The sequence below is a fragment of the Actinacidiphila sp. bgisy167 genome (genome assembly GCF_057707665.1).
The window spans coordinates 1-57107 of the sequence record NZ_JBYIQP010000024.1; the positions used below are offsets into that span (position 1 = coordinate 1).

The following is a 57107-nucleotide window of genomic DNA, read 5'->3' on the forward strand; positions in this document are numbered from 1 at the left end:
CCCCCTTCCGGCCGGGGTCCCACCCTCGGTCATGAGCGAGCGGCGCTGCGCGCTAGTTGTGGCCGAACTTCTTCTGCCGCTTGGGCGAGGTGTGCGGTTCGGCACCCGGGGCCGTCATCGCCATCGGCTCGCGTCCGCCCGCGCTCTTCGCGTGCTCTTCGGTGGTCGCGGCGCTGCGGTCGTGCTGCCGGCCGGTACGTTCGCCCCGGTTCTTGTTCTTGCCCACGATTCCTCCTTGGGGGAAATCACGGATGATGGGCCGCACCCAGGCTTGCACGTGAGTACGAAGGTCGCATTTCGGGCAGTTGCCTCAGTGTGGCGCGCCGGTGATCGCGTAACCGGTCACAACGCCCCGGAGTTCGGGCAGACTCGGGGCGACAGCGTCGCCAGGGGGACGGACGGCAGGACTTTCGGAGAAGAGGGTGAGACCGATGGACCGCTGCGTCGTCCTCGTGGACGCCGGCTACCTGCTCGGAGCCGCCGCGAGCCTCCTCGCCGGAGAGCCCTCCCGGTCCCGGATCACCGTCGACCACTCCGAGATCGTCACGGGTCTGCGGGAGCGCGCCGAGCAGGAGACCGGGCGGCCGCTGCTGCGGATCTACTGGTTCGACGGCGCCCCCGACCGCGTCCCCCAACCGGAGCACCGCAGGTTGCGCGTGATGCCCCGGGTGACGGTCCGCCTCGGCGCGCTGACCCGCACCGACGGGCGCTGGGCGCAGAAGGGCGTCGACGCGGCCATGCACGCCGAGCTGTCGGAGCTGGCCCGCAACCGGGCGTGCTCCGACGTCGTGCTGGTCACCGGCGACGGCGATCTCCTGCCCGGCATGATGACGGCGAAGGAGCACGGCGTCGCCGTCCACCTGTGGGCCGTGCAGGCCGCGGACGGTGACTTCAACCAGTCCGAGGACCTGGTGGCCGAGGCCGACGAGCGGCGCGTGCTGGACCGGGAGTGGATCACCCGGGCCATCCGTGTGCGCGAGCCCGCCGGGGTCTGCGCGCCCCTCACCCCGCGGCCCGAGATCGCCGCCATCCTCTCCGCGCCGCTGCCCGAGACCGCTCAGGGGGCCGAGCCGCAGCCCGCGGCCGACCAGCCCGCGGAGCCGGGCGCCGCAGCGCCCCAGGTCGCCACCGCCGACCGCAACGGCAACCGGGCGAAGCCCGGGTCGCCCGCGGCCGCCTCGGGCAAGGCAGTGGTGCCCACCCCCAAGGACGTCGCCGGCCTCGTCCACCGCGGGCACTCCGCCGCGCATCCCGCCTCCCAGGCCACCGCCTCCCCGGCCGGTGCCGGCGCGACCCTGCGCTGGTCCTCCGACCGGGGGCTGGTCGGCGGCGCCGAGGCCGCCGACCCGGGCCTGCCCACTCTGGCCCAGCTCACCAGCCCCGAACAGCGCTGGGCGGACCGCGAGGAGGACATCACGGCCGTCAGCGGCGACCCGTACGAGGTCGGCCAGGTCTTCGCCCGCCGCTGGATCGGCCGGCTCACCGACCCGTCCCACCTGCAGGAGCTCTCCGCCGAGTACCCTCGCGTCCCGCACCGCATCGACGGCGAGCTGCTGCGCTACGCCGCCCGGTTCGGGCTCCTGGCCCACAAGGACGACCAGATCGACGAGCACGACCGTTACGCCATCCGGGCGGGCTTCTGGCGCGAGATCGACGCCCGCGCGGCCCCCGCGGGAGCTCCGGCGGGGGAGTGAGCGCGCCGGACCCACCCTGCGGCGCCTTCCGGCCTGGACGCAGCGTAGGCTCGATCCTCGTGAGTACGGGCACGGAACAGGACGCCACCGCGCGGGCGGTGGTGGTGACCGTGCGCGGGCTCGTGAAGAGCTACCCGGCCGGGCGGGGCAGGCGCGGCGCCGGGAGCCCCCCGGTGCGTGCCAACGACGGCATCGACCTGGACATCCGGGGCGGCGAGATCTTCGGGCTGCTCGGCCCCAACGGCGCCGGCAAGACCACCCTCGTGCGCCAGTTGACGGGACTGCTGCGCCCCGACGCGGGCAGCGTGCAACTGCTCGGGCACGACCTCGTACGGCACCCTGAGCGCGCGGCGCGACTGGTGGGCTACCTCGGCCAGGAGTCGAGCGCGCTGGACGAGCTGACCGTCGCCCTCGCCGCCGAGACCACCGGACGGCTGCGCGGCCTCGACGCCGGGTCCGCGCGCGCCGAACGCGACGCGGTCCTGGAGGAACTGGAACTCACCGCCCTCGCCTCCCGGCCGCTCAAGCGCCTGTCGGGCGGCGAGCGCCGGCTCGCCTGCTTCGCCGCCGCCCTGGTGGGCGAGCGGCCGGTGCTCGTCCTGGACGAGCCGACCACCGCCATGGACCCGGTGGCCCGGCGCGCGGTGTGGGCGGCGGTCGACCGGCGGCGCGCCGCACACGGCACCACGGTGCTGCTGGTCACCCACAACGTGATCGAGGCCGAGACCGTGCTCGACCGGGTCGCGGTCATCGACGAGGGCCGGGTGATCGCCTGCGACACCCCTGCTGGGCTCAAGGCGCTGGTCGCCGACGAGGTACGGCTGGACCTCGTGTGGCGGGACGAGCCCCCGCTGGCCGTGCCGGCGGTGGCGGCCCTGCGGGAGACCGCCGGTGTCACCGGGCGCCGCTGGACGCTGCGGCTGCCGCAGCAGCGGGCCCGTGCCCTGGTCGCCGAGCTGACCGGTGGCCCCGCCTTCACCGCACTCGACGACTTCACCCTGACGGCGCCGAGCCTGGAGGATGTCTACCTGGCGCTCGGCGGCCGGGGGAAGGGACTGGTCAAGGCGTGAACGGCGGCAACGGCAGCGGCGACAGCCGGAATGGCGTCAACCCCGGCGGCATGACCATGACCTCGGACGTGGACCGGAACGTGAACCTGGACATGGCGCGCGGCACCGCGCAGCAGGGCGGTACGCAGTGACCATCATCTCCACGGGAGCCGCCACCCCGACGGCGGCTCCGGCGGCGCCCGTCACCCCCCTCGGCGCGGAGGCCGCGACGCTCGCCCCGCGCGCCCGGCTGCTGCCGGCGATGGCCGCGGTGTACCGGGCGCAGCTGTCCCGGGCGCGCATCGCCCGGATCCCGCTGCTGTTCGTGGCGACCTTCCAGTCGGTCGGCATCATGATCATGATGCGGGGTGTCGTCGACGGCGGTCCGGCCGCGCGCGCGGTGGTCGCCGGGTCGAGCGTGCTGGTCGTCGCCTTCGTGGCGCTCAACCTGCTGGCCCAGTACTTCGGGCAGCTGCGCGCCTCCGGCGGGCTCGACCACTACGCGACCCTTCCGGTGCCGCCGGCCGCGGTGGTGCTGGGTGTGGCGGGCGCGTACGCCTCCTTCACCGTGCCCGGGACGCTCGTGACGGCGGGCATCGGCTGTGCGCTGTTCCAGCTGCCCGTGGCGAACCTGTGGGTGCTCGCCGCGGTGATCCCGCTGGCGGGGGCCGCGCTCTCCGGGCTGGGGGCGGCGCTCGGACTGCTCGCGCCGCGCCAGGAGCTGGCCACCCTGGCCGGGCAGCTCGGCATGTCGGCCGCGCTGCTGCTGGGGGTGCTGCCGGCCGGCAACCTCCCCGAGCCCATCCGCTACGTACGGGATCTGCTGCCCTCCACCTACGGCGTGGAGGCCCTCATCCGCAGCTTCGACGCCCGCCCCCACTGGCTGGGCGTGGTGGCCGACCTGTCGGTGTGCGCGGCCGTCGGCCTGGTGTCACTGGCAGTGGCCACCTGGGCCTACCGCCGCGCGGCCTGCCGGTGACCTTCGGGCATGGGGCTGCCGAGGTGCCGGTGACGCGTGTCGTGGACGGACCTGGCACGATGGCAGGGTGACCGCGCTTTCGACCTCGCATGAGCCATGGCCGCCCGCGCCGCTGCCGCCGTCCTCGGAGCAGGAGGGCCGCATGGACCCCGTCCGGGAGCTCAAGAGCGGCGCGTTGACGGCGGTGCTCGTGGCCGTGACGGGCGTGCTCCTCGGCCTGCTGTGGCTGTGGCTCGCGCCGCGGATCCCGCTGGTCTCCGACGGCAAGGCGGTCTACCTCAAGGACACCGAAGGGGAGCAGGCGATCGGCGCCGACGGCACCTTCGTCCTCCTCGGACTCTGCATCGGGGTGCTCACCGGCGCGCTCGTCTACTGGCGGAACCGGCGCGGCGGCGTCGGAGTCGTCCTCGGCATGGCCGTGGGCGGCGTACTGGGCTCCCTGCTGGCCTGGCGGCTGGGCAGCTGGCTCGGCCCCACGAGCGACCTGATCGCGCACGCCAGGGCGGTCGGCGCGAAGAAGGTGTTCGACGGTCCGCTCGAGCTCCAGGCCAAGGGCGCGCTTCTGGCGTGGCCCATCGGGGCCGTCCTCACGCACCTGGCGCTCACCACGGCCTTCACATCGCGCGACGAGCAACCCCCCGCCGCGCAGCCGCCGCCTCCCGCGGGCGGCTGACCGGCCGGACGCCGGAGCCCGCGAGGTCGTGCCGGGGCGCCTGCCGGGCCCTTGGCCGTGGACACAGCGCCGTCGGCCGACGCAGTGCGCGGGGTCGAGCACACTGTTCAGCCGCCCACGACGACACCCTCGCCCTTGGGATTCACGGGGTTCACCGCACGAAGAGGACGCGGTGAGAGTCTTTGTCGAGGTAGAAGGCGGCGGTGTAGAGGTCACGCGTGATGGATTTGTCCAGGCGGGTGCTGCTGAGCCATCGCGAGACCGGCGAAACCCCGGCAGCTTCGGCAACGGGGCCAGGAATGCCCTTGGGCCTGCGCAGCTCGAAGTGCCACCCAGGATGTTTCAGGAGCGCGGCGCCCGGGGTCAGGCACGTGCGATCGGCGCGACGACCGCGTCCGTGAGCCGCACCAGGTCCTGGGGCGCCAGCTCGACCTCCAGGCCGCGCTTGCCGGCCGAGACGAAGACCGTCGTGTGCTCCAGCGCGGAGGCGTCCACCACGGTGCGCAGCCGCTTGCGCTGGCCCAGCGGGGAGATGCCGCCCCTGACATAGCCCGTGGTCCGCTCGGCGGCGGCCGGGTCCGCCATGCCGGCCCGCTTGCCCCCGGCCGCGGAGGCGAGCGCCTTCAGGTCCAGGGAGCCCGCGACGGGGACGACGGCGACCGTGAGCGCCCCGTCCACGTCCGCGACGAGGGTCTTGAACACCCGGTCGGGGGAGGTGCCCAGCGCCTGCGCGGCCTCCTGGCCGTAGCCGAGCTCCGAGGCGGGGTCGTGGGCGTACGCGTGCACAGTGAAGGCGGCGTTCGCCTTCTCCAAGGCGACGGTGGCGGGCGTGCCGCCGGAGGACGACTGCTTCTTCTTGGCCATGGCGCTCAGAGAATACGTCAGTTGGGGCTCGGGACCTGCCGGGTCAGGTCCACTGCGGGCAGAACGCGCAGCTTGTCGATGACGGCGGCCTCGTGACGCAGCAGCCGCAACTCCTGCTCCAGCCGCGCCGCGGTGTCCGGCGCCTCCAGCAGCGCCTGCTTCGCCGGGGTCCCGACGACGGTCGCGGCCGCCACCAGGTACGACAGCACGGTCGGGTCGTCCGGCAGTTCCTGGTGCCCGGCCAGACTCCGCTCGCGTGCCCCGGCCAGCCGCTTGCGGTAGATCCGGAAGGCGCGCGCCACGTCGGACGCCAGCGCCCCCGAACCGATGCCCGGTTCCTCCGCGACCTCCTCCACCTCACCGACGAGGTACGGCCCCGAGGCGTCCACCGACAGCAGCCTGAAGCGCGTGGTGCCGGTGGCCACGACGTCGAAGCCGCCGTCACCGCGTTCCCCGATGGTCGTCGCGTCCGCGACGCAGCCGACGGGATACAGCGCCTCGGACAGATCCGCCGCGTATCCGGCCGCCGCGTCCTTCGCCCCGGCGGGGGCGACCTCGTGGCCGTCCTTGATCGCCACCACGCCGAACCGGCGCGGAGTGTCCTCCGGCACGGCCAGCAATTCGCGGAAGAGGGCGCGGTAGCGCTCCTCGAAGACGTTCAGCGGCAGCACGAGCCCCGGGAAGAGGACGGAGCCGAGCGGGAAGAGCGGAAGGCGAGCGGTCACGGGCAGCAAGCCTAGGGCCTGCGGCGCCCGCCCCTTGCCGTCTCGTCCCGTGCCGCCCGTTTTCGCCTCCTGGCGGGGCGGGGCGCACCGGGCGGCGCTCGCCCGCCGCCGCGGGTCGGCGGCTCGGCGTCGGGATGCGGCCGGCCGTACGGGGCGGCCGCGGGCGTACGACGCTGGGGCGGCCTCCGAGCACGGGCACTGCGCGGCCGCCCGCCCGGGTGAGCTCCGGGGTGCTGTCGGGCGGCCGGTGGCCTCGTCCGGCGTTCGCACCTCGCCGGGGCGGTCGGCCCTTCGCGTCCGCGCGTCCCGGCGGCAGCTGCAGGGCAGAGGAGGCGGGGGCGTGTCGTCGGCGGTGAGGAATCCAGCCGAGTACGGTGCGGGCCGCGGCGGTCTCTCTGGCCTGCCGGCGGCATGCCTGCCGGGGTGCCGGTCGCGGCCCGCGCACCCGGCCCCCAGCGCGCTCGGTGGGCGCGCGGGTGTCAGCCGCGGCGAAGGAGGCGGGACGCGCCGGCGGCGACGGTGGTGGCGAGGATCCATCCGAGCATGGTGAGGGCCGCGGCGGCCCACTGAGCGCTGCCGTCGAGGCGCCAGGCGTTGTCCTGTCCGAGGTTGATGACCGGCAGGAGCAGGTCGAGGGCGAACAGCGGGGCGCTCCAGTGGGGGAAGGCGCCGCCGTCGACGGGCTGGGGCTCGCCGTGGGCGGAGAAGAAGACCGCGCCGAGCGCCCACAGCAGGGCCATCCATATGGCGGCCCGGCCCGCGCGGTAGCCGTAGCCGACGGTCACGTCCTGCAGGTATCCCCACAGCTTGCCGGCGAGCGGCAGGGTCTCCCGGCGGCGGCGGTGCTTGGCCAGCAGCACCTCGCGGGCGTCGGCGTCCTCACCGCTCGCGCGCAGGGCGGCCGCCAGGTGCTCGTAGGGCTCGGGGCTGTACTCCGGCGTGGCGGCGGCCAGCCAGTCGATCCGGGCGCGCAGGGGGAAGGCGCCCTCTGGGCTGAGGGAGCCGTAGGCGAAGCCGACCAGGTCGAGGCCGCCGGCCTCGGGCCAGCAGGTGCGGTTGTCGGTGAGGTTGCCCACGCGCGCGCCGGCCAGCGAGATCGTCCCGGTCGGCGGCTGCTCGAGGGTCAGCCGCAGTTCGGGGGTCTGGACCCGGCGCAGCGACAGCTGCTGCCCGGCGGAGAGCCGGAACCGCGCCTGGTGGATGATCACCGCGTTGCCGAACCGCCCGTCGTCCAGCCGCACCCCGCCGTCCGCGCTGAAACGCCGGGTGCGCACGCCCAGCGGCGGCGTGCCGCCGCCGGAGCCGCCCGTGCCGACGTAGCCCGCGCTGAGGTAGAGCGTGTGCTCCACGGTGACCCGGGCCGCGTTGAGCGCGTAGCGCCCGTACGGGTTCTGCAGCCGGCTGCCGCGCAGGCTGAGGCGACCGCCGATGCGGGCACTGCGCAGACTGATCTCGCCGGTCGCCTCGATCAGCTCGGCCTCGACGTCCTGGGCGACGACGAGCCCGTCGGCCGCCAGCGCCCGGCCGTGCCGGTCCTTGCGCAGGGTGATCTGGTTGAGCAGCAGGTCCGTGCCGATGTGGGCGTCGGTGAGCCGGATCCCGCCCTCGATCGTGCACTGCGGCAGGTGCAGGTCGCCCGAGGTGTGCAGCCGGGCCGCCTCCAGCCGCGGTATCGCGCAGCGCACCAGGCGCAGCGTCGTGAAGGTGCACTCCGCCAGCAGCACCTGCTGCTCGAAGCGGCAGTCGTGCAGCTCCACATACGGGACCACGGTGCCGCCCGACACATTGAGCTGCCCGCTGATCTGGGCCCCGGACAGCTTCACGCACGACACGCGTCCCGAGGCGGCCTGCGGCCCGTCGAGCAGCAGCTTGGCGATCACCTCGGCCCGCACTGTGCGGTCCGGGCCCCAGAAGCGGTCGGCGGCGGGGTCGTCGCGCTCCGGGATGCCGGTGCGCAGGTCGTACAGCTCCCCCCGGCGGAACGCGTCCCACAGGCCCTGCTCCACAGCGGTCCAGTCGTGCGGCGGCGCGACATCCGACGGCTCGGTCACCGGTTCCCCTCCCGTGGCTCTCCGCGACGACGGCAACGCTAGCGGGGGAGATCACCGTGCGGGGCCGGTACGCGTATCACGGACTGATACTCGGCGAAGCCCCCAGGGGCGGTTCTCTACACTTGAGAGAGTGATCTCCCGTATCGATCTGCGCGGCGACGCCTTCCCGGCGGACGGTGTCGACCGCGACCTGCTGCCCCGTGCCGAGCTCGATGTCGAGGCCGCGCTGGAGAAGGTGCGCCCGATCTGCGAGGACGTGAGGCATCGCGGCACCGCGGCACTGATCGAGTACGCGGAGAGGTTCGACGGCGTCGCCATCGACCGGGTACGCGTCCCGGCCGAGGCGCTGACCCGGGCACTGGAGGAGCTGGACCCCAAGGTGCGGACCGCGCTGGAGGAGTCCGTCCGCCGCGCCCGGCTCGTCCACGGCGAGCAGCGCCGCACCGACCACACCACGCAGGTCGTGCCCGGCGGCACGGTCACCGAGCGGTGGGTGCCGGTGGAGCGGGTGGGCCTGTACGTGCCCGGCGGCCGCTCGGTCTACCCGTCCTCCGTTGTGATGAATGTCGTGCCCGCGCAGGAGGCCCAGGTCGGCTCGATGGCCGTCGCCTCGCCCCCGCAGAAGGAGTTCGGCGGGCTCCCGCACCCGACGATCCTCGCCGCGTGCGCCCTGCTCGGCGTCGACGAGGTGTACGCCGCGGGCGGCGCCCAGGCCGTCGCCATGTTCGCGTACGGCACCGAGGAGTGCCGTCCGGTGAACATGGTCACCGGCCCCGGCAACATCTGGGTCGCCGCCGCCAAGCGCCTGCTCAAGGGCAGGATCGGCATCGACGCGGAGGCGGGCCCGACCGAGATCGCCGTCCTCGCCGACGCCACGGCCGACCCGGTGCACGTGGCCGCCGACCTGATCAGCCAGGCCGAGCACGACCCGCTGGCCGCCGCCGTCCTGGTCACCGACTCCGTGGACCTCGCCGAGGCGGTGGAGAAGGAGCTGGAGCGGCAGGTCGCCGCCACCCGGCACGTGGCGGACCGGATCGCGCCCGCGCTGTCCGGCCGGCAGTCCGGGATCGTCCTGGTCGACGGGATCGAGCAGGGCCTGCAGGTGGTGAACGCGTACGCGGCCGAGCACCTGGAGATCCAGACCGAGGACGCCGCCGCCGTCGCCGCCCGGGTGCGCAACGCGGGGGCGGTCTTCGTCGGCGCCTACGCCCCGGTCTCGCTGGGCGACTACGCCGCGGGCTCCAACCACGTCCTGCCCACCGGCGGTTGCGCCTGCCACTCCTCGGGCCTGTCGGTGCAGTCCTTCCTGCGCGGCATCCACGTCGTGGACTACACGCGAGAGGCGCTCGCGGAGATCGCCCCGCACGTGGTGACCCTGGCCGACGCCGAGGACCTGCCCGCGCACGGCGCCGCGGTCCGCGCCCGATTCGATTGGACGGTTCCGGGTTCGTGACCGGCATCGACGACCTGCCCATCCGGGACGAACTGCGCGGCATGTCCCCCTACGGCGCCCCGCAACTCGACGTGCCCGTACGCCTGAACACCAACGAGAACCCGTACCCGCTGCCCGAGCCGCTGGTCGAGCGGATCGCCGAGCGGGTCCGCGAGGCCGCCCGCGACCTCAACCGCTACCCCGACCGGGACGCGGTGGAACTGCGCACGGAACTGGCGAAGTACCTGACCCGCACCGCCGGGCACGAGGTGGGCCTCGCCAACGTGTGGGCCGCCAACGGCTCCAACGAGGTCATCCAGCAGCTGCTGCAGACCTTCGGCGGCCCCGGGCGCACCGCGATCGGCTTCGAACCCTCGTACTCCATGCACGCCCTGATCTCCCGCGGCACCGGCACCGGCTGGATCGCCGGCCCGCGCCGCGAGGACTTCACCATCGACGCGGCCGCCGCCGAGCAGGCCATCGCCGAGCGGCGGCCGAACGTGGTGTTCGTCACCTCGCCCAACAACCCCACGGGCACCGCCGTCGAACCCGGCACCGTCGTGGCGCTGTACGAGGCCGCCCAGGCCGCCGGACCCTCCCTGGTGGTCGTCGACGAGGCGTACGGCGAGTTCAGCCACCGCCCCTCCCTGCTGCCGCTGATCGAGGGCCGCCCGAACCTGGTGGTCAGCCGCACCATGTCGAAGGCCTTCGGCGCGGCCGGCCTGCGGCTGGGCTACCTCGCCGCCGACCCCGCGGTCGTGGACGCCGTCCAGCTGGTGCGGCTGCCGTACCACCTGTCGGCCGTCACCCAGGCCACCGCGCTCGCCGCCCTGGAGCACACCGATACGCTGCTGGGGTACGTCGGGCAGCTGAAGGCCGAGCGGGACCGCCTGGTCGCCGAGCTGAGGGCGATCGGCTACGAGGTCACCGACTCCGACGCCAACTTCGTGCAGTTCGGCCGCTTCGAGGACAGCCACCGCGCCTGGCAGGCGATCCTCGACCGCGGCGTGCTCGTCCGCGACAACGGCGTACCGGGGCGGCTGCGGGTCACCGCGGGCACCCCGGCAGAGAACGACGCGTTCCTCGAAGCGGTACGCGAGCTGAAGAAGGAGCACTGACCACATGACACGCGTCGGCCGCGTGGAGCGCACGACCAAGGAGACCTCCGTCGTCGTCGAGCTCGACCTCGACGGCACCGGCAGGACCGAGATCTCCACCGGCGTCGGCTTCTACGACCACATGCTCGACCAGCTCGGACGCCACGGCCTGTTCGACCTCACCGTCAAGACCGAGGGCGACCTGCACATCGACACCCACCACACCATCGAGGACACCGCCCTCGCGCTGGGCGCCGCCTTCAAGCAGGCGCTCGGCGACAAGGTCGGCATCTACCGCTTCGGCAACTGCACCGTCCCGCTGGACGAGTCCCTCGCCCAGGTGACCGTCGACCTGTCGGGCCGCCCGTACCTGGTGCACACCGAACCCGAGAACATGGCGCCGATGATCGGCTCCTACGACACGACGATGACCCGGCACATCCTGGAGTCCTTCGTCGCCCAGGCCCAGATCGCCCTGCACGTCCACGTCCCGTACGGGCGCAACGCCCACCACATCGTGGAGTGCCAGTTCAAGGCGCTGGCCCGGGCCCTGCGCTACGCCTCCGAGCGCGACCCGCGCGCGGCCGGCATCCTCCCCTCGACGAAGGGCGCCCTCTGATGAGCAAGGCCGCGGTCCTCTTCATCCTGCTCGGTCTCTTCCTGGCCGGCGGGGTGTACTCCTTCTGGAAGCAGAAGATGCCCAAGAGCGTCGTCGTGCTGCTCGGTGTCGGCTCCGCCATGTCGCTGGCGGCCGGCCTGCTGCGGCTGTAGGGGGTTGGCGTCAGATGAGCAAGGCCGCCAGGAAGGTCGTAATCCTCGACTACGGCTTCGGCAACGTACGGTCCGCCGAACGCGCGCTCGCCCGGGTCGGCGCGGACGTGGAGATCACCGCCGACTTCGACGAGGCGATGAACGCCGACGGGCTCCTCGTCCCCGGGGTCGGGGCCTTCGCGGCCTGCATGGCCGGGCTGACGGCGGTGCGCGGTGAGTGGATCATCGGGCGCCGGCTGTCGGGCGGCAGGCCCGTGATGGGCGTCTGCGTCGGCATGCAGATCCTCTTCGAGAAGGGCGTCGAGCACGGCGTCACCACCGAGGGCCTCGACGAGTGGCCCGGCACCGTCGAGCCGCTGCAGGCGCCGGTCGTGCCGCACATGGGCTGGAACACCGTCGAGGCCCCCGAGGACTCCCGGATGTTCGCCGGCATGGACGCCGGCACCCGCTTCTACTTCGTGCACTCGTACGCGGTGCGCGCCTGGGAGCTGGAGACCGCCAACCCCACCATCCGGGCCCCCAGGGTCGCCTGGGCCACGCACGGCGAGCCCTTCGTCGCCGCGGTGGAGAACGGCCCGCTGTGGGCCACCCAGTTCCACCCCGAGAAGTCCGGCGACGCCGGCGCCCAACTGCTGGCCAACTGGCTCGACACCTTCAAGGACTAGGACGCACGCCGCCATGAGCACGACGCACCGCCTCGAACTCCTGCCCGCCGTCGACGTCCGCGACGGCCAGGCCGTCCGCCTCGTCCACGGCGAGTCCGGCTCCGAGACGTCCTACGGCGACCCGATGGCCGCCGCCCTGGCCTGGCAGCAGGCGGGCGCCGAATGGCTGCACCTGGTCGACCTGGACGCCGCCTTCGGCACCGGGGACAACCGCGGGCAGATCGCCGAGGTCGCCCGCTCCATGGACATCAAGGTCGAGCTCTCCGGAGGCATCCGCGACGACGAGACGCTGGCCGCGGCCCTCGCCACCGGATGCACCCGGGTCAACCTCGGCACCGCCGCCCTGGAGTCCCCGGAGTGGGTCGCCAAGGTCATCGCCGAGCACGGCGACCGGATCGCGGTCGGCCTCGACGTCCGCGGCACCACCCTGCGCGGCCGCGGCTGGACCCGCGACGGCGGCGACCTCTACGAGACGCTGGCACGCCTGGACGCGGAGGGCTGCGCCCGCTACGTCGTCACCGACATCAACAAGGACGGCACCCTCCAGGGCCCCAACCTGGAGCTGCTGCGGAACGTCTGCGCCGCCACCGACCGCCCGGTCGTCGCCTCCGGAGGCGTCTCCTCCCTCGACGATCTGCGGGCCATCGCCGGCCTGGTCCCCGAAGGAGTCGAAGGCGCCATCGTGGGTAAGGCCCTGTACGCCAAGGCTTTCACCTTGGAGGAGGCTCTGGAGGCCGTGTCGCGATGACCCACACCCCCGCCGTACGGCGTGTGCGCGGCGACGGCCCCTTCGAGGAACAGTTCGGTTCCGCACGCGGCGTCGCGGCGGGGGACCTGGTCCTGGTGGGCGGCACGATGCCGTTCGTCGGCCCGGTGCTGTACGGCGAGGGAGACCCTTACGAGCAGGCCAGGACGGCGTTCGCCAACGCGCTCGCCACGCTCGGGGAGTTCGGCCTCGGCGCCGAATCGGTCGTCCGTACTCGCGTGTACCTCACCCACACCCGCGACGTGGACGCGGTGGGCCGGGCCCACAAGGAGGTCTTCGACGCCGTGCGCCCCGCCGCCACGGTGGTCGTCGTCTCCGGGTTCGCGGACCCCCGGGTCCTGGTCGAAGTCGAACTGGAAGCGTTCCGAGGAGCTTGAGCAGCATGACCCTGGCGGTCCGAGTCATCCCCTGCCTGGACGTGGACGGCGGCCGGGTCGTCAAGGGCGTCAACTTCCGCGACCTGCGGGACGCCGGCGATCCCGTCGAGATGGCCAGGCTCTACGACGCCGAGGGCGCCGACGAGCTGACCTTCCTCGACATCACCGCCTCCTCGGGCGACCGTGAGACCACCTACGACGTGGTGCGGCGCACCGCCGAGCAGATCTTCATCCCGCTCACCGTCGGCGGCGGCGTGCGGTCGGCCGACGACGTCGACAGGCTGCTGCGCGCCGGGGCCGACAAGGTGGGCGTCAACACCGCCGCGATCGCCCGCCCCGATCTGCTGCGCGAGATCGCCGAGCGGTTCGGCCGGCAGGTGCTGGTGCTGTCCGTGGACGCCCGCCGCACCAACGCCGGGACCCCGTCCGGTTACGAGGTCACCACCCACGGCGGCCGGCAGGGCACCGGCATCGACGCGGTCGAGTGGGCGCACCGCGCCGCCGAACTGGGCGCCGGCGAGATCCTGCTCAATTCGATGGACGCCGACGGGACCAAGGACGGCTACGACACCGAGATGATCGCCGCCGTCCGCAAGCACGTCACCGTCCCCGTCATCGCCTCCGGCGGCGCGGGCCGCGCCGCCGACTTCCCCCCGGCCGTCGCCGCCGGCGCCGACGCCGTCCTCGCGGCCTCCGTCTTCCACTTCGGCGACCTCAGCATCGGCGAGGTCAAGCGGACGCTGCGCGACGCCGGGCACCCGGTGCGCTGAGGCGGGCGCCCGGCCGCCCCGGCTCCGAGGCGCGGTTCACCGCTCGCGCAGCAGCTCCGCACGCCACTGGAACGGGCTGCGCGCCACCGCCTTCGGCACCTCCTCGTTCCACCGCTCGGCCAGTTCGTCCACCGAGCGCACCAGAGCGCGCCGCATCCACGGCCGGGCGAGCCGCAGGACGACGGCCCCCACCGGCCGCAGCAGCCACCGGCCCCGCACGGACACCGTCACGCGGACCTGCCACCCGCCTTCCGCCGGACGGGGCGCCACGGTGAGCTCCGCCCGTGCCAGGCGATGGACCAGGTGCGCGCGGGCGGGGCCGCCGCGCGCGGGGACCCCGGTGTCCGCCGCCGTCCACCAGGCGTCGAAGTCCACCCGGGCGCTGCCGGCCGCCCGCGCCAGCCACGGCCGCGCGCTCTCGCCCTGTGCGGTCCCGTCCACCTGGACCAGCCGGGGCTGCCGGGCGTCCTTCAGCACGCCCACCAGGCGGAGGCGGCCGTCCGGTACGGTCGTCACCTGCTCCAGGCGCACCATCCCGCGCCGGTTCCAGTCGCGGACCGTGAGCCGGACCTCGGCTTCCTCGTCCGAGGCGTCGTACACCGCCCCGGGCCGCACATGCCGTCCGGTGACCAGCGTGACGTCCGGCACGACACGCCCCCCGGGCAGCAGCACCCGCCCGCCGTCGGTCCGGGACTGCTCCGCGACCTCCGCGAGCATGCCGACCATGCCCGTGAACCAGGCACGGGGCACCGGCGCGACGTGCACGGCATGACTGACGATGCGAACCACGGCGCCAGCATGAAGGCGGCGCGGCCGCGGCGACAGACGGCGGACACGGCAGTCGCACGCCCCTCGAACCTGCCGGGAGCGGGCACCGGGGCGCCCGCGCGGCCTACCCGGCGGGCTGGAGGGCGGCGCGGCGGGCCAGGAAGGGGCGCGCGGCGGCCAGGGTGAGGGCGGAGAGGGTGGCACCGCTCGCGGCGCTGACGGCGGCCGCCCGCAGCGAGCCGTCGGCGAGGACCAGGCCGCTGACCGCGGAGCCGCCCGCGATGCCGGTGGTGACGAGGGTGACCAGCCAGGCGAACGCCTCGGTGACGGTGCCCGCCGGGGCGAGCTCACCCGTGAGGCGGAAGACCACGGTGAGCAGCGGTGCGAAGAACACCCCGCTGAGCAGGGCGGCAAGCGCCATCGGCAGCGGGCCGGGGAGCAGGGTGAAGGGCCAGAAGGTGAGGGCCATACCGGCGCCGGTGACGGCCGCCTTGGCGGCGGCGTCCGCCCGCCAGGGCAGGGCCGCGATGAGCAGGGCGCCGATCAGCGCCCCGGTGGAGTTCAGCGCGAGCAGGGCGCCCGCGCCGCCGGGCAGCGGGTGCCGCTCCGCGTAGGCGACGGCGAAGACGTTGAACGTGCCCAGGGCCCAGCCGCAGCCGGTCAGCGCGCACAGCAGCACCACCAGGGCCCGGCTGCGCAGCGGGCCCAGCCAGTGGACCGAACGGGCGGCGGAGACCCAGGCACGGGAGGGCGCGGAGGTCGCGACGCAGATCGCGCCCGCCACCCCGAGGGCGGCCGCGACCAGCAGCGCCATCCGGGCCGGGCCTGCCACGGCCAGCCCGCCGACGAGCAGCGGGCCGCCGATGAAGACCAGTTCCTGCGCGCCGGCGTCCACGGCGTACGCCGACTCCAGTTCGCCGGGCTCCACCAGATCGGGCCACAGCGCCCGCAGGCACGGCTCCAGCGGAGGCGAGGCCGCCCCGGCGACGGCCGGACCGAGCACCGCCACCGCCGTACTGCCCGGCGCGGCGGCCAGCGCGGCGAAGCCGGCGGCCGACACCAGCGACGAGACGACCAGCACGCCCGGCTGGCCCAGCCGGTCCACCCACCGTCCGAGCAGCGGCCCGCCGATCGCTCCGGACACCGCGTAGACGCCCCCCGCGGCGCCGACCAGCCGGTAGTCGGCGCCCGCGGCGCGCAGCGTCAGCGCGATGGCGAGGGCCGCCATGGCGGTGGGCAGCCGCCCGACGAGCGAACCGGCGAGCAGCCGGCCCACATGGGGCCGGCGGAGCAGCTTCAGATACGGCACAGGTCACCCACGGAGGTCCAGCGCTGCGCCGATCACTGCGTGCACCAGGGTCTCACCCGGCGCGCGGTTCTCCTTCAGCCGTTCGAGGTCCTGCGGACCGAACCAGCCGTACGCCGTGTGCTTGCCGGGCTCCAGGCGCGGCCGCGTGAGGTCGCCGTCGACGTCGACGACGAAGTCCGCCTCGTGGCGCAGGCCTTGTCCGTCGTCGCCCTCCCAGGTGGACACCCCGATCAGCCGCCGTACCGCGCGCAGCCGCCAGCCGGTCTCTTCCTCCACCTCGCGGGCGAGGGCCGCCAGGAGGGTCTCGCCGGGCTCCACATGGCCGCCGACGATGTCCCAGCAGTCCGGGAAGAGCCGGCGGCCGGGGGAGCGGCGCTGGGCGAAGGCCCTGCCCTGCGCGTCGAGGATCACCCCCCCCGACGGCCCAGGTCTCACCCGGACGCGGCACCGGCATCCCGATCCCCGTCACCTCGACGCCCGTTCTTGTCCCGCCCCGGTCCGTGTCCATGGCCGCAGAGCGTAGCTCCGATACGCCGCGCACCGGGCCGGTACGGAACCGCTGCCCGGTCGGGCGGCGGCCGCTGGGGGCCGTCGTGAGGGTCGCCGCGCCGGCGCCGCGGCGGTCGGAACGCGCCCGCCGCGGCCCCTGGGCGCGTCAGCCGGTGATCCCCAGCCTGGCGTCATACAGCCGGGCCACCGCGTCCTTGTCGCCCTCCGTCTCCACCCGGGCCGAGTTCTGCCGGCCGAAGGCGAACAGCAGCAGTTCGCCGGGCTCCCCGGTGACCGTGACGACCGGGGCGCCGCGGTGCGCCACCGCGGTCTGGCCGTCCGGACGGCGCAGCACCACGCCCACCGGGGACTTGCGGCCCAGCAGCCGGGCGGTGCGTTCCAGCCGGGACCAGAGGAGGTCGGCGAAGACCGGGTCCAGCTCGCGCGGCGACCAGTCCGGCTGGGCCCGGCGCACGTCCTCGGCGTGGACGTAGAACTCGACGGTGTTGGCCGCCTCGTCGATCTGTTTGAGGGCGAACGGCGACATCCGCGGCGGCCCGCTGCGGATCAGCCGGATCAGTTCCTGGTAGGGGCGTTCGGCGAACTCCTTGCGCACACGCTCCGACCGGTCCGCGAGGAAGGGGATGACCAGGCCGGCCGAGGCGTCACTGCGGCGCTCGCGCACCACGATGTGGGCGGCGAGGTCGCGGGTGGTCCAGCCCTCGCAGAGGGTTGGCGCCTCGGGGCCGGCACTCTCCAGCAGGTCGGCGAGGAGCAGACGTTCACGCTGGGCATGAGTCGACATGCCGTCAGCCTACGTCCGTCCACCGCCGGTGGGCAGTAGCTACGTCAGCGGTTCGGTCAGCTTCTCGCCGTCGAGCTTGTTGCTGAGCGTCAGGGAGCAGGAGACGGTGTTCATGCCCTGGACCTGGTAGCCCGTGAGCTTCGGGTACAGCGCGTAGTAGAAGTAACCGGGGTTGTCCTCGAGGTCCTTCAGGCGCTTGGCGGCGTCGGCCTCGCACAGCTTCAGGACCTTCGCCTTGAGCTCGGCCTCGGTGGCGAAGCTGCCCGTGATGGTCTCGTTGGCGATGACCTCGGCGTCGTGCGGGCCGTCGCAGGAGACGGTGGTGACCTCGGTGACGCCGCTGTCCAGGCCCGGGTCGTCGAAGCACTGGCCGGGCCTCAGCACGACGTACTTGCGGAAGGTCTCCGAGGGGTCCGGCTGCGTGGACGCGACGGCCGTGTCGCGGTCGGTGGGAGTCGAGGTGGTGGGGCTGCTGCTGGTGGATCCGGTAGCGCCCTTGTCGTCGTCCCCGCCGCCGAGGGCGACCGCCAGGCCGCCGACGACGACCGCCGCCAGGACGACCGCGCCGATGGCGAGTGCGGCCACCTTGGCGCCGCCACGGCCGCGCGGCGGGGGCGGCGGGGGCGGGTAGCCGTAACCGCCGCCCTGCTGCGGGGGCGGGTAGCCGTGACCGCCGCCCTGCTGCGGGGGCGGGTAGCCGTGACCGCCGCCCTGCTGCGGGGGCGGGTAGCCGTAACCGCCGCCCTGCTGCGGGGGTATCGGGAACTGCTGCTGGTTCTGGTACGGCGGCGACGGCTGCGGCTGGTACTGCGGCTGCGGCTGGTACTGCGGCGGGCCGAAACCCCCCGGAGGCGGCCCAAAACCGCCGCCCTGTCCGGAGCGCGGCTCGTCGGGCGGCGACGTCGGAGGAAAACTCATGGACGAAGCATGCCCCATACGGGTGAGGCCAGTGAGCGCCGGAGCCGAAGTCCCACCGCCGGGAGCGGGCAGAATGGTGCTATGGAATCCCCGCTCGACCCAGCCGTCGCCGCCCGTCTCAAGCGCACCCCCGATGGCCTCGTGCCCGCTGTCGCGCAGCAGTACGACACCGGCGAGGTCCTCATGCTCGGATGGATGGACGACGAGGCGCTGCACCGCACCCTCACCACCGGCCGCTGCACCTACTGGAGCCGCAGCCGCCAGGAGTACTGGGTCAAGGGCGACACCTCCGGTCACGTCCAGCACGTGAAGTCGGTGGCCCTGGACTGCGACGGCGACACGATCCTGGTCAAGGTCGACCAGGTCGGCGCGGCCTGCCACACCGGCGACCGCACCTGCTTCGACGCCGGCGACCTGCCGCTGTCCTGAACGGGCCGCGCCCGGGCATTAGGCTGCGGACCATGACCACGGGCACCGTCACCCCCGACCTCGAGACCTTCCGCAAGCTGGCGCGGGACCGCCGCGTCATCCCGGTCAGCAGGAAGCTGCTGGCCGACGGGGACACCCCGGTCGCTCTGTACCGGAAGCTCGCCGCGGAACGGACCGGCACCTTCCTGCTGGAGTCCGCGGAGAACGGCCGGTCGTGGTCCCGGTACTCCTTCGTCGGCGTCCGCAGCGCCGCCACCTTGACCGAGCGCGACGGCCGGGCCCACTGGACGGGCACACCCCCGGTCGGGGTGCCGGCCGACGGCGACCCGCTGGAGGCGCTGCGGGCCACGATCGAGGCCCTGCACACCCCGCGCGACCTGCACGACGACGCCGGGCTTCCGCCGTTCACCGGGGGCATGGTCGGCTACCTCGGCTACGACGTCGTACGCCGGCTGGAGCGCATCGGCGACCACGCCCGCGACGACCTGGGGCTGCCCGAGCTGACCATGCTGCTCACCTCGGACCTGGCGGTGCTCGACCACTGGGACGGCTCGGTGCTGCTGATCGCCAACGCGATCAACCACAACGACCTGGAGACCGGGGTCGACGAGGCCCACGCCGAGGCCGTGCGGCGCCTCGACGCCATGACCGCCGACCTGGCCCGCCCCGTGGACTCCGCGCCCGCCGAACTGCCGCCCTCCCGGCTGCCGGAGGAGGTCGTCTCGCGCTTCGGCGGCCCCGCGTACCAGGCCGCGGTGGAGACGGCCAAGGAGTACATCCGGGCCGGCGACGCCTTCCAGGTCGTGCCCTCGCAGCGCTTCGAGACGCCCTGCTCGGCGAGCGCGCTCGACGTCTACCGCGTACTGCGGGCGACCAACCCCTCCCCGTACATGTACCTGCTGCGCTTCGACGGCTTCGACGTCGTCGGCTCCAGTCCGGAGGCGCTGGTGAAGGTCGAGGACGGCCGGGCCATGGTGCACCCCATCGCGGGCACCCGGCCGCGAGGCGCGACGCCCCGGGAGGACCAGGCGCTCGCCGACGAACTGCTCGCCGACCCCAAGGAGCGCGCCGAGCACCTGATGCTGGTGGACCTCGGCCGCAACGACCTCGGCAGGGTCTGCGAGCCGGGCAGCGTCGAGGTCGTCGACTTCATGTCGATCGAGCGCTACAGCCACGTCATGCACATCGTCTCCACCGTCACCGGCAGCCTCGGCGCCGGCCGCACGGCCTTCGACGTCCTGACCGCCTGCTTCCCCGCGGGCACCCTGTCGGGCGCGCCCAAGCCCCGCGCGATGCAGATCATCGACGAACTGGAGCCCACCCGGCGCGGCCTGTACGGGGGAGCCGTGGGATACCTGGACTTCGCCGGGGACTCCGACACCGCGATCGCCATCCGCACAGCGGTGCTGCGCGACGGAACCGCCTACGTGCAGGCCGGCGCCGGCGTCGTCGCCGACTCGGACCCCGTCAGCGAGGACACCGAGTGCCGGAACAAGGCCGCCGCGGTGCTCCGCGCCGTCGCCACGGCGAACCGGATGCGCCCGGGGGCGTGACCCGTCCGGACGGACGCCCACGGGCACCGGACGGACGCGGGGCGGGCCCCGCGTGCCGGGGCTGCGCGGCGACGGGGGATAGTGGACGGGTGAGCAGCCCCGTACCCCAGCCCAGCACCCTCGCAGAGCCGGCCGCCGAGTCCACGTCGCGCCGGCGCTCGGCCGGCCGCGGCAGCCTCCTCCTCGCCCTGGCGAGCGGTGTGCTCGGTGCCGCGGTCGTGCTCCTGGCCTCGGGCAAGACCTGGCAGGAAGGCAGCGCCCCGTTCGCCGCCGGCGGAATGCCGGTCGAAGTCTCCGGCCAGCAGGTCACCGGCGTGCCGGGCGCGCTCGCGCTGGTGGGCCTCGCCGCCCTCGTCGCGGTCTTCGCCGTCCGCGGAGCCGCCCGGCTGCTCGTCGGCGGGCTGATCGCGCTGTGCGGGGCCGGGGCCCTGGCGGCGGCACTGCTGTCGCTGGGCGACACCTCGGCCCTGGACGCGGCCGCGGCGACCGCCAGCGGTCTGTCCCGTACCACCGTCACCGGGGCCTCCACCAGTGCCTGGCCGGGCGTCTGCGCGGCCGGCGCCGGGCTCCTGCTGCTCGCCGGCGCCGTCGCCCTGCTCCGCGCGCGGACCTGGCCCGGTATGTCGAACCGGTACGGCCGCGCCACCCCGAACGGCGCCCGCTCCACCCGCCCCACCCGTGCCGCCGCGTCAAGTGCGGGCGAGGGGCGCCCCGAAGACCTGTGGAAGGCGCTCGACCGCGGTGAGGACCCCACCGAGGCACCCTGACGCGCCGGGCCACCCCCGCGCGCGAGGCGTGAGCGCAACGGGGGACAATGTCGGGTGACCCGTGCCGTCGCGCGGGCGGACGAACTGACGACCTTTTCTCGAAGAACGACTTGGGAGCACTCATGGCGGGCAACAGCCACGGACACACCCCTGCCGCCTGGACCGGCGTGACCATCGCCTTCATCGGCTTCTGCGTCGCGGCTGCCTTCGTCGTCCTGGCGGAGCCGATCGGTATGTTCGCGGGCCTGGCGGTGGCGGCGCTGGGCGGTCTGGTCGGTCTCGGCATGCGTGCCGCGGGGCTCGGCCAGCAGCGGCCGGAGAAGCAGCGCGCCTGATCCGTGTGAGGGGCTGTGGAGCCGCTGCCGGTGGGTTCGCCGGTGGCGGCTCGGCGTTTTCCGGCCACCCCGGCTGTTCCGGGCGGGCACGGAGCGGCACAATCACGGGGTGACCGAGACCGCCGCCAGGCCCAAGCCGAGTGCCCTCGCCGCCCCTCTGGGCGTCCTCGGCGGTGTCGCCGCCGCCTTCGCGTACGTCGGCACCTTCGACCCGAACGAGGCCGGGCACTATCCCGTGTGCCCCCTGCTGCACTACACGGGCCTGTACTGCCCGGGCTGCGGCGGGCTGCGCAGCGCCTACGCGGTCGTGCACGGGGACTTCGGCACCGCGTTCGGCCTCAACGCGCTCGCCGTGGCGGGCTATCTGCTCTTCGCCGTGCTGTGGACGGTCTGGTTCACCAGGACGCTGCGCGGGCAGCCGTTCGCCCTCGCTCCGCGGGCCGTCCACTGGTGGGCGATCGTGGGCGTCGTGGCCCTCTTCACCGTCGTCCGCAACCTCCCGTTCGGAGCCGCGCTGGCTCCCTGACCTGCTCCGCGACAGGGTCCGTACGGTCCGCCGGCGGGCGGCGGCACCGCCGGATGCGGGTGCTCCGCCCACCGGCGGTTACCATCGCAGTGCCGGTGGAACATCTCACTGGCTTGATCGTTTCGGTGTGGAAGGGGTCCGGTCGCGTGAGTGTGCTCGACGAGATCATCGACGGAGTCCGCGAGGACCTCGCCGAGCGGCAGGCCCGAACCTCCCTCGAGGAGCTCAAGGAGCGGGCGGCGAAGGCGCGCGACGCGAAGGACGGCGTGGCAGCCCTGCGCGGGGACAGCGTCAAGGTCATCTGCGAGGTCAAGCGGTCCAGCCCCTCCAAAGGCGCCCTCGCGGCCATCGCCGACCCCGCGGGCTTGGCCGCCGACTACGAGGCGGGCGGCGCCGCCGTCATCTCGGTCCTCACCGAGCAGCGCCGCTTCGGCGGCTCGCTTGCCGACCTGGAGGCCGTCCGCGGCAAGGTGGACGTCCCCGTGCTGCGCAAAGACTTCATCGTCACCGCCTACCAGCTCTGGGAGGCCCGCGCCTACGGGGCCGACCTGGCGCTGCTGATCGTCGCGGCCCTGGAGCAGGACGCGCTGGTCTCCCTCATCGAGCGGGCCGAGTCCATCGGGCTCACCCCGCTGGTCGAGGTGCACGACGAGGAGGAGGTCGCGCGGGCCGTCGACGCCGGCGCCCGCGTCATCGGCGTCAACGCTCGCAACCTCAAGACCCTCGAGGTCGACCGCGGCACCTTCGCCCGGGTCGCCCCGGAGATCCCGGACCACATCGTCAAGGTGGCCGAGTCCGGCGTCCGCGGCCCGCACGACCTCATCGCCTACGCCAACGAGGGCGCCGACGCGGTGCTCGTCGGCGAGTCCCTGGTGACCGGCCGCGACCCCAAGGCGGCCGTCGCCGACCTGGTCGCCGCCGGCGCGCACCCCGCGCTGCGCCACGGACGGGGCTGACCGGCGCCATGACGGCTTACGCGCGACTGGCCCGGGGCTGTCGGCCCCGTGGCTGCCGCGCGCCCGCGCGGCGCGTCCTCGGTCGCCGCGTGCGCTACCACATCGGCTGCGAGCCGGGTCAGATCAACGGGCGCCGATGGCGCTGAGGGCGGCGCCCGCCCACTGATCCGGGCGCGGCCGTGCCCACCGGCGTCCCGCCGGTGGCCGTCCGGCCGTGCCCTCCGGTGGCGGACGCGCGCCCATGCCGCCGGCGGCGCCCGCCGTGCCGCCGCGCCGTGACGAGACCACTGGTACGCGAGACCACGGGGGCCCGTGCCCGCGCCCCCGAAGGAGCCGAGAACGTCATGTCCGCAGACTTCTTCATCCCCGACCCCGAGGGCCGGGTTCCCAGCGCCGAGGGCTACTTCGGCCGGTTCGGCGGCAAGTTCATCCCGGAGGCGCTGGTCGCCGCCGTGGACGAGGTCGCCGTGGAGTACGACAAGGCGAAGTCCGATCCCGCCTTCGCCGCGGAGCTGAACGACCTGCTGGTGCACTACACCGGCCGTCCCAGCCCGCTCACGGAGGTGCCGCGGTTCGCGGAGCACGCCGGCGGGGCACGGGTATTCCTCAAGCGGGAGGACCTCAACCACACCGGCTCACACAAGATCAACAACGTGCTGGGCCAGGCGCTGCTCACCAAGCGCATGGGCAAGACCCGGGTCATCGCCGAGACCGGCGCCGGCCAGCACGGCGTGGCCACCGCCACCGCCTGCGCCCTGTTCGGCCTGGAGTGCACCATCTACATGGGCGAGGTCGACACCGAGCGCCAGGCGCTCAACGTGGCCCGCATGCGCATCCTCGGCGCCGAGGTCGTCCCCGTGAAGTCCGGCAGCCGCACCCTGAAGGACGCGATCAACGAGGCGTTCCGCGACTGGGTCGCCAACGTCGACCGCACCCACTACCTGTTCGGCACGGTGGCGGGTCCGCACCCGTTCCCGGCGATGGTGCGCGACTTCCACCGCGTCATCGGCGTCGAGGCGCGCCGCCAGATCCTCGAGCGCGCCGGCAGGCTGCCGGACGTGGTCGCCGCGTGCGTGGGCGGCGGCTCCAACGCGATCGGCCTCTTCCACGCCTTCCTCCCGGACGAGGGCGTGCGCCTGCTGGGACTGGAGGCGGCCGGCCACGGTGTGGAGACCGGCGAGCACGCGGCGACGCTGACCGTCGGGGAGCCCGGCATCCTGCACGGCTCCCGCAGTTACGTCCTGCAGGACGACGAGGGCCAGATCACCGAGCCGTACTCGATCTCGGCCGGGCTGGACTACCCCGGCATCGGGCCAGAACACGCCTATCTGAAGGAGACCGGACGCGCGGAGTACCGCCCGGTCACCGACGACGAGGCGATGCAGGCGCTGCGGCTGCTCTCCCGCACGGAGGGCGTCATCCCGGCCATCGAGAGCGCCCACGCCCTCGCGGGCGCTCTGCACGCCGGCCGGGAACTCGGCGAGAAGGGCCTGGTGCTGGTCAACCTCTCCGGGCGCGGCGACAAGGACATGGACACGGCCGCCCGCTACTTCGGGCTGTACGACGAGGCTGAAGGAGCACAGCGGTGAGCGGGCAGCTCGAGTTGCTGGACCGGACCCTGGCCGGGGCCAGGGCCGAGGGACGCGCCGCCCTGGTGGCCTACCTCCCGGCGGGCTTCCCGACCGTGGAGGGCGGCATCGAGGCGGCGAAGGCCGCCCTGGAGGGCGGCGCCGACGTCGTCGAGATCGGCCTGCCGCACAGCGACCCCGTGCTGGACGGCCCGGTCATCCAGACGGCGGACGACATCGCCCTGCGCGGCGGCGTGCGGATCAAGGACGTACTGCGCACGGTGCGCGAGGCACACGCCGCGACCGGGAAGCCGATCCTGGTCATGACCTACTGGAACCCGGTCGACCGCTACGGCGCCGAGCGCTTCGCGGCCGGGCTCGCGGAGGCCGGAGGCGCGGGCTGCATCCTGCCGGACCTGCCGGTGGAGGAGTCCGAGGCGTGGCGGAAGGCCGCCGAGCAGCACGGCCTCGCCACCGTGTTCGTGGTCGCCCCGAGCAGCCGCGACGAGCGGCTGGCCAAGATCACGGCGGCGGGCACGGGCTTCGTCTACGCGGCCTCGCTCATGGGGGTCACCGGCACCCGCGAGAGCGTCGGCGCCGAGGCGGCCGACCTGGTGCGGCGCACCCGCGCGCAGACCGAACTGCCGGTCTGCGTGGGCCTCGGCGTCTCCAACGCCGCCCAGGCGGCCGAGGTGGCCGGCTTCGCGGACGGGGTGATCGTCGGCTCGGCGTTCGTCAAGCGGCTGCTGGACGCGCCGGACCTGGAGCAGGGCCTCGCCGGCGTACGCGAACTGGCGGCGGACCTCGCCCGGGGCGTCCGCCGGTAGCGCTACCTCACTCTTCCGGGGGAAACATGGGCCGGGGGTACGCGCGAGCGTGCCCCCGGTTCGTTGTCCCTGGGTGTGAGCGAGAAGAACCGTGAAGGAAAGCGCACTGCCCGGGAACGGCTGCAGGAGCAGCGCGCCCACGACCAGCGCCGGCAGAAGCGCAAGAGGACGCTGATCGTCGCGGGCTCCGTCGTGGGCGTCCTGGCGATCGGAGCGGTCATCGGAGTGGTCGTGTCGGGCAGCGACGGCGGCAGCGGTGCGGGAGCCCCGGCCGTCACCCCGGCGGGCGCGACCGGCAAGGACAAGCTGGCCCTTCCCAACGGCGCGAGCGACGCGCCGTCCACCCTGACCGTGTACGAGGACTTCCGCTGCCCGGCCTGCGCGGCCTACGAGAAGGAGCTCCGCGACACCGTCCACGGCCTCCAGGACGACGGGCAGCTCAAGGTCGAATACCACCTCGTCCGGCTCATCGACGGGAACCTGGGCGGCAAGGGCTCGCTCAACGCCGCCAACGCCGCGGCCTGCGCGCAGGACGAGGGCAAGTTCCGCGCCTTCCACGACGTCCTGTACGAGAACCAGCCGGAGGAGACCGACGACCGCTTCGCGGACAAGAACTTCCTGCTGGAACTGGCGGGCAAGGTGCCGGGCCTCAAGAACTCCGCCTTCACCACCTGCGTGAAGGACGGCACGTACGACGACTGGGTGAACGCCAACAACGAGGCCTTCGGAGCCGCCGGCTTCAACTCCACGCCCACCATCCTGCTGGGCGGCACCAACCTCCTCGCCCAGGGGCAGCCCAACCTGACCGCGGACCGGCTCAAGCAGCTGGTCACCGAGGCCAACAAGGGCAAGAAGCCCGGCACCGAGACCCAGGGCGCCACCCCGCCGAGCGCCTCGGACTCGCCGGGATAGGCGAGCGGCCCGGCCGCCGCCGGGGGCCCGCCGTGGCCCCGCGGACCGGCTGAGAGCGCCGCCTGTTATCCAGCCGTTGCCGGGCGGGTCCCCGCCGCAGCCGCCCGGCACGGTAGCGTCGGAGGTGCCATGGAACTCGAACTCGCATTCATTCCCAGCCCGTCGCGTGGGGTCATCCACCTGGGCCCCATCCCTCTGCGCGGCTACGCCTTCTGCATCATCATCGGTGTCTTCGTGGCCGTGTGGCTCGGAGGCAGGCGATGGGCCGCCCGCGGCGGACTGAAGACCACGGTCGCGGACATCGCCGTCTGGGCGGTTCCGTTCGGCCTGGTCGGAGGCCGCCTCTACCACGTGATCACCAGTTACGAGCTCTATTTCGGCGAGGGCAAGGACTGGGTCGGCGCGTTCAAGGTCTGGGAGGGCGGCCTCGGCATCTGGGGCGCCATCGCCCTGGGCGCCCTCGGCGCCTGGATCGCGTGCCGGCGCCGCGGCATCTCGCTGCCCGCGTACGCCGACGCAGTGGCGCCCGGCATCGCTTTCGCCCAGGCCATCGGCCGCTGGGGCAACTGGTTCAACCAGGAGCTCTACGGGCGTCCCACCGATCTGCCCTGGGCGCTGAAGATCGACAGCGTCCACCGGCCGGCCGACAGCCTGGACGTCGCGACCTACCATCCGACCTTCCTGTACGAGTCGCTGTGGTGCGTCGGCGTCGCCCTGCTGGTCATCTGGGCCGACCGGCGCTTCAAGCTGGGCCACGGCCGCGCCTTCGCGCTCTATGTCGCGGCCTACACCGTCGGGCGCTTCTGGATCGAGTACCTGCGCGTCGACGACGCACACCATGTGCTCGGCCTTCGGCTGAACGACTGGACGTCGATCCTGGTCTTCGTCGCCGCCGTGGCCTACATCGTGGTCTCGGCGAAGCTGCGACCGGGGCGTGAGGAGGTCGTCGAGCCCGCGGCCGTCGCTGCGGGCGGGGCCTCCGGGGAGGACGCGGGCCCCGACGAGGCCGACGCCGAGGTGGACGACGCCAAGGTGGCCGACGCCGAGGTGGCCGACGCCAAGGTGGCCGACGCCGAGGTGGACGACGCAGAGAAGGTCGTCGCCAGGGTGGCCGACGCCGAGGTGGACGACGCCGAGGACGCGGGCGGGAAGGACGGCAAGGACGCCGCTCCCGTCCCCGTCGACGCCGAGGCCAAGCCCGCCAAGAACCTCTGACGCCCGCGTGGCGCGTTCCGCGGCCGCCGTCACCGCCTGGTGGCCGCGGCCGCGGCGTTTCCCGCCGACGGCGTTTTCGCAGGTAAGGCAGGCTTTCCTTGCTGGAAACGCAGGAAATTCGAGCGTACGGTCGAGGCGTTCGGGGGAGCGGGGCGGGGAGCGCCGTCCCCGGAAAGGAGCGTCTCGACCATGTCGTCAGCCGTGGAGCACACCGCACTGGGCACCTCCCCTGAGCGGAAGCCGGGGGAGGACGACCAGGCCGCGCCGTACCATGTGGCGCACCACACCCACCGGGACGTGAACGGCTGCTGGCTGAGGCCGGCCGTGTTCGGGGCGATGGACGGTCTGGTGTCGAACCTGGCGCTGATGACCGGCGTCGCCGGCGGCAACATGGCCCCCTCCGCCATCGTGGTCACCGGATTGGCGGGGCTCGCGGCGGGTGCCTTCTCGATGGCCGCGGGCGAGTACACCTCGGTCGCCTCCCAGCGGGAGCTGGTCCAGGCGGAGCTGGCCGTCGAGCGGCTGGAGCTGCGCCGCAACCCCCAGGACGAGCTGCGCGAACTGGCCGCGCTGTACGTCGCCCGGGGCGTCGAGCCGGAGCTGGCCGAAGAGGTGGCCCGGCAGATGTCCCGTGATCCGGAGCAGGCCCTCGAGATCCACGCCCGCGAGGAGCTGGGCGTCGACCCGACCGACCTGCCCTCGCCGCTGGTCGCGGCCGGTTCCTCGTTCCTGTCCTTCGGCATGGGCGCCCTGCTGCCGGTGCTCCCGTACCTGTTCGGTGCGACGGTGGTCTGGCCCGCGGTGCTCGTCGCCCTGGCCGGCCTCTTCCTCTGCGGGGCCGCTGTGGCGCGTGTGACGGCGCGCAGCTGGTGGTTCAGCGGACTGCGGCAGCTCGTCTTGGGCGGAGCCGCCGCCGGGGTTACCTTCGTTCTGGGCGCGTTGTTCGGCACCGCCGTCGGCTGAGCAGCCGGCCGGACGAACAGCCGCCCGTCGCAAGCCACGTGTTAACCGCTCGTTTCAGCGCGACTGATTAAGGGCATCAGTCTGTGGCCGCGGGCAGTGTCGCCTGCGTCTCACGTGAGCGATGCTGGCCCTGAACTGCCTGCTCGTAGCGTTGCTTAGTCCACATGATGGAACTGGCTATCCACTTTTCGGCCATCCGGCCATCATGTAACCTGCACGAAATCGCAGAGGGCCAACGTCGTCCCTAGTGCGCATGTCATATGCCAGATGACGACGACGGGAGAGCCGATGCGTTCCGCGTCCACGCACCCCCAGGCCACCGGCTCCGGTTCCGGACGGTCGCGCATGGACGGGCGTCCCGCCCCCCAGGGGATGTACGACCCCCGCAACGAGCACGACGCCTGCGGCGTCGGCTTCGTGGCCACCCTCACAGGCGAGGCGGACCACGCGCTCGTGAAGCAGGCGCTGACCGTGCTGCGCAACCTGGAGCACCGGGGAGCCACGGGCTCCGAGCCGGACTCCGGCGACGGCGCGGGCATCCTGATGCAGGTCCCGGACGCGTTCCTGAGGGCGGTCGCCGACTTCGACCTGCCCGCCGCCGGCGCGTACGCGGTCGGCACGGCCTTCCTGCCCGTCGAGGACGAGGACCGCCGCAAGGCCGTCGAGTCCATCGAGCGGCTGGCCGTCGAGGAGGGCCTCGCCGTCCTCGGCTGGCGCGAGGTGCCGACATGCCCCGACGATCTCGGCGCCACGGCGCGCTCGACGATGCCGCGCTTCGCCCAGCTCTTCGTCGCGGACGCGGAGGGCACGCGCTCCGGCATCGACCTCGACCGCCCGGCCTTCGTGCTGCGCAAGCGCGCCGAGCGCGAGGCGGACGTCTACTTCCCGTCGCTGTCGGCGCGCACGCTCGTCTACAAGGGCATGCTCACCACCGGACAGCTCGAGCCCTTCTTCCCGGACCTGTCCGACGAGCGCATCGCCACCGCGATCGCCCTGGTGCACTCCCGGTTCTCCACCAACACCTTCCCCAGCTGGCCGCTGGCCCACCCCTACCGCTTCGTCGCCCACAACGGTGAGATCAACACCGTCAAGGGCAACCGCAACTGGATGCGGGCCCGCGAGTCGCAGCTCGCCTCGAAGCTCCTGGGCGGGGACCTGGAGCGGATCTTCCCGGTGTGCACCCCGGACGCCTCCGACACGGCGACCTTCGACGAGGTGCTGGAGCTGCTCCACCTGGGTGGGCGCTCGCTGCCGCACAGCGTGCTGATGATGATCCCCGAGGCGTGGGAGAACCACGACTCCATGGACCCGGCCCGCCGCGCCTTCTACCAGTACCACTCCACGCTGATGGAGCCCTGGGACGGCCCGGCCTGCGTGACCTTCACCGACGGCTCCGTCGTCGGAGCCGTCCTGGACCGCAACGGCCTGCGCCCCGGTCGCTACTGGGTCACCGACGACGGCCTGGTCGTGCTCGCCTCCGAGTCCGGCGTGCTGGACGACGTCGCCCCGGACCGGGTCGTGCGCAAGGGCCGGCTGCAGCCCGGGAAGATGTTCCTGGTCGACACGGCCCGGCACCGGATCATCGAGGACGACGAGATCAAGGCGCAGCTCGCCGCCGAGCACCCCTACGAGGAGTGGCTGGACGCGGGCCTGATCCACCTCAACGACCTGCCCGAGCGCGAGCACATCGTGCACACCCACGCCTCGGTCACCCGCCGCCAGCAGACCTTCGGGTACACCGAGGAGGAGCTGCGGATCATCCTGGCGCCCATGGCCAAGACCGGCGGTGAGCCGCTGGGGTCCATGGGCACCGACTCGCCGATCGCGGCGCTGTCCGAGCGCCCCCGGCTGCTCTTCGACTACTTCACCCAGCTGTTCGCGCAGGTCACCAACCCGCCGCTGGACGCCATCCGCGAGGAGCTGGTCACCTCCCTGATCAGCGCCGTCGGCCCGTCCGGCAACTTGCTGGAGCCCTCGCCGGCCTCCTGCCGCAACATCACCCTGCCGTTCCCGGTGATCGACAACGACGAGCTGGCCAAGCTCATCCACATCAACGCCGACGGCGACCTGCCCGGCCTCAAGGCCGCGACCCTGTCCGGCCTGTACCGGGTCTCCGGCGGCGGCGAGGCGCTGGCCGCGCGGCTCGCCGAGATCTGCGCGGAGGCGGACGACGCCATAGAGGACGGCGCCCGGCTGATCGTGCTCTCCGACCGGCACTCGGACGCCGAGCACGCGCCGATCCCGTCGCTGCTGCTGACCTCCGCCGTCCACCACCACCTCATCCGCACCAAGCAGCGCACCCAGGTGGGCCTGCTGGTCGAGGCCGGCGACGTGCGCGAGGTGCACCACGTCGCGCTGCTCATCGGCTACGGCGCCGCGGCGGTCAACCCCTACCTCGCGATGGAGTCGGTCGAGGACCTGCTGCGCGCGGGCACCTTCATCTCGGGCCTCGAGCCCGAGGTCGCCATCAGGAACCTGATCAAGGCGCTGGGCAAGGGCGTGCTGAAGGTGATGTCCAAGATGGGCATCTCCACCGTCGCCTCCTACCGCGGCGCGCAGGTCTTCGAGGCCATCGGCCTGGACGCCGACTTCGTCGACACCTACTTCCACGGCACCACCACCAAGATCGGCGGCGCCGGGATCGACGTGATCGCCAAGGAGGTCGCGGCCCGGCACGCCAAGGCCTACCCCGCCTCCGGCATCGCCCCGGCGCACCGCCGCCTGGAGATCGGCGGCGAGTACCAGTGGCGCCGCGAGGGCGAGCCGCACCTGTTCGACCCGGAGACGGTCTTCCGGCTGCAGCACGCCACCCGCTCGCGCCGCTACGACATCTTCAAGCAGTACACGGACCGGGTGAACGAGCAGTCCGAGCGTCTGATGACGCTGCGCGGCCTGTTCCGGCTCAAGGACGGCGAGCGCGCCCCGATCCCGGTCGACGAGGTCGAGCCGGTCTCCGAGATCGTCAAGCGCTTCTCCACCGGCGCCATGTCGTACGGCTCCATCTCGCGTGAGGCGCACGAGACGCTGGCCATCGCGATGAACCAGCTGGGTGGCAAGTCCAACACCGGCGAGGGCGGCGAGGACCCGGACCGCCTGTACGACCCAGCGCGCCGCTCCGCGATCAAGCAGGTGGCCTCCGGCCGCTTCGGCGTCACCTCGGAGTACCTGGTCAACGCCGACGACATCCAGATCAAGATGGCCCAGGGCGCCAAGCCCGGCGAGGGCGGCCAGCTGCCCGGCCACAAGGTCTACCCGTGGGTGGCCAGGACCCGGCACAGCACCCCCGGCGTCGGCCTGATCTCGCCGCCGCCGCACCACGACATCTACTCCATCGAGGACCTCGCGCAGCTCATCCACGACCTGAAGAACGCCAACCCGCGGGCCCGCATCCACGTGAAGCTGGTCTCCGAGGTCGGCGTCGGCACGGTCGCGGCGGGCGTCTCCAAGGCGCACGCGGACGTCGTGCTGATCTCCGGCCACGACGGCGGCACCGGCGCCTCCCCGCTGACCTCGCTGAAGCACGCGGGCGGCCCCTGGGAGCTGGGCCTGGCCGAGACCCAGCAGACGCTGCTGCTCAACGGGCTGCGCGACCGCATCGTGGTGCAGACCGACGGCCAGCTGAAGACCGGCCGCGACGTCGTCATCGCCGCCCTGCTGGGAGCCGAGGAGTTCGGCTTTGCGACCGCCCCGCTGGTCGTCTCCGGCTGCGTGATGATGCGGGTGTGCCACCTGGACACCTGTCCGGTCGGCATCGCCACCCAGAACCCGGTGCTGCGCGAGCGCTTCTCCGGCAAGGCCGAGTACGTGGTGAACTTCTTCGAGTTCATCGCCCAGGAGGTCCGCGAGCTCCTCGCCGAGCTGGGCTTCCGCTCGATCGAGGAGGCCGTCGGCCACGCCGAGCTGATCGACGCCACCGCCGCGGTCGACCACTGGAAGGCCCAGGGCCTGGACCTGGCCCCGCTCCTGCACGTGCCCGAGCTGCCCGAGGGCGCGGCCCTGCACCGCACCACCGACCAGGACCACGGCCTGGAGAAGGCGCTCGACAACGAGCTCATCGCGCTCGCCGAGGACGCCCTGGTGGGCGGCGACCCCGTCCGCGCCCAGGTCAAGGTCCGCAACGTCAACCGCACGGTCGGCACCATGCTCGGCCACGAGGTGACCAAGAGGTACGGCGGCGCGGGCCTGCCCGACGACACCATCGACATCACCCTGACCGGCTCGGCCGGCCAGTCCTTCGGCGCTTTCCTTCCCAGGGGCATCACGCTCCGCCTGGAGGGCGATGCCAACGACTACGTCGGCAAGGGCCTGTCCGGCGGCCGGGTGATCATCCGTCCCGACCGGGGCGCCGACCACCTGGCCGAGTACTCGACCATCGCCGGCAACACCATCGCCTACGGCGCCACCGGCGGTGAGCTGTTCCTGCGCGGCACCACCGGCGAGCGCTTCTGCGTCCGCAACTCCGGCGCCACCGTCGTGTCCGAGGGCGTGGGCGACCACGGCTGCGAGTACATGACCGGCGGCCGCGCGGTCGTCCTCGGCCCGACGGGCCGCAACTTCGCGGCCGGCATGTCCGGCGGCATCGCGTACGTCCTCGACCTCGACCCGCGCAACGTCAACACCGGAATGGTGCAGGTCGAGGAACTGGACGCCGACGACATCAAGTGGCTGCACGACGTGGTGCGCCGCCACCAGGAGGAGACCGGCTCCACCGTCGCCGAGCGCCTGCTCGCCGACTGGGGCCGCACCCTCACCCGCTTCGGCAAGGTCATGCCGAGGGACTACAAGGCAGTGCTCGCCGCCAAGTACGCCGCCGAGCAAGCCGGGCTCTCCGAGTCCGAGACCGTCGCGAAGATGATGGAGGCGGCACATGGCTGACCCGAAGGGCTTCCTCACCACGCCCCGCGAGACCGCTCCGACCCGTCCGGTCGAGGAGCGCAAGCAGGACTGGAACGAGGTCTACGTTCCGGGCGGGCTGCTGCCGATCATCACCAAGCAGGCCGGACGCTGCATGGACTGCGGCATCCCCTTCTGCCACAACGGCTGCCCGCTGGGGAACCTGATCCCCGAGTGGAACGACTACGCCTACCGCGAGGACTGGAAGGCCGCCAGCGAGCGCCTGCACGCGACCAACAACTTCCCGGAGTTCACCGGCCGCCTCTGCCCGGCGCCGTGCGAGTCGGCCTGCGTGCTCGGCATCAACCAGCCCGCGGTGACCATCAAGAACGTCGAGGTCACCATCATCGACAAGGCCTGGGACCACGGGGACGTCACCCCGCAGCCCCCGGACCGGCTCTCCGGCAAGACCGTCGCCGTCATCGGCTCCGGGCCCGCGGGCCTGGCCGCCGCCCAGCAGCTGACCCGGGCGGGCCACACGGTCGCGGTGTACGAGCGGGCCGACCGCATCGGCGGTCTGCTGCGCTACGGCATCCCCGAGTTCAAGATGGAGAAGCGGCACATCAACCGCCGCATCGAGCAGATGCGCGCGGAGGGCACCAAGTTCCGCACCGGTGTCGAGATCGGCCGCGACCTGGACGGCGCCACGCTGCGCAAGCGGTACGACGCCGTCGTCATCGCCGCCGGCGCCACCCAGTGGCGCGACCTGCCGGTCGAGGGACGCGACCTCAAGGGCGTCTACCAGGCCATGGAGTACCTGCCGCTGGCCAACAAGGTGCAGGAGGGGGACTACGTCGCCCCGCCGGTCTCCGCCGAGGGCAAGCACGTGGTCGTCATCGGCGGCGGCGACACCGGCGCCGACTGCGTCGGCACCGCGCACCGCCAGGGCGCTCGCTCGGTCACCCAGCTGGAGATCATGCCGCGTCCGTCGGACGACCGCCCGGCGCACCAGCCTTGGCCGACCATGCCGATGACCTACAAGGTCACCTCCGCCCACGAGGAGGGCGGCGAGCGGGTCTACGCCGTCAACACCGTGCGGTTCGAGGGCGACGAGGACGGCAACGTCAAGGCGCTGCACCTGGTCGAGGTCGAGTTCCAGGACGGGAAGTTCGTGCCGCAGGCCGGCACGGAGAAGGTCATCCCGGCCGAACTGGTCACCCTCGCCATGGGGTTCACCGGCACCGACCAGAAGAACGGCCTGGTCGAGCAGCTGGGCCTGGAGCTCGACGCACGCGGCAACATCGCCCGCGACAAGGACTTCGCCACCAACGTGGACGGCGTCTTCGCCGCCGGTGACGCGGGCCGCGGCCAGTCGTTGATCGTGTGGGCCATCGCCGAGGGCCGTTCCGCCGCCCGCGCGGTGGACCACTACCTCACCGGCGCGAGCGTCCTGCCGGCCCCGATCCGCCCGACGGATCGCCCGCTGACGGTCTGACCCCGTCACCTCGCAGACGTCCCGTACAACGGCGTACGGAACGGAACGCGGCGCCCGCCCCCACCCGACCGGGGGCGGGCGCCGCAGTGCGTTCCGCCCGGAACCGTGCTCCCTCCGCCGACCGACGGGGTTCCTGGGCGTGCTCCGCGGCATCGCACCGCCGCGCCCGGATTCGGCCTGGGAGTCGGTCACAAAACGATCACGGTCGCGGTGATGATCTCCCGCAGGCCCGGGCCGCACGTGAAGCTTGATCCCCTCCGGGCGCAGGGCCACGAGGGGCCGGCGAGGCCGACCGGGTCTGCACACCGGTTCGAGCATCGGGGACTGATTCTGCTCACGGAAATCGACAGCAGATGTTCAGCGATGTGGACAGCACCCTGGCGCGCTTCTTGTTCGATAGACGCCAGGCCCGAGTCCCGACTTCTGGCCGAGGCAGCAGCCGACGCCGAGCGGTGGCGCCGGGCGAGCGGGTCAGGACGTCCAGCAGGTGGAGGTGAACCAGGTCTGGACCTCGTCGGCGGACAGCACACCAGTCAGTTCGGCCGTCCCGGGGAGCATCGGGAAGAACCGGTCGGCGTTCCAACTGCGCGGATACATCGGCTCGTCCAGCACGAGTAGGCGGCGTCCCTCCACAACGGGGATGTCGTCGGGTAGTCCCTCGTTCCAGATCCGCTCTCCGTCCGGGGCGAGGAGTTCAAAGGCCCCGGTCGCGACGGTCCCGGTGCGCCCCTGGGCGGGCTCGGGGTCCGTGGCCAGGCGGACGCTCTCTGCCGACGGTGCGGTGCCGGGTACGTGACCGCCGCCGACGAGCACGTGGGCGAGCAGCGTGTGCAACTGGAAGTTGTCCCCGATGCCGCTGATGCGCACTTCGAACCCGGTTCCGGTGGGCCGGTGCAGCACCACCAGGGGCTCGTCGTCCAGGATCGCCAGCGCGTAGGCCAGGCACTTGAGGTCGTGCCGCTCCAGGGCCGCCAGGTTGCGACAGGCGGGGAGGAGCGTGGATGCGTGCCGACGGCGCACCTCGGTGCTGCGGCACAGCACGGCCAGCGCGGGGGGTTGCCACTGCTCGACCGAGCACCAGGCCAGCGCCAACCGCAACGCCTCGTGCGCCTCACCACCCAGCCGGGCCATCAGCGCGTCGTCGATGATCTTCTCGTCGGCCTCTGGCAGTTCGTCCCCGGCACCGCCGGCGGCGGCCCAGCGGCGGGCGAACTCCAGGGCATCGAGCAGGTCCCGATGGGTGCCATCGAGGACCGGCTCCGCACAGGCCACCGGATCGGCACCCCGTTCCACGCAGAAGCCGGCCATCGTCGCCAGCGTCGGGCGCGGACCGGTGGGCGGAAAGGCGGGGAGTAGCGCGGCCAACCGGGGTCCCACCGCCACGCATTCAGTGTCCGTCGCCGACTGCAGACCACTCGCTGCCGCGTTGAACGCACGTTCGGTGCGGCCACCGTCGCGAGCGGCCACTGCCTGCTCCAGCTCTGAGATGACGGCGGCCAGGTCTGCGGCGTTCTGCTTCCTTCTGAAGATCACCGGCACACCTTAGGCGCGAGGCCTGATAGGTGTCATCAGGCCAACGGCGTTCGAAGATTCCGGACCGCTCCGTGCTATCGAAACTGGTGAACATGTGCTGCCGGTTCTCGTGGACAAAGTCCCCGTGCCGATGGTGGCGGCACCGGACTCCTCGCGGCTGTGCTGGTCAGTGCGGAGATCGGCCGCTGGCGTCGCGCCCGCGTGGTGCGGATCGGCGCCGCAGCAGTGGCATCCCTGATCGTCGTGGGCGTCTGCACGGTCTCGGCCGTGCCGCCCGGGACTGACTGGAAAGGCGACCCGCTGCTGCGAGCCCGTACGGACCCGCCCGGGACGGTGAAGGCGGGAAGGGGGGAACCGCGCCGCTGGTGGCGCACCTGAACGTGACAATTCAGGCGGAACGCTGACATTGTGTCGTCATGACGGCTCTCGCACCCGGCGCACCCGAGGACACGACGGACTTCGCCGATGCCGACCGGGGATTCCTCGGCGCCCTCACCCCCGGCCGTGTCACCGACAGCGACGGCCGGGTCGTCTGGGACGGTGACGCCTACTCCTTCCTCCAGGGCCCGTGCCCCGACACGGCGCACCCCGGCCTGTGGCGGCAGAGCCGGCTCGCCTCCAAGCAGGGTCTGTTCGAGGTCGTCGAGGGCGTCTACCAGGTGCGCGGCCTGGACCTGTCGAACATGACCCTGGTCGAGGGCGACCGCGGCGTCATCGTCATCGACCCCCTGCGCTCCGCCGAGTGCGCCGCCGCCGCCCTCGCCCTCTACCGCGAGCACCGGGGGGACCGGCCGGTCACCGCCCTCATCTACAGCCACTCGCACGTCGACCACTTCGGCGGCGCCCGCGGCGTCCTGCCCTACGGGCACGACCCGGTGCCCGTCCTCGCCCCGGCCGGCTTCCTGGAGCACGCCGCCGGCGAGAGCGTCGACGCCGGGGTCGCGATGACCCGCCGCGCCGTGTACATGTACGGCTCCGAACTGCCCAAGGGCCCCGCCGGGCAGATCGGCTGCGGCCTCGGCCAGACCGCCTCCACCGGCACCGTCACCCTGATCCCGCCGACCGTGCACGTCACCCGCACCGGCCAGGACGAGACGATCGACGGCGTCCGGATGATCTTCCAGCTCACCCCGGGGGCCGAGGCGCCCGCCGAGATGAACTTCCACCTCCCCGCCAAGCGGGTGCTGTGCATGGCGGAGAACGCCACCCACACCATGCACAACGTCCTGACCCTGCGCGGCGCGCAGGTACGCGACGCCCGGCTGTGGGCGCACTACCTCAACGAGGCCCTCGTCCTCTTCGGCAACGCCTCCGACGTCGTCATCGCCTCCCACCACTGGCCGACCTGGGGGCGCGAGGGCATCCACCGACTCCTGTCGTGCCAGCGCGACCTGTACGCCTACCTCCACGACCAGACCCTGCGGCTGATCAACCGCGGCCTCACCGGCACCGAGATCGCCGAGGAGCTGACCCTGCCCCCCGCCCTGGAACGGCTGAGCTCCAACCGCGGGTACTACGGCTCCCTCAGCCACAATGTGAAGGCCGTCTACCAGCGCTACATGGGCTGGTTCGACGGCAACCCGGCCCACCTGTGGCAGCACCCCCCGGTGGCGGAGGCCCGCCGCTACGTGGACTGCCTCGGCGGCACCGACGCCACCGTCGCCAAGGCCAGACAGTACGCCGAGTCGGGCGACCCGCGGTTCGCCGTCACCCTGCTGAACCACGCCGTCTTCGCCGACCCCGGGCACGCCTCCGCGGCGGAGGAACTGGCCCTGCTCTACGAGCGCCTGGGACACGGCTGCGAGAACGGCCCCTGGCGCAACTTCTACCTGATGGGCGCCCAGGAACTGCGGCAGGGCGTCACCCGGACCGCCGTTCTCATCGCCAACCCGGACGTGATGGCCGCCCTCAGCGTCGACCAGCTCATCGACGCCCTCGCCATCCGTGTCAACGGCCCCAAGGCGTGGGACGTCCACCTCACCATCGACTGGCGGCTCATCGACGAGCACCGCACCTGGCACCTGACCCTCTCCAACGGCGCCCTCACCTACTTCTCCACCCAGGACGGGCGCCCCGCCGTCCGGCACGCCGACCTGACGCTCACCCTCACCCGGCCCGAGCTGCACCGGCTCCTCGCGGGGGGCCGTCTCGAGGGCGTCGAGCACGAGGGGGACCTGAAGGTCGTCGCGACCCTCGTCGGGCTGCTGGACACCGCCGACCAGAATTTCCCGATCGTCACACCGTGACGATCGGTGAACGGGCCGCACAAGAAGGTGCGGTGCTCCGTTCGGAGTGATCCGTGCGCGGCCGGCTCCTTCCCCCGGCGCGTGCCCCTAGGGTGACCGCCATGGTGGAACACCGCACGGTCGAAGCGAACGGAATCCGGCTGCATGTCGCGGAGGAGGGCGAGGGCCCGCTCGTGCTGCTGCTGCACGGCTTCCCCGAGTGCTGGTACTCCTGGCGCCACCAGTTCGCGCCGCTCGCCGCCGCGGGCTACCGGGTGGTCGCCCCCGACCAGCGCGGCTACGGCCGCAGCGAACGGCCCGCGGCCGTCGACGCGTACACCATCCTCGACCTCGTCGGCGACGTCATCGGCCTCGTGCACGCGCTCGGCGAGAGCCAGGCCGTCGTCGTCGGGCACGACTGGGGCGCCCCCGTCGCCTGGCACACCGCGCTGCTGCGGCCCGACGTCGTCCGCGCCGTCGCCGGCCTCAGCGTCCCGCCGACCCCGCGCAGCGGCGACGCGCCTCCGCTGCGGTCCATGCGGGAGCTGTACGACGGCCGCTTCTACTGGAACTACTTCGAGCGGCCCGGGGTCGCCGACGCCGAGTTCGCCGCCGACCCGCGCCGCACCTTCCGCCACGTCCTCTACGGCGCCTCCGGCGACAACCCCGCCAACGACCCGGTCCCGGCGCAGCCCCTCGTCCCGCCCGGCGGCGGCTTCCTCGACATGGGCGAGGACCCCGGCGAGCTCCCCGGGTGGCTCACCGAGGAGGACCTGGACGCCTACACCGCCGAGTACGCCGAGGCGGGCTTCACCGGAGGGCTCAACTGGTACCGCAACCTCGACCTCAACTGGCGGCTGACCGCCCCCTGGGCCGGTGCCGCCCTGCGGGTGCCGGCGCTCTACGTCACCGGCGACCGCGACCTCGTCTACGGATTCCCGGGGATGTCCGAGCTGATCCCGGCGTTGCGGAAGCTCCACCCCACGCTGCGCGAACCGGTGGTGCTGCCCGGGTGCGGCCACTGGACCCAGCAGGAGCGCCCGGCGGAGGTCGACGCCGCGCTGCTGGACTTCCTGCGGGAGGCGGCGCCGGCCACGGGCTGACGAGCCATCCACGGGCCGACCACGGGCTGATCACGAGCCCGGCGCGCGGGGCGGAGGCGTGCGGAGCAGGGGTCCGGGGGCCCGCGCAGGTGTGCCGGATCAGGTGTCGCACTCCAGCACCGTGCGGCACAGCCCGCACCGCGCCCTCAGCCGTCCCCGCACCGGGACCCGGATCCGCTGCCGGCACGTGGGGCAGGGGAAGGAGACCCGCTGGGGCTCACCGCCCTCGAAGGCGTATCCGGCCGCCGGATACGCGCCGCCGCGCCGCCGGTCGTGGGCGTACCGGCGGTGCTCCGCCCAGCCGCAGCCGGCCATCGGCGGATGACGAAGGTCGGCTGCGGCGACGCGCAGGCCGGCCCGGTAGGCCTCCCGGGCCCACGGGCTGGTGAGCCACGGCTCGATGTCGTCGCCGAAGGCCTGTGCCCGCTTGGCCAGGACGTAGCCGAACTCCTCTGGTGTGAGATAGCCCAGTTTGGAGGCGGTAGTGGTCAGCCGCTCCCCGCGCAGCGCCGGCTGTTCGCGGTAGGAGTCCAGCAGCAGCCAGCCCGCGCCCAGGTAGGTCGTGGCGGTGTCCGTCAGGATCTCGTTCTCCCGCGCCCCGGGGCACTCCAGGCCGAGCCGGTGCAGATAGACGTGCATGACCTCGTGCGCCAGCACCGCGCCCACGTCGCGCCGGTCCTCCCGGAAGCGGGCGTGCAACTCCACGAAGTATTCCGGCCCCGCGGCCAGTTCAACACTGCCCGCGTGCACCATCTCGCGGAAGCTGACCACCATGCGGGCCTGCGGCAACCGGAAGTGCTCCACGATGGCCCGGGCCACCCGCTGGGCTCCCAGGTGCAGGTCCTCGTCCGCGGGGAACGCCACCGCCTCCGGGCGGACGCTCGCCGGGAAGCGGCTCACCGTGTCGTACGACAGCCGCCGGTAGAGCGCGGTCAGGGCGCCCCGCACCTGCTCCAGGTGCGGGAAGCCGTGCTCGACCGGAAGGGACGACGGCTCGGTCACGGCGCCTCCCCGAGCGCAGATGACGCGTACGACCCTTCGAGCCTACGCGTCGACCCAGGCCGTTGTCGCCGTGCGCTCCGGCCCCGTGCCGCTCGCCGCACCGGCCACCGGCACGCCCAGCGCGGCCAGCCGCTCGGCGGCGGTCGGCGCATTGCCGCCCTCCGCCTGGTAGACGCTGAGCAGCAGCCGCCCGCCCGGCTCCACCAATTCCGCCAGCAGCCTGCCGACCAGGTCGCCCAGCCGGTGCCCGGGCACGCAGTCGGCGAGGGCGTGCACGAAGGTGAACCGGCTGCCGTCCGCAGGCCGCCAGTCCAGCGCGTTGCCCACCGATACCCGGTCCGCCCACCGGGGTAGCCGGCACCGCGCCACCTCCACCAGCCGCGGTGCGAAGTCCACACCGTAGGGCTCGACCACCCGTCCCCGCTCGGCCGCCCACCGCCGAACCGACTCCATCAGCAACCCGTTGGCGCAGCCCACGTCCAGGAAGGTGCCGTCCTTGTGCAGCGCGTCGACCACCATCGAGCGCCGCGCCCGCCACTGGCCCGGCCCCCCGCCGAAGCCCGATCCGCCCTCGGGCGTGGTCGCGCGCAGGTAGGCGGGCTCCAGCAGGCGCAGGGTGCCGGCGAAGTACGAGGAGTCGTCCTGCTCCCGGAAGGAGCGTGCCGCGTCCCGCACGGCACGCCGCTCCGGGCCGTGGGGGAGCAGACCCGCGATCGTCTCGGCGTCGGCCACGACCAGGTCGGCGTCGGCGGCGTGCGGCCGCCGGCCCCGGTAGCGGTCGCCGTCCAACCAGGCGAAGAGCCGCTGACGCTCCGCGTCCCAGGCGAAGGGGTGCACACGCTGCCGGTAGTAGCCGGCGGTCTCGAGCGGGACCCGGGCGGCGGTGTCGAGGCCCCAGTCCTCACCCGGCAGCACCTCGCCGGACGGCAGGCGTACCACCCCGTCCCGGCCGCGCACCGCGCCGACCCCGCCGCCCGGCAGGAACGGCACGAAAGTGACGTGGCGCACCGACGCGGGGTCCGGGTCCCGCTCAAGCAACTCGTACGCCGTCCGCCCCGCGTCCATGCCGGCCCCCTTCGGTCGTGATCGATCGCGCAGGCCCGATCCGGACGGCTCGCGACGCCGTCGCTTCGGGCGCCGGCATGCGACCCACCGTACAAGTGGCCACCGACAACGGGCTGCGGCCTTCCTCCGGGGCCGGCCGATCCTCCCCCCGACCGGCGGCCCCGCGAGAGGGCCGCGAGAGGGCCGCGCGGGAGCCGGCGCGGACCCCGCCGGCCGCCGCTCATCCCGCGACGGCCGGCTCCGCACTCTGCCCGTAGCAGAGGCAGAACGGGTGCCCGGCCGGGTCGGCGAAGACCCGGAAGCCGCTGCGCTTGCCGCCGCTGTCGTGCAGGAAGGTGGCGCCGAGGGCCAGGACCTCCTCGTGGGCCCGCTCCACATCGGCGCGGGTGGGGACCTCGAAGTCCAGGTGGACCTGCTGGGGGTGCTCCGGGTCGGGCCAGCGCGGCGGCCGGTGGACGGGCACCTGCTGGAAGGCGATCCGGGTCCCGTCCGGGGTCCGCAAATCCACCCACGAGGGGTCAGCGGTGTCCAGGTCCCCGCCGAGGATGCCGTGGTAGAAGGCGCCCAGTGTGGACGGGTCAAGGCAGTCGATCACAGTGCACTGCAGGGTGGCGATCATCCGCCGAGCCTGCCCGGTCTCCCCCTCCGGCGGCAAGGACCGGCTCCGGAACCCCTCCTTCCGGTCGACACCAAGCCGCTCTGGCGCAGGGGACCGGCATATCGGACAGCGGTAGCCCCGCACTGGCAACGCCAACTCCGGCACCCCGGCTTCGTACGGCGGGGACACGCGACCGGCGTCGCCGTCCGCCGCTCGACGCGCGCGGGGCGTCCGCGCCCCCCACGCGAGACACCCTGGCCCGTTCGACTCCGCCGGCGGCGCCCACGGACCCACCCCGGCCCGGCTGCGCGCCATCCCCAGCCGCCTGCTCGCGGGGCTGCGGTCGTCGATGCGGAGCCCCCCGTACGCCGGGGGAGGGAGATGAGGCAGCATGAGCGCATGCCTGCTCTCACCCGTGCCGAGGCCGAGATCCGCGCACGCCGGATCTCCGTACAGCACTACACCGTCGACCTGGACCTCACCCGTGGCGACGAGGTGTTCGGATCGACCACCGTCATCCGCTTCACCGCCCTGACCGACGGCGACACCTTCGTCGAGCTGAAGCCCGCCGCTCTGCACAGCGCCGTCCTGGACGGGCGGCCGCTCGACGTCGCCGCCCTGGACGACAACCGGCTGCCGCTTCGCGGTCTGCCGGCCGGGCCGCACGAGCTGCGGGTCGAGGCCGACATGCGGTACTCCCGCACCGGTGAGGGCATGCACCGCTTCACCGACCCCGCCGACGGCGAGACGTATCTGTACACCCAGCTCTTCCTTGACGACGTGCAGCGCGTCATCGCCGCCTTCGACCAGCCCGACCTCAAGGCCGTCTTCGAGGTCACCGTGACCGCGCCCCCGGCATGGACCGTCCTCGGCAACGGCGTCGCCGAGCGCACCGGGGAGGCCGAAGGCCGCTGGCGCGTGGCGCCGACCCCCCCGATCAGCACCTACCTGCTCGCCGTCGCCGCCGGTCCCTGGCACTCGGTGCGCACGGAGCACGCGGGCCTGCCCTTCGGGCTGCACTGCCGCCGCTCCCTCGCCCCGCACCTGGACGCCGACGCCGAGGAGCTCCTCGACATCACCCGGCGCTGCTACGACCGCTACCACGAGCTGTTCGAGGAGCCGTACCCCTTCGACTCCTACGACCAGGCTTTTGTGCCCGAGTTCAACGCGGGCGCGATGGAGAACCCCGGTCTGGTCACCTTCCGCGACGAGATGGTCTTCCGCTCCGCCGTCACCGACACCGAGCGGCAGAGCCGCGGCATGGTCGTCGCCCACGAGATGGCCCACATGTGGTTCGGCGACCTCGTCACCCTGCGCTGGTGGGACGACATCTGGCTCAACGAGTCCTTCGCCGAGTACATGGGCTACCAGGTGCTCTCCGAGGCCACCCGCTTCAGCGGCGCGTGGACCGACTTCGCCGTCGCGCGCAAGGGCTGGGGCTACGACGCCGACCAGCGTCCCTCCACCCACCCCGTCGCCCCCGCCCCGGAGGCCGTCCCCGACACCGCGTCGGCGCTGCTCAACTTCGACGGCATCTCCTACGCCAAGGGCGCCTCCGCGCTGCGTCAGCTGGTCACCTGGCTCGGCCGCAAGGAGTTCCTCGCCGGCATCAACGACCACTTCGCGCGGCACCGCTTCGGCAACGCGGCCCTTTCCGACTTCATCGACTCCCTCGCCCGCAACACCGACCGGGACGTCCACGCCTGGGCCGACCGCTGGCTGCGCACGACCGGCGTCGACAGGCTCACCCCGGTCCCCGTGGACGGTGAAGGCGACGATGACGGAGGCTGGCGGCTCGACGTGACGCGTGAGGGCAGCCGCCCGCACCGCATCGCCGTCGCCGCGTACGACCGGGCCGGCGCCGACCCGGCGCGACTGGTGCTGCGCGAACGCTTCGAGACCGACGTCCCCGCGGACGGCGGGACGCCGGAGGTACGTCCCGGCCGCCGCCCTGACCTGGTGCTCCTCAACGACCAGGACCTGACCTACGCCAAGATCCGCTTCGACGCGCGGTCCTGGGAGACCCTGACCGCCGCGCTGAGCGGGCTGCCGGACCCGCTCAGCCGCGCCCTGGTGTGGAACGCCGCCCGCGACCTCGTCCGCGACGGCGAACTCCCGCCCGCGGCCTACCTCGACCTCGCCCGGGCCCACCTGGCGGACGAGACCGACATCGCCGTCGTCCGGGGCGTGCTCACCTTCGCCCGCGGGCAGCTCGCCGACCGGTACCTCCCGGCCGCCGAACGTCCCGGCGCGCTCGCCACCTTGGAGGCGCTCGCCCGCGACCTGCTCACCCGCGAGGACCCCGGACTGCGGCTGACCGCGGCCCGCCAGCTCATCGGCTCCACCGCCGACACCGGCTCGCTGCGCGGCTGGCTCACCGAGGGCACCCTGCCCGGCGGACCCGTGCTCGACCCCGAGCTGCGCTGGCAGATCCTCACCCGGCTCAGCGTGCTGGGCGCGGCATCGGCCGAGGACATCGCCGCCGAACTGGACGCCGACCCCAGCGCCACCGGCCAGGAGGCAGCCGCCCGCTGCCGGGCCGCGCTGCCCGACCCGCAGGCGAAGCGGGACGCGTGGGCCCTGATGTTCGACGGCGACACCCTGTCCAACTACCTCTTCAACGCCACCGCCCAGGGCTTCTGGCAGCCCGAACAGCTCGACCTCGTCCGGGAGTACGTACCCCGCTACTTCCCCGCCGCGGTGGCGGTCGCGGCCCGCCGCGGCCCGGCTCTGGGCGAAGCCGCCGGCCGCCATGCCTTCCCCGCCGCGGTCGTCGAGCCCCAGGTGCTCGACCTCGGCGAGGAATGCCTGCGCACCGGCGCATCCGAGCCCGCCCCCACCCCCGCCCTGCGCCGCAGCCTCGCCGACCAGCTCGACGACCTGCGCCGCGCCCTGCACGTCCGGACCGCCTGACCGGGCGGTCCCCGAAGGCCCGTGCCGGCACGGCCGGTTGCTCCGTCGGCTCGTCGTCGGCGGGGCACGCCGGACGCGGGGCCGCGGCCGGTGCGCCGGGTGCGGCGGGTGCGTTGCACCTCGCCGGCGCGGGCCTGGCCCGGGGCCGTCTCGGGAGCACCGCCGAGTACGCCAGTGCGTCGCATGCTCAAGGACGTGCCCGGGCACGAGCGCCCGGCGCGGCGGCGGGCAGCCCTGTCCACGCGGCGCCGGAGTCCAGCGTCATGCCGCGCCGCTGTTCCCGCGCTCAGCGGTCGGGCTCCCTCCCTGTCAGGGCCCGCAGCCGCGCGGACTTGCCGTGGTCTGCGTGCCCGGCGGTGGCGGCGACGTGCATGGCAAGCCTCCGTCCCCGGCAGGACGCCGGCCCGACGCACGGCGACCGCCGTCTCCTCGTCTGCTTCTTCGGCACGGCCCGCAGATACAGCAGCCGCCGGCCGTCATCCACCGGGCCGGCACCGCCGGCTCGGCCCCCCGCAGCAGGACCGCGAGACCCGCGCGCAGCGACACGGAACGGCGCTCGGCAGGGTGACGGCCGGCGCCCGAGCACGAGCGAGAGGGCGTGCGCCAGGCGTGTGGGGCACCGCGTGGGCGGCGCTGCGGCGTGAGGGCTGTTCGCGGGTGCGCCGGGGCGGCGACCCGATCGGGGTGCGGGGGCAACACCCGAGGTGGGGGAGCGTCGTTACGCAGGTCGCCCAGCGCGCACGCGCCGGTGATCCGCAACAACGGAGGGCGCCGACTCCATGCCACCCCATCTCGCCGGTGGAAGTGAAGGGCCGGACCGGCTGCGCCCGTTGGTCGAGGTCGTACTCGACGCACTCGCGGCAGGAGCGGCCGCCCGCAAGGGGCCGCTTCCCGCCGGTGGCCCCGGCGCGGTGGCACGGCGGGTCGGCCATGTGCTGGGGAAGGTCCTGCCGGAGGACGGGAGCGGGGCGGCGGAGGCGCTGTGCGCGCTGGTCTCGGTCGTCGCCGAGGGCGCGGCCGACCCGGCGGACCCTTTGTGCGCCGCCCATCTGCACTGCCCGCCCCTGGGCGAGGCCGTGGCGGCCGACCTTGCCGCGAGCGCGCTCAACCCGTCGATGGACTCGTGGGACCAGGCCCCGGCGGCGACCGCGCTGGAGACGGAGGTCACCCGCGCCCTGGCCCGTCTCGTCCACCCCGATGCGGTGGCGCCGGACGCGCTCGTCACGACCGGCGGCACCGAGTCCAACCAGATCGCGCTCCTGCTGGCCCGGGAGGGCGCCCCGGACGTACGGGTCGTCGCCGGGGCCAACGCGCACCACAGCGTGCCGCGTGCCGCCTGGCTGCTCGGAATGCGGCCCCCCGTCCTCGTGGACACCCCCCGCGGCCTGCTCGACCCCGAGCGCGTGCGGGCCGTTCTCGCCGCGGACGACCGCCCGGCCCTGCTCGTCGCCACCGCGGGGACCACGGACACCGGTGACATCGACCCCCTGCCCGAACTCGCCCGCACCGCCCGCGAGCACGGCGCGCGCCTGCACATCGACGCCGCGTACGGCGGGCCGCTGCTGTTCAGCGACCGGGAGGCGCCGCGGCTCGCCGGTCTGCGGGAGGCCGACACCGTCACCCTCGACCTGCACAAGCTGGGCTGGCAGCCCGTGGCGGCCGGGGTGCTCGCGGTGCGGGAGGCCGCGCTGCTGCACCCGCTGGAGCACCGCGCCGACTACCTGAACGCCGCCGACGACACCGAGGCCGGTCTCCCCGACCTGCTCGGCCGCTCGCTGCGCACCTCCCGCCGCCCCGACGTGCTCAAGATCGCCGTCACGCTGCGCGCCCTGGGACGCCGCGGCCTGGGCGGGCTCGTGGAGGCGGTCTGCGACCGGGCACGGCAGCTCGCGGAGCTCGTCAAACGACATCCCGCACTGACCCTGCGGGCCCGCCCGGCCATCAGCACCGTGCTGTTCCGCCCCATCGGCGCCGGCGACGAGGAGGTCGCCGTCCTCCGCCGCCGGCTCATGCTCGACGGCCGCGCCGTCCTCGGCCGGGCCCGCGCCGACGGACGGCTCTGGCTCAAGGTCACCCTGCTCAATCCGGCGACCACACAAGAGGACCTCCAGGCCCTGCTCACGCTCGTCTGCACGACCCACCAGGAAGGCAGCACCCCCCGATGAACACGATCGACGACCACGACTCCCACCAGGACCAGCCCTTCGACCTGCTCGGCATCGGCATCGGCCCGTGCAATCTGTCCCTGGCCGCCCTCGCCGACGGTGTCCCGTATCTCAGCGCGGCCTTCTACGAGCAGGAGTGCTCCTTCCGCTGGCACCCGGGGCTGATGCTCGACGACGCCACCCTCCAAGTGCCGTTCCTCGCCGACCTGGTGAGCCTCGTCGACCCCACGAGCCGGTGGAGCTACCTGAACTACCTCAGGACCCGCGAGCGGCTCTTCCCGTTCTACTTCGCCGAACGCTTCCACACACACCGCGCCGAATACGACGCCTACTGCCGATGGGTCGCCGAGTCGCTGCCCAGCACCTGCTTCGGCCACCAGGTCGACACCGTCCGCTGGAACGCCCGGCGCGCCGTCTTCGAGGTGGACCACACGCGGCTGGATTCCGACGGCCAGGCCGAGGCCCTCGGACGTACGTACGCCCGCAACCTCGTCCTCGGCGTCGGAAGCGCGCCCTATGTGCCGGAACCGCTGCGGCCGCTCGCCGAGGCGCCCGCCGTCCCCGTCGTGCACTCGGCCCACTACCTGGAGCACCGCGACCGGCTGCTGGCCGCCGAGCACGTCACCGTCGTCGGCTCCGGGCAGTCCGGCGCAGAGGTCTTCCTCGACCTGCTGCGCGCCCGGCCCGTCGGGCGCGAACGGCTGACGTGGATCGCCCGCAGCCCCGCGTTCGCCCCGATGGAGTACAGCAAGCTCGGCCTCGAGCAGTTCACCCCCGACTACACGCGCTACTTCCACGGGCTGTCCGAGCCGGTTCGCGACAACCTCCTGCCCCGCCAGTGGCAGCTGCACCGGGCCATCGACCACGGCACGATCGGCGCCGTCCACGACGAGCTGTACCGCCGCACCGTGGGCGGCGGCTGGCCGGACGCCGTCCTCACCCCCGGCGTGACGGTCCGCACGGCCGGCCGCAGGGGCATGGGCGCCGTCGAACTCCATCTGGAGCACGAGCAGCAGGGCGCCCGCAGCAGCCTCATCACCAACGCGGTCGTCCTCGCCACCGGCTACCGCGAGCGCTCCCTCGACGCGCTGCTCGCCCCGATCGACGGGTACATCGCCCGCGACGCGTCCGGCCGTCCCGTCATCGACGAGTGCCATCGGCTCGAGCTGGACCCGGTCGTCGCCGGCACCGGCGCGGCCGTCCACGTGCAGAACGCCGAGCGCCACACCCATGGTGTCGGGGCCCCGGATCTGGGGCTCGCGGCCTGGCGCTCGGCGGTCGTGCTCAACGCCGTGACCGGCAAGGAGCCCTATCCGCTGCCCTCCCGCACGGCCTTCACGACCTTCGGGCTCAGCGCGGCCACCAATCCGGTCAGCCCCTGGACCGCGACCGCTCCTTCCGCAAGGCCCGCAGGTATTCGCGGTTCATAGCCGCGATCGACGGCAGCGGGATGCCCTTGGGGCAGGCCGTCGCGCACTCCCCGGTGTTGGTGCAGCCGCCGAAGCCCTCGTCGTCCACGGCCGCGACCATGTCCAGCACCCGGGTCTCGCGTTCGGGCTGCCCCTGGGGCAGCACATTGAGGTGGTTGACCTTGGCCGAGGTGAACAGCATCGCCGAGCCGTTGGGGCAGGCCGCCACGCACGCGCCGCAGCCGATGCACTCCGCGTGCTCGAAGGCGACGTCGGCGGCCTCCTTCGGGACGGGCGTGGCGTGCGCCTCCGGCGCGCTGCCCGTCGGCACGCTGATGTAGCCGCCGGCCTGGATCACCCGGTCGAAGGCCGACCGGTCGACGACCAGGTCCTTGACGACCGGGAAGGCGGCGGCCCGCCACGGTTCGACGTCGATGGTGTCGCCGTCCTGGAAGTGCCGCATGTGCAGCTGGCAGGTGGTGGTCCGCTCCGGGCCGTGCGCCTGCCCGTTGATGACCATGCCGCAGGCGCCGCAGATGCCCTCGCGGCAGTCGTGGTCGAAGGCGACGGGCTCGTCGCCCGCGAGGATCAGCTCCTCGTTGAGGACGTCGAGCATCTCGAGGAACGACATGTCGGGACTGATGTCCTCGACGCGGTAGGTCACCATGGCGCCGTCGTCCTCGGCGGACGGCTGGCGCCAGATGCGCAGGGTGAGGTTCACGCGTAGCTCCGCTGGGTGGGGTGTACGTACTCGAAGTCGAGGGCCTCCTTGTGGAGCACCGGGGCCTCGCCCGCGCCGGTGAACTCCCAGGCCGCCGCATAGGAGAAGGCCTCGTCGTCGCGGAGCGCCTCGCCGTCCGGGGTCTGGCTCTCCTCGCGGAAGTGGCCGCCGCAGGACTCGGTGCGGTGCAGGGCGTCCAGGCACATCAGCTCGGCGAGTTCGAGGAAGTCCGCGACCCGGTTGGCCTTCTCCAGCGCCTGGTTGAGCGCCTCGCCGCTGCCCGGCACCTTCACCCGGCGCCAGAACTCCTCGCGCAGCTCCGGGATCCGCTCCAGCGCCTTGCGCAGCCCCGCCTCGTTGCGGGCCATGCCGCACTCGTCCCACAGCAGCTCCCCGAGCTCGCGGTGGAACGAGTCCGGGGTACGGTCGCCGTCCACGGCGAGCAGCAGGTTCAGCCGGTCCTCGACATCGGCGACGGCCTCGGCGACCGCGGGGTGGTCCGGCGCCACGGGGTCGTGCGGGCCGCGCGCCAGGTAGTCGTTGATCGTGGCCGGGAGCACGAAGTAGCCGTCGGCCAGTCCCTGCATCAGGGCGCTGGCGCCGAGGCGGTTCGCGCCGTGGTCGGAGAAGTTGGCCTCGCCGATGGCGAACAGGCCGGGCACGGTGGTCTGCAGGTCGTAGTCCACCCACAGGCCGCCCATCGTGTAGTGCACGGCGGGGTAGATCCGCATGGGCCGGGTGTACGGGTCCTCCGCGGTGATCCGCTCGTACATCTCGAAGAGGTTGCCGTACTTCTCCTCCACCTTGGCGCGGCCCATGCGCGCGATCGCGTCGGCGAAGTCCAGGTAGACGCCCTGGCCGCCGGGGCCGACGCCGCGGCCCTCGTCGCAGACGTTCTTGGCGGCGCGGGAGGCGATGTCGCGGGGCACCAGGTTGCCGAAGGAGGGGTAGATCCGCTCCAGGTAGTAGTCCCGCTCGTCCTCGGGGATCTCGTGCGGCGGACGGGTGTCGCCCTCGGCCTTCGGCACCCAGATGCGGCCGTCGTTGCGCAGCGACTCGCTCATCAGCGTCAGCTTCGACTGGTGGTCGCCGGAGCGCGGGATGCAGGTCGGGTGGATCTGGGTGAAGCACGGGTTGGCGAAGTACGCGCCGCGCCGGTGCGCCCGCCAGATCGCGGTGGCGTTGGAGCCCTTGGCGTTGGTCGACAGATAGAAGACGTTTCCGTAGCCGCCGGTGGCCAGCACCACGGCGTCGCCCATGTGCACCGACACCTCGCCCGTCACCAGATCGCGGGCGACGATGCCGCGGGCCCTGCCGTCCACCACGATCAGGTCGAGCATCTCGGTGCGCGGGTGCAGTTCCACGTTGCCCGCGTCGATCTGCCGGGACAGCGCCTGGTAGGCGCCGAGCAGCAGTTGCTGCCCCGTCTGGCCGCGGGCGTAGAAGGTCCGGGAGACCTGGACGCCGCCGAAGGAACGGGTGTCGAGCAGCCCGCCGTACTCGCGGGCGAAGGGCACGCCCTGCGCCACGCACTGGTCGATGATCTGCACCGACACCTCGGCGAGCCGGTGCACGTTGGACTCGCGGGCGCGGAAGTCGCCGCCCTTGACGGTGTCGTAGAACAGGCGGTGCACGCTGTCGCCGTCGTTGCGGTAGTTCTTCGCGGCGTTGATGCCGCCCTGAGCGGCGATGGAGTGCGCCCGGCGCGGTGAGTCCTGGTAGCAGAACTGCACGACGTGGTAGCCCTGCTCCGCGAGCGTCGCCCCCGCGGAGCCGCCCGCCAGCCCGGTGCCGACCACGATCACCGTGTGCTTGCGGCGGTTGGCCGGATTGACCAGTTTCGCCTCGAATCTGCGGCGGTCCCAGCGCTCCGCGATCGGCGCGTCCGGCGCCTTGGTGTCGGCGATCGGCTCGCCCAGTCGGTAGTCCATGGTCACTCCACCCATCCGGTCATCACGGCGACGGGTACGACGAGGAAGCCCGCCGTCAGCGAGGCCGCCAGCACGTTCGCCGTGATCTTCAGCGCGCGGTCGCGGCGCTTGTTCACCGCCCCCAGGGTCTGCGCGGCGCTCCAGAAGCCGTGCCTGATGTGCAGGCCGAGGGCGAGCATCGCGACGATGTAGACGACGTTCACCCACCAGATCCGGAAGTCGGCCACGATGTTCTCGTAGGGGTGGTGCTCCTTGCCCAGCGGGTTCACGGTGAGCATGGTCAGGTCGAGGATGTGCCAGACGATGTAGAGCCCGAGGATCACACCGCCCCAGCGCATCGTGCGGGTCGCGTAGCTGGCCCGCTGCCTCTTGTGCTCGTACTTCGCCGGGCGCGCCCTGATGTCGCGTCGGCTGAGCTGGTAGGCGGCGACACCGTGCAGCACCACGGCGACGACGAGACCGGTGCGCTGGATGTACAGGTACCAACTGTTGTGCAGGGCGGGCTCGCCGATGGTGCGCAGCCACGCCGCGTACCCGTTGAACTCCTCCGGGCCGAAGAAGATCTTCAGGTTTCCCAGCATGTGGGCGACCAGGAACAGCAGCATGATCACGCCGGTCCCGGCCATGACCGCCTTCTTGCCCACGGTCGAGCCCCACAGTGCCCCAAGGAGCGACGGACGGCGGCCTGGTGCCGTCGTCCTCTCCGTCTCCTTCGTCCTCGTCGTCGCCACAGCCATACGCCTGACGCTAGGCGGACCTGCGACGACAGGTCCAAGACATGTTCCAGCTTGTTTCGATAGGACACGCCTATCCGGGGTTATGGTGCGGCTATGCAGCTGCAGCAACTCGTGTACTTCCTCGCGGTCGCCGACACCCGGCACTTCACCCGCGCCGCCGAGCGCGTCCACGTCGCGCAGCCCTCGCTCTCGCAGCAGATCAAGGCCCTGGAGCGAGAGCTCGGGGCGAGCCTGTTCAGCCGCGCCCGCGGCAACATCGCCCTGACCGACGCCGGCGAGGCCCTGCTGCCGCTGGCGCGCCGCATCATCGCCGACACCGAGACCGCCACCCAGGAGGTCCAGGAACTGGTGCACCTGCGCCGCGGCCGGGTGCGCCTGGGCGCCACCCCCAGCCTCGCCACCGGCCTGCTGCCCGACGTGCTGCGCGACTTCCACGACCGCTACCCCGGCATCCGGCTGGTCGTCGAGCAGGGCGGCTCACGCGACCTGGTGCGCGAGCTGGCCTCCGGAAGCCTCGACCTCGCCCTGATCGTCCTGCCGCTGCAGAGCCACGACCCGGCTCTGGACGCCACACCGCTGCTCCACGAGGACCTGGTGGTGGTGACCGCCGTGGACGGGCCGCCCCCCTGCGAGGGCCCCGCCATCCGGATCGGCGACCTCAGGGACCGGCCGCTGGTGATGTTCCGCAGCGGCTACGACCTGCGCGACCTCACCGTCGCCGCGTGCCGGGCGGCCGGCTTCGAGCCGCGGTTCGCGATCGAGGGCGGCGAGATGGACGCCGTCCTGGGCTTCGTCGAGGCCGGACTCGGGCCCGCGGTCGTCCCCGGCATGGTGGCCGGACGCCGCCCCCGGCTGCGCACGACCCCCTTCGAGGCCCCAGGGCTGCAGCGCACGGTCGCCCTGGCGCACCGCAAGGACGTCGAACCCCCGCGCGCCGCCCGGGAGCTGCGCCGTGTGCTGCTGGAACACGTGCCCGTCTGAGCCCGCCGCGCGCGCCCGGCCTGCACGGCGTCCGCGCCCGCGGCCCGCGGCACGCCGGAGGCCATGTGCGCGCCCCGCACCTGGCCTCCTCCCGCACCGGCGACTGCCGGCGCCCGCAGGCGCGGCTCCAGAAGACCGGCACGCCGCCGCTGGTCAGCCTCCAGTCCTGCGCGGCGAAGCGCGCAGGGTCGACGGAGCCGTTCCGCACCACGTGCTGATGGTGTTCCGGATCTCCTCGGAGTGCGCCCACACCCGCGGCGCCGAGGCGGCGGCGGGGAAGTCGCCGCCGCCGTTGGCCCGGTCGTGGTGGACGTGCCGGCACGAAGCGGGCCGACTCGTCGATCGGTGCGCCCTGGAAGAGCACGTGCGGCAGCCGGGAACCGGCGGGGCGGGAGATGCCGATGTCATAGGTGACGCCGCCGACCACGTCGTCGTTGTAGTCGGCGTGCCGCCCGTGTTCGTCAGCTTCGCGACGCCGACGGGAGCGTCGGGCGCTGTCTGCGCGGAGTCGTTCGCGGAGAGGGAGATGTACGCCTTGACCCGGGCGCCGGTCAGCACCCTGGCTTCCTCCCTGCGATTCGGCGGCACGTGTCGGCTCCTGGAGTCCGGAGGCGCGCCCGGCGGTCGCTCGGGGCGCGGTGATCGTCGCCGGTCGCGTGGACCGGCTGCGGTGACGCGCGTAGATCCTGGCGCTCGGGTGCTCCCGGACAACAGCCCCGCCGGGGCGAACAGATGGCTCGTCACCACCCCGTGGGCCTGGCAGGGTGGACACATGACCACAGAACCGGCCAGGGCCTACCCGACCCCCGAGGTCCCGCACATCGGGGTGCGGGGCGAGGCGACGCTCGAGGTCGAGCCCGAGCTCGCCCGGATCGCCGTCACCGTCAGCGCCCGCGGCACCGACCGCCGTGCCGTGCTGGACGACCTCGGCCGCCGCAATGCGCAGGTCCTCGAACTCGTCAAGGCCTGTGGCGACGCCGTCGAGAAGCTGGAGACCGGCGCTTTCGTGATCACCCCCGAGCTGCGGGACCGGGGCCGCGGCGAACGCGTACGGGCTTACCACGGCAGCGTGCGCGTGGGCGCCGCCCTGGTCGACTTCACCGCCTTGGGGGAGCTCACCACCCGGCTGGCCGACCTGGAGCTCACCCGCCTCGACGGCCCCTGGTGGTCGCTGCGCCCCGACTCCCCGGCCTATGGCGAGGCCCGCAGGCAGGCGGCGCGCGACGCGGTGCGGCGCGCCCGCGAGTACGCGCAGGCGCTCGGCGCCCGCCTGGTCGCCCTGGTCGAACTGGCCGACGAGGGGGTGCAGCAGTCCGCGCCCTTCCGTGCCCACCCGGCGATGCGGACGGCAGCCTTCGCGGCGCGCGGCGGTGCCGAGGAGGCCGTCCGGGCCCTTGACCTGGAGCCGGAACGGCAGAGCGTGTACGCGCAGGTCACCGCACACTTCACGATGACAGCACCCGACCTGTCGTCCTGAGCGCCGCGTCGCGATGCGCCCACGGGGCGCTCATCGGAGCGGATTATGGCTCACTTGACCACTCGTCAATCGTCACCCCTCCGGCTGATGTTCCACGGTCGCCCCCACACGCTTCTTACTGTGAAGTAGGTCATAGGCTCGCTCCATGCGCCGAGCAAAAATCGTCTGCACCCTCGGGCCCGCCACCGACTCCTACGACCAGATCAAGGACCTGGTAGAAGCCGGTATGGACGTCGCCCGCCTGAACATGAGCCATGGCTGCCACGCCGACCACGAGGAGCGTTATCGGCGCGTGCGCAAGGCCGCCGAAGAGAGCGGCCGAAGCGTCGGGATCCTCGCGGACCTGCAGGGCCCGAAGATCCGGCTGGGACGCTTCGCGGAGGGCCCCGTCCTCCTCGAACGCGGTGACGAGTTCACGATCACCACCGAGGAGGTCGAGGGCGACCGTCTGATCTGCGGCACCACCTACAAGGGCCTCGCCGCCGACGTCACGCGCGGTGAGCGGATCCTCGTCGACGACGGCCGCGTCACCCTGGAGGTCACCGGCGTCGAGGGCCCGCGGGTCCGCACCCTGTGCGTCGAGGGCGGTCTGATCTCCGACAACAAGGGGCTCAACCTCCCTGGTGTCGCGGTCTCCGTGCCCGCCTTGTCCGAGAAGGACGTCGAGGACCTGCGCTGGGCGCTGCGCACCGGTGCCGACATCATCGCGCTGTCCTTCGTCCGCAGCGGCCGCGACGCCGAGGACGTGCTGCGCGTCATGCGCGAGGAGGACCGCCGGGTCCCCGTCATCGCCAAGATCGAGAAGCCGCAGGCGGTCGACAACCTCGAGGAGATCGTCGCCGCGTTCGACGGGATCATGGTGGCCCGCGGCGACCTCGGCGTCGAGATGCCGCTGGAGGCCGTGCCCCTGGTGCAGAAGCGCGCCGTCGCGCTCGCGCGGCGCAACGCCAAGCCGGTGATCGTCGCGACGCAGATGCTGGAGTCGATGATCGACTCCTCGCGCCCCACCCGCGCCGAGGCCTCGGACGTCGCCAACGCCGTCGTGGACGGCGCCGACGCGGTCATGCTCTCCGGCGAGACCAGCGTCGGAAAGCATCCCGTCGAGACGGTCAGGACCATGGGCCGGATCGTCGCCGCCGCCGAGCAGGACATGCTCGCGGCCGGCCTTCCGCCGCTGACGGAGCAGAACAAGCCCCGCACCCAGGGCGGCGCCGTCGCGCGCGCGGCAGCGGAGATGGGCGACTTCCTCGACGCCGCGTATCTGGTGGCCTTCACCCAGTCCGGCGACACCGCCCGGCGGCTCTCCCGCTACCGCTCGCCCATCCCCGTGCTCGCCTTCAGCCCCGAGCCGGACACCCGCGCGCAGCTCAGCCTCACTTGGGGCGTGGAGACCTTCCTCGGGCCGACGGTGCAGACGACCGACGAGATGATCGACCAGGTCGACGAGCAGCTGCTGCGGATGGGCCGCTGCCAGGTGGGCGACACCATCGTCATCACGGCGGGCTCGCCGCTCGGGGTCCCGGGGACGACCAACCTGGTGCGCGTGCACCGCGTCGGCGAGGACGACTCCTCTTCGCACCGCTGACGTCGCGGACGCCGTCGGCATCCCTGGCCGGGCGGTGGCGTCGGAAGCGGTGTCAGCCCCGACGGACCGGCGGGCGAGGGCCGAGCGGACGGCCGCGCCGGAACGCGGCGCCGACCGGGTGTCGTGGCGAGACGTTCGCGCCGCGTCAGCGGACCGAGCCCGAGGCGGCGCCGCCCTCGGTCTCCTCCGGCGACGGGCTGCCGTCGGGGGAGGCCGTCGCACACGGGTCCGGGGTGCCGGTCGGCGACGGGGAGGCCGTACCGGTGGGGCTCGCGGTGGGCGTGGCGGATTCCGTCGGGCATGTCGGCTCGCCCGTAGGACTCGTGGTCGGGCTTGTCGTCGGGCTCGGGCTCGTGGTGGGGCTCGTGCTCGTGGTGGGGCTCGTGGTCGGACTCGGGCTCGTGGTCGGGCTTGTCGTCGGGGAGCCCGTGGGGGATGCCGTCGGCGGGTGGCTGATCGACGGGACCCCGATCGTGCCGCTGGCGGACACGGTCGGCCTGGGCTTGCCTGTCGGCCGCGGCGAGGTGCTCGCGCTCGGGGACTTCGTCGGCGAGGGGGAGACGGAGGGCCAGGACGACGAGGACGGCGGGTTCACCGGTGTGTCACTGCCCGCGCCGCCGATGTCGGGGACGGAGACGACGGGGCCCTTGCGGAAGTGCTCGTACCAGGTCAGGACGGTGTTCAGATAGGCGGTCGAGTGGTTGTAGCCCAGTATCGCCTGGTGCAGGTTGCTCTCGACCGACAGGTCGCGGTTGCCCGCGCAGAGGTAGCGGCCGGCGGCGAGCGCCGCGTCGAATATGTTGTTGGGGTCGCTGACTCCGTCGTCGTTGCCGTCGGCGCCCCAGGTCCGCCAGGTCGACGGAATGAACTGCATCGGACCGACCGCGCGGTCGTGGACGGTGTCCCCGTCCCATGCGCCGTCGTCGGTGTCGGTGATGTTCGCGAAGCCGTTGCCGTTGAGCTGGGGGCCCAGGATGGGGGAGAGCGTGGTGCCTGACGCGTCGACGTTCCCGCCGCGCGCCTGGTTGGACTCGACTTGGCCGATAGCGGCCAGCAACTCCCAGCGCAGGTGGCATCCCGG

53 protein-coding genes and 1 pseudogene (1 of these 54 running past the window's edge) are annotated in these 57107 nt (G+C 73.2%); 37 read left to right on the forward strand and 17 right to left on the reverse strand.

Features of this window, described 5'->3' with window-relative positions:
• Positions 1-52 precede the first annotated feature (52 nt).
• Positions 53-226, reverse strand: coding sequence for a hypothetical protein (locus AC3ET4_RS12230; RefSeq protein WP_431948734.1), 174 nt, complete (start codon positions 224-226; stop codon positions 53-55).
• Between the two features lie 205 nt (positions 227-431).
• Between AC3ET4_RS12230 and AC3ET4_RS12235 the strand changes: the two genes are divergently transcribed.
• From AC3ET4_RS12235 to AC3ET4_RS12255, 5 genes are all read left to right on the forward strand, one after another.
• On the forward strand, positions 432-1694 hold the full coding sequence (locus tag AC3ET4_RS12235) for an NYN domain-containing protein (protein ID WP_431948735.1): 1263 nt from the start codon (positions 432-434) through the stop codon (positions 1692-1694).
• 59 nt (positions 1695-1753) lie between these two features.
• A complete protein-coding gene (locus AC3ET4_RS12240) occupies positions 1754-2764 on the forward strand; it encodes an ABC transporter ATP-binding protein (protein WP_431948736.1) in 1011 nt (336 codons plus the stop codon).
• The gene (locus tag AC3ET4_RS12245; RefSeq protein WP_431948737.1) at positions 2761-2895 is read left to right on the forward strand and encodes a hypothetical protein; all 135 of its coding nucleotides are present in this window, start codon (positions 2761-2763) and stop codon (positions 2893-2895) included. Before AC3ET4_RS12240 ends, AC3ET4_RS12245 begins: the two co-directional genes overlap by 4 nt.
• 110 nt (positions 2896-3005) lie before the next feature.
• Positions 3006-3722, forward strand: coding sequence for an ABC transporter permease (locus AC3ET4_RS12250; protein WP_431948800.1), 717 nt, complete (start codon positions 3006-3008; stop codon positions 3720-3722).
• Positions 3723-3864: 142 nt separating this feature from the next.
• Positions 3865-4395: an ABC transporter permease gene (locus AC3ET4_RS12255; RefSeq protein WP_431948801.1), complete on the forward strand. Its 531-nt coding sequence runs from the start codon at positions 3865-3867 to the stop codon at positions 4393-4395.
• 363 nt (positions 4396-4758) lie between these two features.
• Here the strand turns inward: AC3ET4_RS12255 and ybaK are convergent, their stop codons facing one another.
• The 3 genes from ybaK to AC3ET4_RS12270 form a co-directional block, all read right to left on the reverse strand.
• Positions 4759-5259 (reverse strand): Cys-tRNA(Pro) deacylase, encoded by a 501-nt coding sequence (gene ybaK / locus AC3ET4_RS12260; protein ID WP_431948738.1) that lies wholly within the window; start codon positions 5257-5259, stop codon positions 4759-4761.
• A gap of 17 nt (positions 5260-5276) precedes the next feature.
• A complete protein-coding gene (locus tag AC3ET4_RS12265) occupies positions 5277-5984 on the reverse strand; it encodes an LON peptidase substrate-binding domain-containing protein (protein WP_431948739.1) in 708 nt (235 codons plus the stop codon).
• A 479-nt stretch (positions 5985-6463) separates the two neighbouring features.
• Positions 6464-8035: an oxidoreductase gene (locus AC3ET4_RS12270; protein WP_431948740.1), complete on the reverse strand. Its 1572-nt coding sequence runs from the start codon at positions 8033-8035 to the stop codon at positions 6464-6466.
• Positions 8036-8165: 130 nt separating this feature from the next.
• Between AC3ET4_RS12270 and hisD the strand changes: the two genes are divergently transcribed.
• From hisD to hisF, 8 genes are read left to right on the forward strand one after another with little or no spacing between them, the layout of a single operon-like run.
• Positions 8166-9488 (forward strand): histidinol dehydrogenase, encoded by a 1323-nt coding sequence (hisD, locus tag AC3ET4_RS12275; RefSeq protein WP_431948741.1) that lies wholly within the window; start codon positions 8166-8168, stop codon positions 9486-9488.
• A complete protein-coding gene (locus tag AC3ET4_RS12280) occupies positions 9485-10585 on the forward strand; it encodes a histidinol-phosphate transaminase (protein ID WP_431948742.1) in 1101 nt (366 codons plus the stop codon). Before hisD ends, AC3ET4_RS12280 begins: the two co-directional genes overlap by 4 nt.
• 4 nt (positions 10586-10589) lie before the next feature.
• Positions 10590-11183: an imidazoleglycerol-phosphate dehydratase HisB gene (gene hisB / locus AC3ET4_RS12285; RefSeq protein ID WP_319661088.1), complete on the forward strand. Its 594-nt coding sequence runs from the start codon at positions 10590-10592 to the stop codon at positions 11181-11183.
• Entirely contained in the window at positions 11183-11335 is a 153-nt protein-coding gene (locus tag AC3ET4_RS12290; protein WP_431948743.1) for a hypothetical protein, read from the forward strand. The genes hisB and AC3ET4_RS12290 overlap by 1 nt, the downstream gene beginning before the upstream one ends.
• A 14-nt stretch (positions 11336-11349) precedes the next feature.
• Positions 11350-12000 carry an imidazole glycerol phosphate synthase subunit HisH gene (gene hisH, locus AC3ET4_RS12295; protein WP_431948744.1) on the forward strand — a complete coding sequence of 217 codons (651 nt, stop codon included), beginning with the start codon at positions 11350-11352 and terminating at the stop codon, positions 11998-12000.
• 13 nt (positions 12001-12013) lie between these two features.
• Entirely contained in the window at positions 12014-12748 is a 735-nt protein-coding gene (gene priA, locus AC3ET4_RS12300; protein ID WP_431948745.1) for a bifunctional 1-(5-phosphoribosyl)-5-((5-phosphoribosylamino)methylideneamino)imidazole-4-carboxamide isomerase/phosphoribosylanthranilate isomerase PriA, read from the forward strand.
• Positions 12745-13143, forward strand: coding sequence for a Rid family hydrolase (locus AC3ET4_RS12305; protein ID WP_431948746.1), 399 nt, complete (start codon positions 12745-12747; stop codon positions 13141-13143). The genes priA and AC3ET4_RS12305 overlap by 4 nt, the downstream gene beginning before the upstream one ends.
• Positions 13144-13148: 5 nt before the next feature.
• A complete protein-coding gene (gene hisF / locus AC3ET4_RS12310) occupies positions 13149-13913 on the forward strand; it encodes an imidazole glycerol phosphate synthase subunit HisF (RefSeq protein WP_431948747.1) in 765 nt (254 codons plus the stop codon).
• Positions 13914-13949: 36 nt separating this feature from the next.
• Here hisF and AC3ET4_RS12315 read toward each other — a convergent pair whose 3' ends face one another.
• From AC3ET4_RS12315 to AC3ET4_RS12335, 5 genes and pseudogenes are all read right to left on the reverse strand, one after another.
• Positions 13950-14702 carry a hypothetical protein gene (locus AC3ET4_RS12315; protein ID WP_431948748.1) on the reverse strand — a complete coding sequence of 251 codons (753 nt, stop codon included), beginning with the start codon at positions 14700-14702 and terminating at the stop codon, positions 13950-13952.
• A 103-nt stretch (positions 14703-14805) separates the two neighbouring features.
• Positions 14806-15990, reverse strand: coding sequence for an MFS transporter (locus AC3ET4_RS12320; RefSeq protein ID WP_431948749.1), 1185 nt, complete (start codon positions 15988-15990; stop codon positions 14806-14808).
• A 3-nt stretch (positions 15991-15993) separates the two neighbouring features.
• Positions 15994-16444, reverse strand: a pseudogene (locus AC3ET4_RS12325) (NUDIX hydrolase).
• Between the two features lie 201 nt (positions 16445-16645).
• A complete protein-coding gene (locus AC3ET4_RS12330) occupies positions 16646-17284 on the reverse strand; it encodes a TIGR03085 family metal-binding protein (RefSeq protein WP_431948750.1) in 639 nt (212 codons plus the stop codon).
• A gap of 39 nt (positions 17285-17323) precedes the next feature.
• Positions 17324-18202 carry a hypothetical protein gene (locus tag AC3ET4_RS12335; protein ID WP_431948751.1) on the reverse strand — a complete coding sequence of 293 codons (879 nt, stop codon included), beginning with the start codon at positions 18200-18202 and terminating at the stop codon, positions 17324-17326.
• Positions 18203-18283: 81 nt separating this feature from the next.
• Here AC3ET4_RS12335 and hisI point away from each other — a divergent pair, with 81 nt between their 5' ends.
• The 14 genes from hisI (at position 18284) to AC3ET4_RS12405 (ending at position 34581) form a co-directional block, all read left to right on the forward strand.
• Complete coding sequence (gene hisI, locus AC3ET4_RS12340) at positions 18284-18631, forward strand: phosphoribosyl-AMP cyclohydrolase (RefSeq protein WP_431948752.1); 348 nt, start codon at positions 18284-18286, stop codon at positions 18629-18631.
• 32 nt (positions 18632-18663) lie between these two features.
• Positions 18664-20184 (forward strand): anthranilate synthase component I, encoded by a 1521-nt coding sequence (locus AC3ET4_RS12345; protein WP_431948753.1) that lies wholly within the window; start codon positions 18664-18666, stop codon positions 20182-20184.
• Between the two features lie 89 nt (positions 20185-20273).
• The gene (locus AC3ET4_RS12350; RefSeq protein WP_431948754.1) at positions 20274-20951 is read left to right on the forward strand and encodes a TIGR02234 family membrane protein; all 678 of its coding nucleotides are present in this window, start codon (positions 20274-20276) and stop codon (positions 20949-20951) included.
• Between the two features lie 122 nt (positions 20952-21073).
• Positions 21074-21286: an HGxxPAAW family protein gene (locus AC3ET4_RS12355; RefSeq protein WP_431948755.1), complete on the forward strand. Its 213-nt coding sequence runs from the start codon at positions 21074-21076 to the stop codon at positions 21284-21286.
• A 109-nt stretch (positions 21287-21395) separates the two neighbouring features.
• Entirely contained in the window at positions 21396-21812 is a 417-nt protein-coding gene (locus tag AC3ET4_RS12360; protein WP_431948756.1) for a DUF2752 domain-containing protein, read from the forward strand.
• A gap of 146 nt (positions 21813-21958) precedes the next feature.
• Complete coding sequence (gene trpC, locus AC3ET4_RS12365; protein ID WP_431948757.1) at positions 21959-22768, forward strand: indole-3-glycerol phosphate synthase TrpC; 810 nt, start codon at positions 21959-21961, stop codon at positions 22766-22768.
• An 8-nt stretch (positions 22769-22776) separates the two neighbouring features.
• Positions 22777-22914, forward strand: coding sequence for a tryptophan biosynthesis modulator TrpM (gene trpM, locus AC3ET4_RS12370; RefSeq protein WP_431948758.1), 138 nt, complete (start codon positions 22777-22779; stop codon positions 22912-22914).
• Between the two features lie 198 nt (positions 22915-23112).
• A complete protein-coding gene (gene trpB, locus AC3ET4_RS12375) occupies positions 23113-24357 on the forward strand; it encodes a tryptophan synthase subunit beta (RefSeq protein WP_431948759.1) in 1245 nt (414 codons plus the stop codon).
• A complete protein-coding gene (gene trpA / locus AC3ET4_RS12380; RefSeq protein ID WP_431948760.1) occupies positions 24354-25163 on the forward strand; it encodes a tryptophan synthase subunit alpha in 810 nt (269 codons plus the stop codon). The genes trpB and trpA overlap by 4 nt, the downstream gene beginning before the upstream one ends.
• A 75-nt stretch (positions 25164-25238) precedes the next feature.
• Positions 25239-26075 (forward strand): DsbA family protein, encoded by an 837-nt coding sequence (locus AC3ET4_RS12385; protein WP_431948761.1) that lies wholly within the window; start codon positions 25239-25241, stop codon positions 26073-26075.
• A 129-nt stretch (positions 26076-26204) separates the two neighbouring features.
• Positions 26205-27290 (forward strand): prolipoprotein diacylglyceryl transferase, encoded by a 1086-nt coding sequence (gene lgt / locus AC3ET4_RS12390; protein WP_431948762.1) that lies wholly within the window; start codon positions 26205-26207, stop codon positions 27288-27290.
• Between the two features lie 189 nt (positions 27291-27479).
• Entirely contained in the window at positions 27480-28253 is a 774-nt protein-coding gene (locus tag AC3ET4_RS12395; RefSeq protein WP_431948763.1) for a VIT1/CCC1 transporter family protein, read from the forward strand.
• Positions 28254-28541: 288 nt separating this feature from the next.
• Positions 28542-33128, forward strand: coding sequence for a glutamate synthase large subunit (gltB, locus tag AC3ET4_RS12400; RefSeq protein WP_431948802.1), 4587 nt, complete (start codon positions 28542-28544; stop codon positions 33126-33128).
• Positions 33121-34581: a glutamate synthase subunit beta gene (locus AC3ET4_RS12405; RefSeq protein ID WP_431948764.1), complete on the forward strand. Its 1461-nt coding sequence runs from the start codon at positions 33121-33123 to the stop codon at positions 34579-34581. The genes gltB and AC3ET4_RS12405 overlap by 8 nt, the downstream gene beginning before the upstream one ends.
• Before the next feature lie 471 nt (positions 34582-35052).
• Here AC3ET4_RS12405 and AC3ET4_RS12410 read toward each other — a convergent pair whose 3' ends face one another.
• Positions 35053-36120, reverse strand: a complete 1068-nt coding sequence (locus tag AC3ET4_RS12410; RefSeq protein WP_431948765.1) for a hypothetical protein — start codon at positions 36118-36120, stop codon at positions 35053-35055.
• 153 nt (positions 36121-36273) lie between these two features.
• Here AC3ET4_RS12410 and AC3ET4_RS12415 point away from each other — a divergent pair, with 153 nt between their 5' ends.
• The 3 genes from AC3ET4_RS12415 (at position 36274) to AC3ET4_RS12425 (ending at position 39442) form a co-directional block, all read left to right on the forward strand.
• Positions 36274-36492, forward strand: a complete 219-nt coding sequence (locus tag AC3ET4_RS12415; RefSeq protein WP_431948766.1) for a hypothetical protein — start codon at positions 36274-36276, stop codon at positions 36490-36492.
• Between the two features lie 38 nt (positions 36493-36530).
• Positions 36531-38360 (forward strand): alkyl/aryl-sulfatase, encoded by a 1830-nt coding sequence (locus AC3ET4_RS12420; protein WP_431948767.1) that lies wholly within the window; start codon positions 36531-36533, stop codon positions 38358-38360.
• Positions 38361-38461: 101 nt separating this feature from the next.
• Positions 38462-39442, forward strand: a complete 981-nt coding sequence (locus AC3ET4_RS12425) for an alpha/beta fold hydrolase (RefSeq protein WP_431948768.1) — start codon at positions 38462-38464, stop codon at positions 39440-39442.
• Positions 39443-39541: 99 nt separating this feature from the next.
• On the opposite strand, the gene AC3ET4_RS12430 is transcribed toward AC3ET4_RS12425, so the two are convergent.
• The 3 genes from AC3ET4_RS12430 to AC3ET4_RS12440 all read right to left on the reverse strand — a co-directional run bounded on the left by AC3ET4_RS12430 (position 39542) and on the right by AC3ET4_RS12440 (position 42128).
• Positions 39542-40444, reverse strand: a complete 903-nt coding sequence (locus tag AC3ET4_RS12430) for a hypothetical protein (RefSeq protein WP_431948769.1) — start codon at positions 40442-40444, stop codon at positions 39542-39544.
• Between the two features lie 42 nt (positions 40445-40486).
• Positions 40487-41509, reverse strand: a complete 1023-nt coding sequence (locus AC3ET4_RS12435; RefSeq protein ID WP_431948770.1) for a class I SAM-dependent methyltransferase — start codon at positions 41507-41509, stop codon at positions 40487-40489.
• A 220-nt stretch (positions 41510-41729) separates the two neighbouring features.
• Positions 41730-42128, reverse strand: coding sequence for a VOC family protein (locus AC3ET4_RS12440; RefSeq protein WP_431948771.1), 399 nt, complete (start codon positions 42126-42128; stop codon positions 41730-41732).
• A gap of 378 nt (positions 42129-42506) precedes the next feature.
• Here AC3ET4_RS12440 and pepN point away from each other — a divergent pair, with 378 nt between their 5' ends.
• From pepN to AC3ET4_RS12455, 3 genes are all read left to right on the forward strand, one after another.
• Complete coding sequence (gene pepN / locus AC3ET4_RS12445; RefSeq protein ID WP_431948772.1) at positions 42507-45020, forward strand: aminopeptidase N; 2514 nt, start codon at positions 42507-42509, stop codon at positions 45018-45020.
• A 779-nt stretch (positions 45021-45799) separates the two neighbouring features.
• Positions 45800-47185 carry a pyridoxal phosphate-dependent decarboxylase family protein gene (locus AC3ET4_RS12450; protein ID WP_431948773.1) on the forward strand — a complete coding sequence of 462 codons (1386 nt, stop codon included), beginning with the start codon at positions 45800-45802 and terminating at the stop codon, positions 47183-47185.
• Positions 47182-48615 carry a lysine N(6)-hydroxylase/L-ornithine N(5)-oxygenase family protein gene (locus AC3ET4_RS12455; RefSeq protein ID WP_431948774.1) on the forward strand — a complete coding sequence of 478 codons (1434 nt, stop codon included), beginning with the start codon at positions 47182-47184 and terminating at the stop codon, positions 48613-48615. Before AC3ET4_RS12450 ends, AC3ET4_RS12455 begins: the two co-directional genes overlap by 4 nt.
• On the opposite strand, the gene AC3ET4_RS12460 is transcribed toward AC3ET4_RS12455, so the two are convergent.
• Genes AC3ET4_RS12460 through AC3ET4_RS12470 form a run of 3 tightly spaced genes read right to left on the reverse strand, consistent with a single transcriptional unit; the run spans position 48557 to position 51983 of the window.
• Positions 48557-49315, reverse strand: a complete 759-nt coding sequence (locus tag AC3ET4_RS12460) for a succinate dehydrogenase/fumarate reductase iron-sulfur subunit (protein ID WP_431948775.1) — start codon at positions 49313-49315, stop codon at positions 48557-48559. The genes AC3ET4_RS12455 and AC3ET4_RS12460 overlap by 59 nt on opposite strands.
• Positions 49312-51246 carry a fumarate reductase/succinate dehydrogenase flavoprotein subunit gene (locus tag AC3ET4_RS12465; protein ID WP_431948776.1) on the reverse strand — a complete coding sequence of 645 codons (1935 nt, stop codon included), beginning with the start codon at positions 51244-51246 and terminating at the stop codon, positions 49312-49314. Before AC3ET4_RS12465 ends, AC3ET4_RS12460 begins: the two co-directional genes overlap by 4 nt.
• A gap of 2 nt (positions 51247-51248) precedes the next feature.
• The gene (locus tag AC3ET4_RS12470) at positions 51249-51983 is read right to left on the reverse strand and encodes a succinate dehydrogenase cytochrome b subunit (protein ID WP_431948777.1); all 735 of its coding nucleotides are present in this window, start codon (positions 51981-51983) and stop codon (positions 51249-51251) included.
• 93 nt (positions 51984-52076) lie between these two features.
• Here AC3ET4_RS12470 and AC3ET4_RS12475 point away from each other — a divergent pair, with 93 nt between their 5' ends.
• From AC3ET4_RS12475 to pyk, 4 genes are all read left to right on the forward strand, one after another.
• Positions 52077-52964, forward strand: coding sequence for a LysR family transcriptional regulator (locus AC3ET4_RS12475; RefSeq protein ID WP_431948778.1), 888 nt, complete (start codon positions 52077-52079; stop codon positions 52962-52964).
• Between the two features lie 65 nt (positions 52965-53029).
• Complete coding sequence (locus AC3ET4_RS12480; protein ID WP_431948779.1) at positions 53030-53182, forward strand: hypothetical protein; 153 nt, start codon at positions 53030-53032, stop codon at positions 53180-53182.
• Between the two features lie 554 nt (positions 53183-53736).
• Positions 53737-54441, forward strand: coding sequence for an SIMPL domain-containing protein (locus AC3ET4_RS12485; protein ID WP_431948780.1), 705 nt, complete (start codon positions 53737-53739; stop codon positions 54439-54441).
• Positions 54442-54586: 145 nt separating this feature from the next.
• On the forward strand, positions 54587-56026 hold the full coding sequence (gene pyk, locus AC3ET4_RS12490) for a pyruvate kinase (RefSeq protein ID WP_431948781.1): 1440 nt from the start codon (positions 54587-54589) through the stop codon (positions 56024-56026).
• A 145-nt stretch (positions 56027-56171) separates the two neighbouring features.
• Here the strand turns inward: pyk and AC3ET4_RS12495 are convergent, their stop codons facing one another.
• Positions 56172-57107: the 3' portion of a lytic transglycosylase domain-containing protein gene (locus tag AC3ET4_RS12495; RefSeq protein WP_431948782.1), read on the reverse strand. It continues 339 nt past the right edge of the window; only the last 936 of its 1275 coding nucleotides appear in the window; its start codon lies off the right edge, out of view; it ends in the stop codon at positions 56172-56174.

Coding starts and splice junctions, on each gene's coding strand:
- AC3ET4_RS12235 (WP_431948735.1), top strand. CDS start 432: ATGGACCGCTGCGTCGTCCTCGTGGACGCCGGCTACCTGCTCGGAGCC.
- AC3ET4_RS12250 (WP_431948800.1), top strand. CDS start 3,006: ATGGCCGCGGTGTACCGGGCGCAGCTGTCCCGGGCGCGCATCGCCCGG.
- AC3ET4_RS12255 (WP_431948801.1), top strand. CDS start 3,865: ATGGACCCCGTCCGGGAGCTCAAGAGCGGCGCGTTGACGGCGGTGCTC.
- ybaK (WP_431948738.1), bottom strand. CDS start 5,259: ATGGCCAAGAAGAAGCAGTCGTCCTCCGGCGGCACGCCCGCCACCGTC.
- hisB (WP_319661088.1), top strand. CDS start 10,590: ATGACACGCGTCGGCCGCGTGGAGCGCACGACCAAGGAGACCTCCGTC.
- AC3ET4_RS12290 (WP_431948743.1), top strand. CDS start 11,183: ATGAGCAAGGCCGCGGTCCTCTTCATCCTGCTCGGTCTCTTCCTGGCC.
- hisH (WP_431948744.1), top strand. CDS start 11,350: ATGAGCAAGGCCGCCAGGAAGGTCGTAATCCTCGACTACGGCTTCGGC.
- priA (WP_431948745.1), top strand. CDS start 12,014: ATGAGCACGACGCACCGCCTCGAACTCCTGCCCGCCGTCGACGTCCGC.
- AC3ET4_RS12305 (WP_431948746.1), top strand. CDS start 12,745: ATGACCCACACCCCCGCCGTACGGCGTGTGCGCGGCGACGGCCCCTTC.
- hisF (WP_431948747.1), top strand. CDS start 13,149: ATGACCCTGGCGGTCCGAGTCATCCCCTGCCTGGACGTGGACGGCGGC.
- AC3ET4_RS12330 (WP_431948750.1), bottom strand. CDS start 17,284: ATGTCGACTCATGCCCAGCGTGAACGTCTGCTCCTCGCCGACCTGCTG.
- AC3ET4_RS12335 (WP_431948751.1), bottom strand. CDS start 18,202: ATGAGTTTTCCTCCGACGTCGCCGCCCGACGAGCCGCGCTCCGGACAG.
- hisI (WP_431948752.1), top strand. CDS start 18,284: ATGGAATCCCCGCTCGACCCAGCCGTCGCCGCCCGTCTCAAGCGCACC.
- AC3ET4_RS12345 (WP_431948753.1), top strand. CDS start 18,664: ATGACCACGGGCACCGTCACCCCCGACCTCGAGACCTTCCGCAAGCTG.
- AC3ET4_RS12355 (WP_431948755.1), top strand. CDS start 21,074: ATGGCGGGCAACAGCCACGGACACACCCCTGCCGCCTGGACCGGCGTG.
- trpM (WP_431948758.1), top strand. CDS start 22,777: ATGACGGCTTACGCGCGACTGGCCCGGGGCTGTCGGCCCCGTGGCTGC.
- trpB (WP_431948759.1), top strand. CDS start 23,113: ATGTCCGCAGACTTCTTCATCCCCGACCCCGAGGGCCGGGTTCCCAGC.
- lgt (WP_431948762.1), top strand. CDS start 26,205: ATGGAACTCGAACTCGCATTCATTCCCAGCCCGTCGCGTGGGGTCATC.
- AC3ET4_RS12395 (WP_431948763.1), top strand. CDS start 27,480: ATGTCGTCAGCCGTGGAGCACACCGCACTGGGCACCTCCCCTGAGCGG.
- gltB (WP_431948802.1), top strand. CDS start 28,542: ATGCGTTCCGCGTCCACGCACCCCCAGGCCACCGGCTCCGGTTCCGGA.
- AC3ET4_RS12405 (WP_431948764.1), top strand. CDS start 33,121: ATGGCTGACCCGAAGGGCTTCCTCACCACGCCCCGCGAGACCGCTCCG.
- AC3ET4_RS12420 (WP_431948767.1), top strand. CDS start 36,531: ATGACGGCTCTCGCACCCGGCGCACCCGAGGACACGACGGACTTCGCC.
- AC3ET4_RS12425 (WP_431948768.1), top strand. CDS start 38,462: ATGGTGGAACACCGCACGGTCGAAGCGAACGGAATCCGGCTGCATGTC.
- AC3ET4_RS12435 (WP_431948770.1), bottom strand. CDS start 41,509: ATGGACGCGGGGCGGACGGCGTACGAGTTGCTTGAGCGGGACCCGGAC.
- AC3ET4_RS12440 (WP_431948771.1), bottom strand. CDS start 42,128: ATGATCGCCACCCTGCAGTGCACTGTGATCGACTGCCTTGACCCGTCC.
- pepN (WP_431948772.1), top strand. CDS start 42,507: ATGCCTGCTCTCACCCGTGCCGAGGCCGAGATCCGCGCACGCCGGATC.
- AC3ET4_RS12450 (WP_431948773.1), top strand. CDS start 45,800: ATGCCACCCCATCTCGCCGGTGGAAGTGAAGGGCCGGACCGGCTGCGC.
- AC3ET4_RS12455 (WP_431948774.1), top strand. CDS start 47,182: ATGAACACGATCGACGACCACGACTCCCACCAGGACCAGCCCTTCGAC.
- AC3ET4_RS12465 (WP_431948776.1), bottom strand. CDS start 51,246: ATGGACTACCGACTGGGCGAGCCGATCGCCGACACCAAGGCGCCGGAC.
- AC3ET4_RS12470 (WP_431948777.1), bottom strand. CDS start 51,983: ATGGCTGTGGCGACGACGAGGACGAAGGAGACGGAGAGGACGACGGCA.
- AC3ET4_RS12475 (WP_431948778.1), top strand. CDS start 52,077: ATGCAGCTGCAGCAACTCGTGTACTTCCTCGCGGTCGCCGACACCCGG.
- AC3ET4_RS12485 (WP_431948780.1), top strand. CDS start 53,737: ATGACCACAGAACCGGCCAGGGCCTACCCGACCCCCGAGGTCCCGCAC.
- pyk (WP_431948781.1), top strand. CDS start 54,587: ATGCGCCGAGCAAAAATCGTCTGCACCCTCGGGCCCGCCACCGACTCC.